The sequence below is a fragment of the Polynucleobacter sp. HIN7 genome (assembly GCF_030297595.1).
In the GTDB taxonomy this organism is placed as follows: Bacteria; Pseudomonadota; Gammaproteobacteria; order Burkholderiales; family Burkholderiaceae; genus Polynucleobacter.
The window spans coordinates 1,428,305-1,484,955 of the sequence record NZ_AP028138.1; the positions used below are offsets into that span (position 1 = coordinate 1,428,305).

Below are 56,651 nucleotides of genomic sequence, written 5' to 3' on the forward strand. Positions count from 1 at the left end.
CCGAATTAAAGTCGCAGAATTAGATCTAGCCACCATGATTTTTGAACAAACCCTCCGCCGCGAACTCAGCATGACCACAGGTGCTGTGTTTTTGGTCTTGGTCACCATCATGATTACTACCCTCGTAATCCGGATTTTGGGATTTGCGGCCAGTGGAACGGTTAATCCCGAGGATGCTTTAGTCCTAATCGCTCTCGCGACCCTCGGTTATTTTGCGGTTCTATTGACCGTCTCACTATTTATTGCGGTTTTAATTGTTTTGGTCCGTTGGTACAAAGACTCTGAAATGATTGTGTGGTTTGCAAGTGGATTGAGCATTACAAATTTAATTGGTCCAATCCTGCGATTTGCGATTCCACTCATCATCATCATTGCTCTATTGGCCGCCTTTGTTTGGCCATGGGCAAATCGTGAGTCAAGTGTTATCAGTCAGCGTTTTCAACAGCGCGATGATGTGTCCATGGTTGCAGCAGGTCAATTTAAAGAATCGGCCAAAGCTGAGCGGGTCTTTTTCATTGAAGAGATTGATGTTGATAAAGGGGAAGTCAAGAATATCTTTGTGGCCGATACGCGTAATCAAAAATTGAGTGTCGCAGTTGCTGCCACTGGCTATATCGAGAATACGCCCAACGGTGACAAAAACGTGGTTCTCTTAAAAGGCCGCCGTTATGAAGGCCAGCCGACCCAGCCAAATTTCAGAATCTTAGAGTTTGATGAGTACGAGACCAAGATCTTAAGCAAAGAGGTTAGCAAGCCCCCTCCACGGGATCGAGAAAAAAATGTGATTGAGCTGATGCAAGAAACGGATCCTAATACCCTACGCGCTAATTTTGGTGAACTACTATGGCGCATCGGTTTACCCATCATGGCTCTTGGTTTGGTCTTAATTGCTATTCCGTTAGCCTATGTCAATCCCCGCTTGGGTAACTACACGGCGATGTTTTATGCCGTCCTCATTTATCTGATTTACAGCAACCTATTAAATCTCAGTCAAAATTATGTTGCACAAGGGCGTGTCGACTTCTTCGTAGGCTTATGGCCGATTCATGTACTTGCATTCGGATTGGCCTTTGTTTTGATTCGTAATCGCATCAATCCTTCCTTAAAGTGGTGGCAACGCCAACTTCCAAGGGCCTGGCAAAGCAAATGAGTTGGCTCTTTCCCAAAATTTATGAACGCTACTTTGCTAAGCAAATTTATGCGAGCTTTGGCTTCATTCTCTTTGCCCTGCTCGCACTCTTTGTATTTTTTGACATTCTGAGTGAACTGGGATCAGTCAACTCTAAATACACCTTGCCTTTAGCGCTTCTCCATGTGCTCCTCAAGGCGCCCAGCCGCATGGTTGAAATTATTCCGATCGCTGGCTTAATCGGTAGTATTTATGTGTTTGCCATGATGGCGAGTCAATCAGAGTTCACCATCTTCCGGGTAGCCGGCTTAGATATCAAACGCAGTCTCTTTACGCTCGCCAAGATCTCACTACCCATTGTCATCCTGACCCTAGCGATCAGTGAAGGCTTGGGCCCCTACAGTGAACGGCTTTCCGAACGAATTCGGATGGACGCGTTAGGCTCAACCTTCAGCTCACAGTTTCGGTCTGGCGTTTGGCTCAAAGATCAATTGCGCGATCAGGACGGAGCGGGGCCCGTTAAAGCTGGTGTGAGATACGTCAATGTGGGTTCAATTGATCCGGATGATCAAATTCGGCAAATTCGGATGTATGAGTTTGATCCCAACTACCGTCTCCTCTCAATTCGTAGTGCCGCATCTGGTCGTTTTGATAATAAAGGTGTTTGGGAGCTCAATGATGTTTCAGAAACACGCTTTATTGAGAAGCGTGGTGGCGACCCCTTGGATGCGGTCTACACCGCTCAGACCAAAAGTATTCCAACGCTTAACTTGGAGTCACAAGTCACCCCGCAGATCCTCAATGTTCTGCTAATTAGCCCTGAAAAGATGTCGATCATGAGTTTAGGCCAATTTATATTGCACCTCCAAGAGAACAAACAAGATGCGCAGCGCCATGCGATTGCCTTTTGGAAAAAAGTGGTTTACCCCTTCATCATCTTTGTGATGCTTGCACTCGCCCTACCCTTTGCCTTCATGAAAGTACGGGCTGGGAGCGTTGGCATTAAGGTCTTTGGTGGCATCATGTTGGGCATGAGTTTTCAGCTATTTAATACCTTGTTCTCGAGCGTTGGCTTACTTGGCGCACTCCCCGCCCTATTTACAGCAATCTTCCCACCATTGCTTTATTTGATCCTAGCAATTGCAGCTCTTAAGTGGGTATCCCGTGCTTAGGGGTATGTTCGAATGAATCTTCATCAACTGCGCTTTGTTCGCGAGGTGGTTCGCCAGAACTTTAATCTGACCGCAGCTGCAAAGGCACTCTTCACCTCGCAGCCTGGAGTCTCCAAAGCAATTATTGAACTCGAAGATGAGTTAGGTGTCGAAATCTTTCGACGCCATGGCAAACGCATTCGCTCGTTAACCGAGCCCGGTAAGCGCATCTTGGTCTCGATTGAGCGCTTATTAGAGGAAGTGGAGACCTTAAAACGTGTTGGCAATGATTACGCCAATCAAGACCAAGGTAGCTTTGTGATTGCCACGACTCACACCCAAGCTCGCTATGCCTTACCCAAAGTCTTGAGTGAATTTACCAAGCGTTTTCCAAAAGTACGCGTTAGTCTATTGCAGGGCAATCCTAGTCAAATTGCCCAAATGCTACTCGAGGATCGTGCTGATCTAGCCATTGCGACCGAGGGGCTTGCCAATACACCAGGGGTCTTAGCCCTACCCAGTCATCAATGGCAGCATGCAGTAGTTGTGCCATCCGGCCATCCCCTACTCAATCATGAGTCCATCACTTTAGAGCTCTTAACTAAATATCCACTCATCACCTATGCAAAAGCATTCTCTGGGCGCAGCAAAATCGATGCAGCATTTGCGCAGCGCAACCTCACGCCCGACATCATTTTGGAGGCGATTGATGCGGATGTGATCAAAACCTATGTCGAGAATGGCATGGGGGTTGGGATTGTGGCGGGCGTTGCCTTAGATCCCGAGCGCGATCGGCAACTGAAATCCATCTCCGTGGGTCACATCTTTGGCACCAATGTCACGCACATCGGTATTAAACAAGGCGCTTATCTGCGCTCGTTTATCTTCACCTTTATTGAGCTGTTCTCACCCACGCTGACACGCAAAATCGTAGAACAGGCAATGTCGAGCGAATCAAGCGATTATCAAATTTGATGGTGCCTCGGGTCGGACTCGAACCGACACGCCTTGCGGCACCGGATTTTGAGTCCGGCACGTCTACCAATTCCATCACCGAGGCTAGTGCGTTAATGTTTTGTATTAACAGCAATAATCGAAACGATGATTTTAACCAATCTCATCGCCTCGTACCCAAAATTCCTAAATCGACTGATTAAGGGATCAAGATCGTCGTGCCAGTGGTCTTGCGTCCCTCCAGATCACGGTGCGCCTGCACAGCGTCTGCCAGAGGGTATTGTTGCTTAATCTCAATCTTAATTTGCCCCTGGGTCACGCGCTCAAATAAATCCTTGGCCATTGGCTCTAACAATGAGCGATTGTGTACATAGGTCATTAGTGTGGGTCGGGTTAACTTTAGCGATCCCTTGCTCGACAAAACGGCTAGATCGATCGGCGGAACCGATCCAGAAGCATTGCCAAAGCTGACCGCCATGCCCCGTGGGGCGATACAGTCGAGGGTCTTCATGAAGGTATCTTTACCGACTGCATCATAGGCAACTGCCACGCCTTTACCGTTCGTAATCTCTTTCACGCGTGTTACAAAATCTTCGGTACGGTATTCAATCACATGATCACAGCCATATGACTTTGCGAGCGCCGCCTTCTCAGGGCTACCTACCGTACCAATTACGGTGGCACCAATCGCCTTTAACCATTGCAGAGCAATTAAGCCAACGCCCCCAGCAATCGCATGAAATAGAACCGTATCGCCGCGCTGCACTTTATAGGTATCGTTTAGAAGGTACTGCACTGTGAGGCCTTGCAACATCATTCCCGCGCCAGTCTCAAACGAAATCGCATCAGGTAACTGCACAATCGTCTCTGCGGGCATGATACGAGCTTGCGCATAGGCCCCCGTTGGTCTACCTGCATAGGCAACGCGATCGCCCACCTTGAGGTGTGTCACGCCTGGGCCAACTTTCTCAATAACGCCCGATGCTTCCATGCCAATGCCGCCTGGTAATGGCTGGGGGTAGTAGCCTGATCGGAAATAAATATCAATGTAGTTCAGGCCACATGCTTTTTGTGCAATCAAAACCTCGCCTGGTCCTGGCTCGCCTAGTGAAACATCAACGTATTTCATGACCTCGGGTGGTCCAACTTCATCGATCCGAATTGCTTTTGTGTGCGTAACTGACATATGGTTTCTCCTGAATATTCTTGTTCCAAATTCATCGAAATCGATGCTTGGGGTGTCATTTTTTTAAGCCAAGCCCGTATTTTGCCTAAAATTACGGTTCTAAGCCGAAATTCATTTATTCATCTAAGAAGGATTGCCACCATGGCGGGTCATTCAAAATGGGCCAATATTCAACACCGTAAGGGCCGCCAGGACGAAAAGCGTGGCAAGATTTGGACCAAACTCATCAAAGAGATTACTGTTGCTGCCCGCTTAGGCGGAGGTGATCTCAGCGCAAATCCGCGTTTGCGCCTCGCAATCGACAAAGCCAAAGATGCCAATATGCCCAACGACAATGTGCAACGTGCAATTGCGCGCGGAACAGGCGCTGCGGATGGCGTTGACTATGAAGAGATTCGGTATGAGGGTTACGGTATTAATGGTGCCGCAGTGATTGTCGATGCGATGACGGACAATCGCACCCGCACTGTTGCCGAGGTTCGCCATGCCTTCTCAAAGCACGGGGGCAATATGGGCACAGAAGGCTCCGTTGCTTTTTTATTTAAACACTGCGGACAACTGCTCTTTGCTCCTGGAACCAATGAAGAGCAACTACTCGAGTTAGCGCTTGAAGCCGGTGCGGAGGATGTAATTACGCATGAGGATGGATCGCTCGAGATCATCACGGATCCCTTTGAATTCACCAATGTCCGTAACGCTTTAGAAGCGGCGGGCTTAAAACCCGAGTTAGCCGAGGTGACGATGCGCCCCTCGACCGAGGTCGATCTCAATCCAGAGCAAACTGAATCGATGCAAAAACTATTAGATGCGCTCGAAAATTTAGATGACGTCCAAGCGGTCTATACCAATGCCAATCTATGAGATGAGGAGAAAAGGTTCATTATGAAAGTTTTATTAATTGGCTCTGGCGGTCGCGAACATGCCTTGGCCTGGAAACTGGCTCGCTCACCGAAAGTACAAAAAGTATTCGTGGCACCTGGCAATGGAGGCACAGCGAATCAAAAAACCGCCGGTATTGAAAATTTACCGATCTCGGATCTCGAAGAGCTTGCCGCGTTCGCAAAACGTGAGCAAATTGGCTTAACCGTCGTGGGGCCTGAAGCGCCATTGGCCGCAGGAATTGTGGATATCTTTCGCAATCAGGGCTTGCGGATTTTTGGTCCAACCCAATTAGCAGCACAACTAGAATCCTCCAAAGACTTCTCTAAAGCATTCATGAAGCGCCATGGTATTCCTACAGCGGATTACCAAACCTTTACAAATGCCCTAGCAGCGCATGACTACATTGATCAAAAAGGTGCGCCGATTGTGATCAAAGCTGACGGTCTAGCGGCTGGTAAAGGAGTGGTGGTTGCCATGACTTTGCCAGAAGCGCATAGGGCGGTTGACATGATGCTCTCAGACAACAAGCTTGGCGATGCAGGAGCACGGGTTGTGATTGAAGAATTTATTACGGGGGAAGAAGCCAGCTTTATTGTTTTAGTCGATGGCAAGAATGTTTTACCACTTGCTAGCAGCCAAGATCACAAGCGTTTACTTGATGGCGACCAAGGTCCTAATACTGGTGGCATGGGTGCCTACTCGCCGGCCCCAGTGGTAACCCCCGAAGTGCACGCTCGCGCGATGCGTGAGGTGATCATGCCAACCGTTGAGGGGATGCGCGCTGACGGAATTCCTTACACTGGTTTTCTCTATGCAGGTCTGATGATCCAGCCTAATGGTCAAATTAAAACCCTGGAGTTCAATTGCCGCATGGGCGATCCCGAAACCCAACCGATCATGGCTCGTCTTGAGAGCGATTTGGTACCTGCTTTAGATAAAGCGATCGATGGCAAACTAAATGAGGTCGAACTAACTTGGGATCGGCGCATTGCCCTTGGAGTGGTATTGGCAGCGGCCAACTACCCCGAAAATCCTAAAACAGGCGATGCAATTACTGGAATCCCCGCAGAAACCAATGGCCAAATCATCTTTCATGCGGGCACCAAAATCCAAGATGGTGTGCTTCGTACCTCGGGTGGACGAGTATTGTGCGTTGTTGGGTTGGCAGATACTGTCAAAGGGGCACAACAAAAGGCGTATTCTGCGATTGACCAGATTCATTTTGATGGTATGCAGTACCGCAGCGATATCGGCTTTCGAGCGATTAAGTAAGAAAAGGTAAGGACATTGAATGGCAGCAACAATTGATACTCAGGCTGTTAAACATTATTTATTAGATTTACAAGACCGCATTACTAGTGCAACTAGCAAGGTGGATGGCAAACTGTTTGTGACGGATGCCTGGGAAAAACCCAAAGATAGTAAGTTACAGGGCTCAGGGCGAACCTGCATTCTAGAGAATGGCAACGTCCTTGAAAAAGGCGGGGTTGGGTTCTCGCACGTGAGCGGCCAACAATTACCACCGGCAGCCACCCAAAATCGTCCTGAGATTGCTGGACGCACTTTTGAAGCCATGGGTGTTTCCTTGGTGTTCCATCCACGTAATCCCAAGGCACCTACAACGCATATGAATGTGCGCTGTTTTATTGCTCAAGCTCCTAATCAAGATCCGGTCTGGTGGTTTGGTGGTGGCTTTGATCTAACCCCCTACTACGGAGTAGATGAAGACTGTAAGCATTTTCATCAAACCGCCAAAAATGCTCTTGATCCATTTGGTGCTGACTTGTATCCACGCTTTAAGAAATGGTGCGATGAATATTTTTATCTCAAGCATCGGGACGAGCCGCGTGGCATTGGCGGTATTTTCTTTGACGACTTCAATGAGTTGGGATTTGAGAGAAGTTTTGCCATGATGCGCTCCGTGGGAGACGCATTCATCGAAGCATATTTACCAATTCTTGAGCGCCGTTATCAAGAGCCCTATACCCAGGCAGAGCGTGATTTTCAAGAATACCGCCGGGGTCGCTATGTGGAATACAACCTCATCTTTGATCGAGGAACTATCTTTGGTCTTCAATCGGGTGGGCGCTCGGAATCCATCCTCATGTCCATGCCACCTGTTGTCACCTGGAAATACAACTGGCAGCCCCAAGCAGGGACACCGGAAGCTCGCCTCTATGAGCGCTATCTCAAGCCACGCGATTGGCTATCTGAGGTTTAAGGCGAATCATTCTTGAATAAAACCATCGGTATCCTAGGGGGCACATTTGACCCGCCGCATTGGGGCCACATTCATCTTGCCGCGCATTTTGCTAAACGTCTAAAGCTCGATGAGCTCATGTGGCTACCCAGCGGTGAGCCATGGCAAAAGGGTGCGCACATCACCCCTGCGATTGATCGCTATGCCATGACGCTTGCAGCCGCTGAAGTCCTAAAGATCAAGCTCCAACAGCTTGGACTCAGCACTCAAGTCACCGTGAATACCATGGAAATTGATCGGGCTGGGCCCAGCTATACGATTGATAGTGCCAAAGCTCTGCGACGGCTTCATGGTGAGCAAACGGCTTTAATTTGGCTCATGGGTGCCGATAGCTTTTTGCAGCTCTACACCTGGAATGATTGGCGCGACTTAATGCATTACATTCATCTGGCAGTAGCAAGTCGCCCTCCCTATCGGATTGCGATCCAACTTCAAGACCATCCACCCCTATTGGCCCATTATCAAGATCATCAAACCACAAGTACTCAGGAGCTTTGTCAACGCCCCTGCGGCCTGATTTATTTAGATGAAGAACTCTCCATTGATCTGGCATCGAGCAGTCTTCGACCTTTACTGGCACATCACCCCAGCGCTGATGCCATTCAACAATGGTTGCCAGAATCGGTCTGGAACATTATTTTAGAAAAAGGCCTTTATCAATCCAAGGTAAGATGAGCAAAAAGCCATATGGATATTAAAAAACTACAGCGCACCATCATCGACGCCCTCGAGGATGTCAAAGCACAAGACATTCGTGTCTACGATAGCAGCAAGCTTAGCGAACTGTTTGATCGCGTGATCATTGCCACCGGCAGCAGCAATCGCCAGACCCGTTCTTTGGCTCTCTCGGTCAAAGAAAAGGTTCTTGAAAAAGGGGGCGAAGTGATCTCAATCGAGGGCCTGGAGACGGGTGAATGGGTTCTAGTGGATTGCGGCGATATTGTGGTTCATATCCTGCAGCCCATGCTTAGAGCCTACTACCAACTCGAAGGAATCTGGGGTGACAAACCGGTTCGGGTCAAATTGTCCGGCACCAAGAAGCTCGTCAAAGCCAGTGAAGAAGCTGGCGACGAATAAACCATGCGTCTTTGGATTATTGCGGTTGGTCACAAAATGCCAGACTGGGTATCTAGAGCATGCCAGGAATACCAAAAACGCATGCCCAGCGACTGCGTTATTGAGCTTAAAGAACTAAAGCCGGATATTAATCCTGCTAAAGAAGCGAGCAAAATCATTGCAGCGATTCCAAAAGGTGCGGTCGTCATTGCATTAGATGAGCATGGCATCGATCTGCGAACTCAAGCGATTGCGGATCATCTCAAGAATTGGCGGGCAAATGGTCAAGATATTGCGTTCTTGATCGGCGGAGCAAATGGGCTTGACCCAAGCCTCAAAGCAAATGGCGGTCTCATCTGGAAACTATCAAGCCTCACCCTGCCACATGCGTTTGCTCGCCTAGTGCTGATCGAACAACTCTATCGTGCCTGGACCATCCTGCAAGGCCACCCCTATCATCGTGAGTAAATGGGAAATCTTTTAACATGAAGTATGACTTTATTTACCTCGCCTCGCAAAGCCCGCGTCGCCGGGAGTTACTCTCGCAGATTGGAGTACGCTTCGAGCTACTCCTGCCAGGGCCTGATGAGGATGCCGAGTCTCTAGAGCTCGCTCTTGCAAACGAAAGTGCTGCAGACTACACGCAACGCGTAACCATTGCTAAAAGTATCGCAGCTCTCAAGCGTTGGCATCAGCGCCGCCAAGTAAGTCTCGAGCTTCCCTGGGCGCCAATACTTTGCGCCGACACCACCGTGAGCCTTCCAGGCTCGCCCGATCACGAAATCCTTGGAAAGCCGCACGATCAAGAAGACGCGATGCGGATATTGCACATCTTGAGCGGTCAGACGCATTGGGTTTACACAGCCCTTGCCATCACCCCTGAGCCCACAAGCATCCCGGTCTGCGTATTACAAAAGTCAAGGATACGGTTTACGACATTAAGCCATGAGCAAATTGAACGCTATGTCAGCAGCGGTGAAGCATTTGGGAAGGCGGGTGCCTATGGCATTCAGGGGATGGCCGCTACGTTTATTGAGGAGATTTCTGGAAGCTATAGCGGTATCATGGGGCTTCCCTTATTTGAAACTGCCCAACTACTACGAGTAGCAGATGTACGTTTTGGTTTAACCCAATCATGACTCAAGAAATCCTCATCAATATCACCCCACAAGAAACACGCGTTGCTTTAATTGAGCAAAATGCCGTTCAAGAACTCCATATTGAACGTACGCGCCAGCGTGGAATTGTGGGCAATATTTATTTGGCGAAGGTGGCCCGGGTCTTACCTGGGATGCAATCAGCCTTTATTGATATTGGTTTAGAACGTGCTGCATTCATTCACTTTAATGATTTGGGCGAACAGCAAACTGGTGGTCAGATTGAAAAAGTTTTGTTCGAAGGACAGACACTCTTGGTGCAAGTACTTAAAGACCCCCTCGGAACAAAAGGAGCCAGACTCACCCGCCAAATTAGTATTGCGGGACGTAATTTGGTCTATTTGCCACAAATTCATCGGCCATTAGGTCAAGAGATTCATATTGGCATCTCACAAAAGATTGAAAATCCCGAGGAACGCGAAGCACTCAAAAACCGTCTGAAAGGTCTGATTCCTGCAGATGAATCCGGCGACATCATTGTTCGCACCAGTGCCGAACATGTGAGCGATGAAACCTTGATTTCTGACCTGAAGTACCTTCGCACCACCTGGCAACAAATTGCGCAACGCGCCAAAGAAAAAGCGGCCCCCGCGCTTCTTCATCAAGACCTCAATTTAGCCGAGCGGGTATTACGAGACATGGCTGGCCCTGAGACTAGTCAGATTCGGATTGATTCGGCTGAAAACTTTGAACGTCTGACTCAGTTTGCACAGATGTTTATGCCACAACTGAATTCCAAGCTGACTCTCTACCGTGGTGAGCGCGCCCTCTTTGATCTCTTTGATATTGATTCTGAAATCAATAAAGCCTTGGGACGGCGTGTCGATCTTAAGTCAGGCGGCTATCTGATGATCGATCAAACCGAATCGATGACCACTATTGATGTCAATACCGGGAGTTTTGTTGGGGCTCGTAATTTAGACGACACCGTGTTTAAAACCAATCTAGAGGCTGCCCAAGCGATTGCCCGTCAATTACGTTTGCGCAATCTGGGCGGCATCATCATCATTGATTTTATTGACATGACGCAGAGCGACCATCAAGAAGCAGTGCTTGGCGAGCTGAAGAAGAATTTAGCGCGTGATCATGTGCGCACCAATGTGAACGATTTTTCCTCATTGGGACTGATTGAGATGACACGCAAGCGAACGCGCGAGTCCCTATCTCATATTTTGTGTGAACCCTGCTCGTCTTGCAATGGCAAAGGGGAAACGAAAACACCGCAGACGATTTGCTATGAAATCTTGCGTGAGATTGTGCGTGAGCATCGCCAATTTAATCCCAAAGAGTTCCGCATTGTTGCCTCACCCGATGTCATTGATTTATTCCTTGAGGAAGAGAATCAATTCTTAGCCATGCTGGGCGACTTTATTCAAAAACCAATTCGGCTCCAGGCTGAGGCTGGCTTTAGGCAAGAACAATACGATATTGTCTTAAATTGATTCGATTGCTTAGCTTGCTTCGCTAAACTGCAGGCGATGCAAACCGGCATATAAACCGTTTTTGGCAATGAGCTCCCGATGGGGGCCGTATTCCACAATCTCACCATGGTCGAGTACGGCAATATTATCAGCATGCTCGATGGTTGATAAGCGATGCGCAATTACTAAAGTGGTTCTACCGGCCATCAGCCGATCGAGCGCCTCTTGCACTTGGCGCTCAGACTCTGAGTCCAGGGCAGAGGTTGCCTCATCCAGAATCAGAATAGGTGCATCTTTATAGATTGCGCGCGCAATCGCAAGGCGTTGTCGTTGACCACCCGATAAACGATTGCCGTTATCCCCAATTGGCGTATCAATTCCATCGGGTAATTCAGAGAGCAAGTTGGACAAATTAGCTGCCTCTAGCGCTTCAATCACACGACCGCGATCAATATCATCACCAGTGCTCGAGCCATACGCGACATTAGCTGCAATCGTGTCATTAAACAGAATCACATCTTGACTCACAAAAGCGATTTGTTTACGTAAATCTGTTAAAACAATCTCCTCAATTGGGATTTGATCGAGCAAAATCCGACCGGATTTGGGCTGATAAAAACGTGGTAACAAATTAACTAGCGTTGATTTACCTCCACCGGATGGCCCCACAAAAGCAATCACCTCGCCCGGCTTAACCGTGAGATTGATGTTACGTAAGGCATCTTTTCGACCCTCATCTTGGTTGTATGAGAAAGAAAGGTCTTCAAACCTAATTTCACCTTGAGCCTTCTCAAGCCGCTTGAGATTCGATGTTTGCGCCTTCTCCTCCTCAACCGGCTGATCAATTAACTGAAAGATCATCTCAGCAGCGGTGAGCCCCCGCTGCAAAGGCTGATTAATATCAGCTAAGTGCTTGAGCGGAGATACGATTAACAGCATCGCGGTAATAAAGGCTGCAAAGCTCCCAACTGTGACGCCTTGGCTAGCCGATTGCATGATGGCAATGACTAGGACGACCGATAAAGCCATCGAGGCAACTAATTGAGTGATCGGCTGATTTAATCCGCCGGCAACCGCTGCCTTCAGTGTAAACTTGCGTAATTGCTCGGCTTTTTCCATAAAACGACGCATCTCATAGTCTTCACCGCCATGCACTTTCACTATCTTATGACCGGCTGCGGCCTCCTCAACTACATAGGCTAACTCACTGGTCATGCTCTGCTGCTGGCGATTGAGGCTACGCAAGCGTTTATTGATCTTGCTCATCACATAGGCAATGATCGGGAAAATCACAAAGACCACCAAGGTTAAGCGCCAGTTCAAATACAACAAATACCCCATCAAACCAATCACGGTTAGCAGATCACGCACCAGACTGATCAACATACCGCCCATAATCGATAGGACATTATTGACCTCGAAGACCACTGCATTAATTAAGTTCGAGGCCGTGGTTTTTTGGTAATACTCGGTCTTGGCACGTAAGAGTCTGGCAAACATTTGTTCGCGCAGCTTCAACAAAATATTACTAATGACTTTGGTTAGCAAATAGTTCGAGAGAAATTGAGCTCCGCTACGCACAATAGCCAGACCGACAAGAAAGACTGGGACTAACCATAGCTGATCATTCATCTTCCCCGAAAAGCCATCATCCAAAAGGGGCTTCATGAGAGCGGGAATAGAGGTCTCCGACGCCGCCACAAAGGCCATAGCCACTAATGAGCCAACAATTAGGCGGATATGGGGGCGCAAATAGCCAATTAATCGATTTAGGGCTTGACGGTCTGAAGCATTCATATAATGAATTATGCCCACCTTATCAGTCATACTCATCACTCGGAACGAGGAAGCCAATCTTGGGGATTGTTTAACCTCCTTAGACGGGCTGGCTGACCAAATTGTAGTGGTAGACACCCAAAGCACTGACAAAACCCTTGAGATTGCCAAAGCCCATGGGGCGCTAATAAGCTCCCCCGACGATTGGCCCGGCTTTGGGCCCCAAAAGAACCGGGCTCTTGACTTAGCAAACTGCGATTGGGTCTTATCGCTTGATGCCGACGAGCGCCTGACCCCCGAACTGCGTGCAGAGATCAAAACAGTTCTTAGTCAACCGCATGCCGATTGCTATGCCATCCCACGCTTATCCTGGTACTGCGGACGTTTTATGCGTCATTCTGGCTGGACGCCTGATTATGTGGATCGCCTTTTTAAGCGGGGCACTGCACGATTTTCCTCTGATTTAGTACATGAACGTTTAATCCCACAGGGACCCGTTCTCAAACTAAAGCATCAGATGCTGCATTACAGCTTCATGAACCCAGAGCAAGTCAGGGCAAAAATGGAGCGCTACTCTACCGACTCCGCTCAACAGGCATTCGCCAAAGGTAAAACCGGCAGTCCAATCAAAGCCATCTTGCACGGAGCCTGGTCATTCATTCGAACTTATTTTTTGCGAGCTGGATTTCTAGATGGTCCTCAAGGCTTTTCCCTGGCATGCTCCAATGCACAAGGTACGTATTATCGATATATGAAGCTTTGGCGACTCCAGCAAATGGCACGCGCTCAGAATCAAAAGGGTTAGGATCGCTTATGTTCAAAATCTCGATCCTACTTGCGACCTATAACTGGCCAGAAGCCCTGCGCTTTTGCCTCGAATCACTAGAAACTCAAACTGATCGAAACTTTGAAATCATCATTGCTGATGACGGCTCTAAACCAGAAACCGCAACACTCATACGCTCCATGAAGGAGCGCTCCAAGCACTCGATCCAACACTTATGGCAAGAGGATCAAGGGTTTCGGAAAACCATTATTCTCAATCAGGCCATTTTGGCTGCCCAGGGCGAATACCTCATATTCTTAGACGGGGACTGTATTGTGCAACCTGATTTTGTGAAGCGCCACCGTCAGCTTGCTAAGCCTCAAATGATGGTGACCGGCAGTCGCGTACTTCTAAGCGAATCATTAACCCAAAAGATCCTAAGTTGGCCGCGGTGGAACTTCGCAGCTTTCAAAAGCAATTTAATTAGCTATCGCTTAAATGGTGGAATTAATAAGTTCTGGCCCATCGTACTGAAGCTGGGTCCGGGGGCGTGGCGCGTTTATCAAAAATTTGTTTGGCGCCGTATTAAAGGTTGCAATATGGCTTGCTGGAAAGAGGATGCGCTGACGATTAGTGGTTTTGATGAGTCTATGACTGGCTGGGGTCACGAAGATGCTGATTTTGTCTTTCGACTACAACACGCTGGTATTCGACGTCAATCTGGTGCATGGTCAACCGAAGTATTTCATCTATTTCATCGAATCTCCGACCAGTCCAAGGCGGCTGAGAATGCAAAGCGAGTCCGCGAAAAAATTATGGCCAAGGCTGGTATACAGATATGAACGATCCTACCCGAGTTCTCTTCATCGCCACACGACAAATTGGCGATGTGCTGGTCACCACACCTTTAATTGAAGCAGCTCGTCGCATTTGGCCCAAGGCGCAATTTGATTTCTTAGGTTACCGCGGCAAGCTCGATATGCTCAAGGGTAATCCAGAAGTTCATGAGCTGCTTGAAACCTCCGAACATCCCAATCTTTGGGAATACCTCAAACTGTTTAATCGCCTATTCCAACGTTACGATTTAGCCATCATCACCCAACCTAGCGATCGAGCCTATTTTTTTGGTTCCCTTGCTGCGCTTCGCCGTGTTGGTGTAGTGGTACAAGATACCCCAAAGAGTCGGCAGAAAAGTGCATGGAAACGCTCCATCTGTATGCATTGGGTTCCAGTCGATTATTTTGAGCAACACGTCATCGTTGAAAAACTCAAGCTTCTCGAACCTTTCTACCGCGCTAAGGGTCTCGACCTTTTTGCAAATCCAATCTCGGTGACTCCTCCAAGCGGCGAAGCCCTTACCCCGGTGTTACAAAGCCAACTTCGTCAACCGTATATTGTTTTACATCCGGGTCCGCTCAATGGCTATAAGCGCTGGCCTTTAGGGTATTGGGCTCAATTAATTAAAGATCTTGTGGCCTTAAAGTATCAAGTGGTCTTAAGTGCATCGCCTGCAGAGCAGGATCTCTCCCTTAACCGAGATATTCTGTCCTTGCTCGATCACGAGGTCACCCAATTGGTCATTGACACTAAGGGGCAGCTCAACTTACCCCAAGTCAAAACCTTGTTAGATGGTGCGGCTTTATATATTGGTGTTGATACATCAGTAACGCATCTTGCTGCCGCCTGCGAAATCCCAACCATTGCTTTGTTTGGACCTACACCACCTACCAATTTTGGGCCCTGGCCCAATGGTTTCATTGGCGAGCGCCCTTATCAACTTCGAGGTCGAACCCAAATCGTCGGTAAGGTGTGCATTTTGCAAGGCCCGGGTGATTGTGTTCCTTGCCGAAAAGCGGGCTGCTTTGATACCGCCAATAGCAAAAGTGAGTGCCTTGACCTGCTAGAGCCCAGTCAAGTATTAGAAGCTACTAAAAAAATGCTGGATCGAAGTACGAGATTATCCTAGCGGCGCTTGACGTAAAACACCATCGTATCGCCCTCGTTATCTGTAGCGATCAGTTCATTACCAGTTTGTTTGCAAAAGGCGGGGATGTCATGCGTTGCGCCTGAATCGGTTGCCTTGAGTTTTAAGACCTCACCGGTTTGCATTTCAGCGAGGGTTTTCTTGGTACGCAGAATAGGCAAAGGGCAGTTCATGCCAATGGCATCCACTTCGCGATGAACCACAATCGAGCCTGCTTCACTCATCTCATTCTCCTATTTAATGCCATTTTAGCGACGAATTGCTAAATCCGCTCGGCAACCCAAGCATCAACGGCAGCGAGCGCTTTGCTTAAACCGCTTGGATCGCTACCACCAGCCATCGCCATTTCGGGCTTGCCGCCACCTTTGCCGCCCACTTGTTGAGCCACAAAATTGACGAGCTCACCCGCTTTGATCCGATTGGTCGCATCACTGGTCACCCCAGCAATGAGACTTACCTTGCCGTCTTGAACGGATGCCAAAACAATCGCGGCTGACTTTAATTTGGCCTTCAGAGCATCCATCGTGTCTCGCAATACTTTCGTATCAGCCGAATCTAATTGAGCTGCCAACACTTTGATGCCTTGCAGATCTTTTGCTTGATTGACTAAATCATCGCCTTGGCTCGCAGCTAATTTTGCATTTACGCGCTCGAGCTCACGCTCAAGATGTCTGAGTTGATCTTGCAATTGACTAACGCGTTGCGGCAGATCATGAGGAGCCGTCTTTAACAACTGGGCCGCCTCTTGGATCTTCGACTCAAGCCCTTGAACAAAATCCATCACATTCGTGCCGGTCACCGCTTCAACCCGACGAATACCAGCAGCCACTCCACCCTCAGAGACGATCTTAAAACTACCAATATCACCCGTTCGCTTGACATGGGTTCCACCGCATAACTCTTTAGAAGATCCAATTTCAAGTACACGCACACGCTCACCATACTTCTCGCCAAATAGCATCATGGCTCCGGTCTTTTGCGCATCCTCCAAAGCCATCACATTGGCAGCAGTTGCAGTGTTGGTCAAAATCTCATGATTGACCATTTGCTCAATCCGAGTAATTTCAGCCTTCGTCAAGGGTGCAGTGTGGGTGAAATCGAATCGAGTCTTGTCGGCATCGACTAAGGAACCCTTCTGTTGCACATGATCGCCAAGGACTTCGCGCAAGGCTTTGTGTAGCAAATGCGTGGCGCTATGATTGCGCATCGTCTTAGCACGCAAGCTTGTATCCACGCGCGCCTCAACCATATCCCCAACCCTTAACTCGCCCTCTTGAAGTTCACCTTGATGTCCAAAGACATCGGCCTGAATCTTAAAAGTGTCCGCCACGATGAATTGCGATTGCTCAGTTCGTAACTCGCCACGATCGCCGACTTGACCACCAGACTCTGCATAAAACGGGGTGCGATTCAGAACCACGACTGCACTTTCACCGGGCCGAATCGAGTCGACGGGGCTGCCATCACGATACAAAGCGGTGATGCGAGCATTCTCAATCAACACTTGCTCGTAGCCTAAGAACTGGGTAGGCTCGCCCCGGTAATCCAAGCCCTGTGCCATCTTAAATTTACCGGCAGCCCGTGCTTGATCACGTTGGCGTTGCATCGCCGCCTCAAAGCCAGCTGAATCGACACTGACTCCGCGCTCACGACAGACATCGGCGGTGAGATCGAGAGGGAATCCAAACGTATCATGCAGACGAAACGCGGTTTCTCCATCTAGAACAGATTGATTATTTTGAAGCGCAGATTCTAGGATCTCCATGCCATTGGCAATGGTCTGGAAAAAACGTTCCTCTTCTTGCTTAAGCACATCCATGACCCGCGCTTGCGCTTGGCGCAGCTCAGGATATGCATCACCCATTTCAGCGACCAAGGCGGGCACTAGCTGATGAAAGAAAGCCTGCCGTGCACCCAACTTATACCCATGACGGATGGCGCGTCGCGCAATGCGCCGCAATACATAACCGCGCCCTGCATTTCCAGGAATGACTCCATCGACCACAATAAAACTACAGGCACGAATATGATCCGCTATGACTTTCAGCGATGGGCTGTTTAAATCACAACCATTAGCCCCAGCACGATCAACCGCGTCTTTTGCTGCTTGCAGAAGATGGACAAATAAATCGATTTCATAGTTGGAGTGCACGTGTTGCAAAACAGCAGCAATTCGCTCCAAGCCCATACCGGTATCGACGCTGGGCTTGGGCAAGGGATGCATCTCGCCAGCCTCATCGCGATTAAATTGCATGAAGACGTTATTCCAGATCTCAATGAAACGATCACCATCTTCATCGGGACTGCCCGGAGGGCCGCCAGCAATTTCTGGACCATGGTCATAAAAGATTTCAGTACACGGTCCACAGGGCCCGGTGTCACCCATCATCCAAAAGTTATCGGAGGCGTACCGCGCACCCTTGTTATCGCCAATGCGCACAATACGCTCTTTCGGTACACCAATTTTTTTCTCCCAAATATCGTAGGCTTCATCGTCCTCGGCATAGACGGTGACCCATAACTTATCTTTGGGTAATTTGAAAACTTGGGTTAGGAGCTCCCAAGCAAATTGAATTGCATCCTCTTTAAAGTAATCCCCAAACGAGAAATTACCAAGCATCTCAAAGAAGGTATGGTGACGAGCGGTATACCCAACGTTATCAAGGTCATTATGTTTACCGCCAGCCCGAATGCATTTCTGAGCCGTAGTTGCGCGTTGATATGGCCGCTTATCAAATCCCAAAAAGACATCTTTAAACTGATTCATCCCGGCATTCGTAAATAGCAAGGTGGGATCATCACCAGGAACCACGGGGCTTGAAGCCACGATTTGGTGACCCTTGGAGGCAAAATAATCAAGGAAGGCTTGGCGGATTTCGGAGACTTTCATCCGCAGAATTATCGCATTGGCACAGAATTAGGGCAAACCCTTAAATATGCCCATGCTCATTCCCTTACAATCACAAATCGACTAAAAATAGCCCTTTACGAAAAGGCGGCAATCGCTACAAAGGAGACAGATTTTGAACATTCGCAATAAAAAGGATTTTGGCGCTGGGATCATGTATATGGTCATCGGCCTATTCTTTACCATTATTGCCACTGGCTACAAAATGGGCACCGCTGCCAAGATGGGTCCAGGTTATTTTCCATTTTGGCTGGGTGTGTTGATGACCGCTCTCGGTTTGTTCATCACAATTCGGTCATTCTCCAAAAAGGCCGATCCTGAAGAGATGCCACCCTGGAACTGGAAGATTGTTTTATGGATTACCGGATCGGTTGTCTTATATGGTTTGTTACTGCCTATCTTGGGTTTTGTAATTACGATCATTATTTTGGTGGTTGTTTCAGCAAGCGTTAGCCATGAGTTTGGCTGGAAAGGTGCAGTTCTAAATGCTGTTGCGCTTGCAGCCTTTAGCTATCTTGCATTCATTTTCGGCCTTGGATTGCAGTTTCCCATCATGCCGGTATTTTTAGAATAATCCTCAGGAATCGATCACATGGAATTACTAAATAATCTTTCTTTAGGATTTGAGACCGCATTTACGGTCCAGAATTTGTTCTATTGTTTTCTGGGCTGTTTATTAGGAACCTTAATTGGGGTATTGCCAGGCTTGGGCCCCGTGGCAACGATTGCCATGCTCTTGCCAGCGACATACGCTCTTCCCCCCACTCCCGCACTCATTATGTTGGCCGGTATTTACTACGGTTCTCAATACGGGGGCTCGACCACGGCGATCTTACTGAATATTCCCGGGGAAACGTCCTCGGTGGTAACGGCAATTGACGGCTACCAAATGGCCAAACGCGGTCGTGGAGGCGTTGCATTATTTACTGCCGGAATGGGCTCATTCTTTGCTGGTTGTGTGGCAACTTTAATTTTGGCAGGCTTTGCCGCCCCATTGGCTGAAGTAGCCTTTAAGTTTGGTCCTGCCGAATACTTTTCTCTGATGGTCTTGGGTTTGATTGGTGCCGTGGTTTTGGCATCCGGGTCACTCATCAAAGCGGTTGGCATGATTTTGCTGGGACTACTACTCGGCCTCATCGGTACCGACGTGAACTCAGGCGTTGCCCGTTACTCTTTTGACATCCCTCAATTGACTGATGGTATCGGGTTTGTGTCAGTCGCCATGGGTGTGTTTGGCTTTGCTGAGATCATGGTGAACTTGGAGCGTAAAGGTGCCGGCGAGTCCTTCCTTAACAAGGTCACTTCGCTGATTCCAAGTTGGAATGACGTGAAGCGGATGACCCCGTCTATTTTGCGTGGAACCACGATTGGTTCGATGTTAGGAATCTTGCCAGGCGGCGGCGCTGCCCTTGCCGCTTTTGGTGCCTACTCAGTCGAGAAAAAGAGCTCCAAACATTCCGAAGAGTTTGGTAAAGGCGCCATTGAGGGTGTTGCTGGTCCAGAAGCTGCAAACAATGCGGCCTCGCAAACCTCATTTATTCCCCTGTTAACCCTTGGTATTCCGCCCAATGCAGTGATGGCATTGATGGTAGGTGCGATGACCATTCACAATATTCAGCCTGGACCCCAGGTAATGGCAAGCAATCCCACCCTATTCTGGGGCTTGATTGCCTCGATGTGGATTGGTAACGTGATGCTGATTTTGCTGAACTTACCCTTAATTAGCGTTTGGGTTAGTCTCCTCAAGATTCCATACCGCTTCCTGTATCCCGCCATTTTGGTGTTCTGCTGTATTGGTGTGTATAGCGTGAACAACTCTATTTTTGATGTGTACGTCACTGCGGCATTCGGTGTGATTGGCTATATGTTTGTGAAGTTTGGCTGCGAGCCAGCGCCATTACTGTTGGGCTTTGTATTGGGTCCAATGATGGAAGAAAACTTCCGTCGTGCACTCCTCCTCTCAAGGGGTGATTTCACAACCTTTGTCACTCGCCCACTCTCCTTGAGTCTGCTCATTGCTGCGCTCCTACTACTGATTGTGGTTACTTTGCCTGCCGTGAAGAAGAGTCGCGAAAAAGTGTTTGTGGACGAACAATAAGAAATCGACGCAATTCTCTAAGGCCCGCTGTTGCGGGCCTTATTTTTTGGCTTTCAGAACCACCCTAGCGGTCTTCTCTACAATAGTGGGATGTCCACGCCATCTGCAAACCCAGTCGAACCATCTAATTTCTTACGGCAAATCATTGATCATGATTTAGCTAAGGGTATTTATGCCAATCGCGTTGATGCAAATGGCAAGCCTTTGCCAGCTGTTGTCACTCGCTTTCCGCCCGAGCCAAATGGGTACCTGCATATTGGCCATGCCAAAAGTATTTGCCTCAACTATGGCCTAGCGAAAGACTATGATTCCCTGCCTTCAGGTGGTCGTTGCCATATGCGACTTGACGATACCAATCCAACTAAAGAGGATGTGGAATATGTCGATAGCATTTTAGATGCAGTGCGTTGGTTGGGATTTGATTGGCACCATCAGGGCCATGAGCATTTGTATTACGCCAGCGATTACTTTGAACGTCTCTATGAGTTTGCGCAAATCTTGATGCGTCATGGCAAAGCCTATGTCGATAGTCAAAGCGCGGAGGAAATTCATCGTCATCGCGGTAATTTTTCGACACCGGGTGTCAATAGTCCCTATCGAGATCGATCGGCCGATGAGAACATTGCACTTTTGGAAAAAATGCGTGCTGGCGAGTTCCCCGATGGTAGCCATGTGGTGCGTCTAAAGATTGATATGACTCACCCCAATATCGTGATGCGTGATCCGGTCATTTATCGTATTCGTCATGCTCATCATCACCGCACTGGCGATCAGTGGTGTATTTATCCTTTATATGACTTTACCCACTGTATTTCAGATGCTCTTGAAAACGTATCGCACTCGATTTGCACCCTCGAGTTTGAAAACAACCGTCCGCTGTATGACTGGATTCTCAACAGTCTGAAAGAGTGCGGGGTTTTTAAAGGCCCTTTACCCCATCAATACGAATTTGCCAGACTCAATCTCACTTACACCATTACGAGTAAACGCAAACTCCTGCAACTCGTTGAGGAGCAACGCGTCGACGGCTGGGACGATCCTCGTATGCCAACCATCGCCGGAATCCGCCGCCGTGGTTACACACCAGAGAGCATTCGTTTATTTTGTGAACGGATTGGCGTATCCAAAGCCGATAGCTGGATTGATATGAGTGTTCTTGAGCAAGCTCTACGCGATGATTTGGATGCACGCGCCCCTCGCGCCAGCGCAGTACTAGATCCGCTCAAGCTTGTGATTGAAAACTATGAAGTTGGTGCAAAAGAACCGTGTTCTGCCCCCAAGCATCCGCACCATCCGGAATGGGGCAAGCGCGAGTTTCATTTTGGACGTGAGCTTTGGATTGAGGCCGATGATTTTCAGATGAATCCTGAAAAAGGATTTTTCCGTCTGTTCCCACCCAAAGATGGAGGGGCCGGTGGGCGTGTACGCTTACGTCATGGCTTTGTCATCGAGTGCACCGGTGTCAAACTCGATGACCAGGGCAAAGTCACTGAGGTTCATGCGCGCTATTTTCCTGATAGTAAAAGTGGCACACCCGACTCTAACAATTACAAGGTAAAGGGCAACATCCACTGGATTAATGCTGCAGAAGCCTTACCTGTTGAGGTTCGTCTATATGAGCATTTATTTACCGATCCACACCCGGATAGCGGTGACAATGACTTTCTGAGCTTTATTAATCCGGATTCCAAAAAGGTGATTCAAGCCTATGTGGAACCCAGTATGCAGAGCGCCGAGCCAGAAGATCGTTTTCAATTTGAGCGCCACGGCTACTTTGTGGTTGATCGTAAAGATAGCGCCCCAGGAAAGTTAGTCTTTAATCGCAGCGTTGGTCTGAAAGACGGCTGGAAATAATTACAAAGTTTTCAAATAGTCTTTAACCCGAGGATATTTCAGGGGACGTTTTAGTTCACCTATTCGTTGATTGCGAACTCGCCTTGATTCGGCCATGAATGACCACATCATGGGACCCACCTGAGCTCGCACCTCATCCGGCGGCAATCGCAGGGGCTTCGGCAAATGCAGTGCGCAAGCGACCTCATCAAAGTAATCGCCCATTTTTTGCTCACTACCATCGCATGCATTAATCACGCGCTGTGGTTTGCCGATAAACAATGCTGCACAAATGAGCCGAGCAAGATCATCTGCATGAATATGGTTCGAATACGCATCAAACGGCTCTTGCAAAGCAGGGGTGTTGTTTTTTAAGCGCTCAATTGGTAATCGATTAGGTCCGTAAATTCCGGGCACACGCAAAATAGTTAACGCAACGCCTTGTGAGGCCGCCCAAAAGCGAAGTGTTTGTTCTGCATCCACGCGCCTCTTCGCCCGCGGACTGGTGGGTTGTAATTGACTGGTCTCATCGACAAAATCACCATCGCGATTACCGTATACCCCGGTCGTACTGATGTAAACCAGGCGTCTGACAGATCGTCCCTGCTGGGATAAAATTCGTACTAAATTGCGGGTGCGTTGATCGTACTCACCATCTTGTGCTGGTGGTGCTAGATGAATGACTGTTGTTGCTAAATGGGCAATTCGCCATAAAGTCTCAGGATGGTCAAGATTACCTTCAATGGGTGTGATGCCATGCTTTCGAAGTTCGGTAAAACGCTCAGGGCTACTGCTTAATGCGAAGAGCTTGGGTCGGCCTTGCGATTGAGCGAGTGCATTGCCTTGCAGCTGCTGCGCAACCCGAATACCGATATCACCGCATCCAATAATGAGGATACGGGGGCGACGAAATAGGCTGGTTTTGGAGATCATAGAATTAACATCGTAATGATTTATTGGGAGAAGTGGAATTGCAGTACCAGGTGGAACTTAAAAAGAGCGGCAAAACATTCACAGTGGACGAAGATGAGACCGTTCTGGAAGCTGCTATTCGCCAGGGCATTCAACTACCCTATGGCTGCAAAAATGGTGCTTGCGGATCATGCAAGGGCAAAGTGCTCGAGGGCCGAATTGAGCATGGAGACCACAGCCAAAGTGCCCTGAGCACCCTCGACGAAACCGCGGGCGCGACCCTTTTGTGCTGCGCCCACCCCAAATCCAATGTTCTAATCGACGTTCGCGAAATCCAGGGCGGTGGCGATATTCCAGTGCGCAAAGTACCCTGTCGGATTCAGACAATTGCATATCCAAGTAACGATGTTGCAATTCTTCAGCTGCAATTGCCTGCAAGTGAACGTTTTCAATTTTTAGCCGGTCAGTATCTGGAGTTTTTACTTAAAGACAATAAACGTCGTGCGTATTCGATTGCCAGCGCCCCACATCAAGAGGGCCCCATTGAGTTGCACATTCGCCATCTGCCAGGCGGTCTTTTTACTGACCCCCTCTTTGGTCAAGGAGCTGATGGTAAAGCAATCAAAGAAAAAGATATCTTGCGTTTTGAAGGCCCCCAAGGAAGTTTTTTCTTGCGTGAGGATACTCAGAAGCCCATTATTTTCTTAGCATCCGGTACAGGCTTTGCTCCGATCAAATCCATTCTGTTGCATATGCGTGAGAAGAAAATTGATCGTGAGGTCTATTTCTACTGGGGTGGCCGACGCCCCAAAGATCTCTACATGGATGCTCTTTGTCAGGAGTTTGCTAGTACCCTACCTCGCTTCCATTACATTCCGGTTATTTCTGACGCGCTACCAGAAGATCACTGGACTGGCCGGATAGGCTTTGTTCACCGTGCCGTGATGGCAGACTTTCCGGATCTCAGCGCATTCCAAGTTTATGCTTGTGGGGCCCCAATTGTGATTCAATCAGCCCAAACGGACTTTGTTAAGCAATGCGGTCTGCCCGAGGATGAGTTTTATGCCGACTCATTCACGAGCGAGGCTGATCTAGCATATGCCTAGTTTTCTGTACCTGAAGGCAAATTCCCTTTTTACAACGATCTTTTGTATGATTGTGCTATGAATCAACTTTCTGATCCTCGTCCTGTTGATGCCCATTCGGTGATGTATATCACCAAGCGGCCGGACATCATCATGATGGAGGGCAAAGGCTCGTGGTTGGTCGATCAAAATGGCAAGCGCTACTTGGACTTCCTCCAAGGATGGGCCGTGAATTGCTTGGGGCACTGTAATCCTGGCATTGTTACTGCGTTAAACGCTCAAGCCCAGAAATTGATTAACCCTAGCCCTGCTTTTTATAACGAACCGATGATTCGGTTATCCGATTTACTAACTAGCCACAGCTGCTTTAACAAAGTGTTTTTTGCTAACAGTGGGGCAGAAGCCAACGAGGGCGCGATCAAGCTTGCTCGTAAATGGGGGCAGATTCATAAAGGCGGTGCTTACGAAATTATTACCTTCGATCATAGTTTTCATGGGCGGACCTTAGCAACGATGAGTGCATCGGGCAAGCCGGGCTGGGATACTCTCTTTGCCCCCCAAGTGCCAGGCTTTCCGAAGGCTGATCTCAATGATATTGAATCGGTTAAGCGCTGCATCACCGATCAAACGGTTGCCGTCATGCTTGAGCCTGTCCAGGGTGAAGGTGGCGTCATTCCTGCTGATGATGCCTTCATGAAAGAACTGCGCCAGCTCACTAAAGAACGCAATCTATTGCTCATCGTTGATGAAGTGCAGGCTGGTTTTGGAAGAACCGGTAAATTGTTTGCCTACCAACACTTTGGGATTGAGCCCGACATCATGACCCTTGGTAAAGGAATTGGTGGAGGCGTTCCACTCGCGGCCCTTTTATGCACCGATGCAGTCGCCTGCTTTGTACCCGGGGATCAAGGGGGTACCTACAATGGCAATGCTTTGATGACTGCGGTCGGGATTAGTGTGATTGAACAACTCTTAGCTCCTGGCTTTTTGGACTCAGTGATTCAAAAAGGAGCATTCTTGCAAAGTGAATTGCTGAAACTTTGTTCTGAGTTCGGGCTAAAAGGCGAACGTGGCAAAGGACTGCTTCGGGCACTCATGTTGGGTAAGGATATTGGCCCCTCCTTGGTCGAGCTTGCTAGAGAGCATGAGCCTGAGGGCCTGCTGATTAATTCGCCTAGACCTGATCTATTGCGCTTTATGCCCGCCCTCAATGTCACGCAAGAGGAAATCCTCAAAATGTGCACTACCTTGCGGGTTCTGCTGAAGAAACTGACTTAAGTTTCTTTAGTCTCTTTGATTTTTGCATCTGCCCCCAGATACGCTTCGCGAACCCGGTCGTCATTAAATAACTGATCAGCCGATCCCGATAAGGTAATCGCCCCACTCTCCATCACATACGCACGATCTGCCATGGATAAGGCCAAACGTGCATTTTGCTCGACGAGCAAAATCGTCATACCCTGTTGATTGAGGCTTTGAATCACCTCAAAAATAGTTTCTACCATGAGCGGTGCCAGACCCATCGAGGGCTCATCGAGTAAGAGAAGCTTTGGCTTAGCCATCATCGCCCGAGCAATCGCTACCATTTGCTGCTCCCCACCAGAGAGGGTGCCGGCCAATTGGAACAAACGTTCACGCAAGCGTGGAAAGGTTGTAAGCGCCATCTCAAGGTCCTGATCAATACTCTCCGACGACTGAGAACCCTGGCGGATGTATGCGCCCATTTGCAGGTTCTCCAAAATGGTCATCCTGGCAAATACTCCCCGGCCTTCTGGTACCAATCCAATCCCAAGCTCAGCCAACTCATAGGCCGGCTTGCCCCCAATCGCATGCCCTAAGAATTGAATCGATCCAGCGCTTGGCTTTAGAAGACCGGCAATTACTTTTAGCGTCGTCGTTTTACCCGCCCCATTTGCCCCGATCAAAGTAACCAACTCTCCTGCGTTGATATAAAAATCAATCCCTTTAACGGCAGCAATTCCGCCATACGACAACTTCAGATGCTTGATCTCCAAAAGAGGTGTCGTACTCATGCCGCCGCCCCGCCTAAATAAGCCCGAATCACCTCTGGATGACTGCGTACTGCATCGGGCAATCCATCGGCAATCACCTTGCCATAATCAAGCACCGTCAAATGATCACAAAGACTCATTACGAGATGTACATCGTGCTCAATGAGCAAAATAGTTTTGCCATCAGCTCGGATCTTTAGGATTAATTCTTTTAGTTCCAGCTTCTCGCTGGCATTCATCCCAGCAGCTGGCTCATCAAGGGCCAATAGAATTGGTTCAGTAGCTAAAGCACGGGCAATTTCAAGACGTCGTTGATACCCATAGGATAAATTTTTAGCCTTATGTCGTGCATAGTCTTGCAAGCCAACATACGCGAGCAAGGCAAGTGATTTTTCACGGATGTCGCGCTCTTCACGTCGATTGGATTGTGTGCCCAAGACCGCGCCCCATATACCAATGGATGAGCGGCAATGGCATCCCACCATGACGTTCTCCAAGGCGGTCATCTCTTTAAATAAGCGAATGTTCTGAAAGGTTCTAGCAATCCCCGCTTGGGTGACCTGAGATACTGAATGAGGGGAATATAGGCGACCCTGGAGCTCAAACGAACCCTGATCGGCTGGATATAAGCCAGTAATCACATTAAAGAAGGTAGTCTTGCCGGCGCCATTAGGCCCAATAAGCCCTGCGATTGCGCCCTCCCGAACACGAATAGCAACATCATCAAGGGCCTGAATACCTCCAAAGCGCTTCGATACTCCTGAAATCCTTAAGAGATCACTCATCCGTTTGTGGCTTTCAAAGTATCGGGTTTTTGCCAAATTCCATTGGGTCGATAGAGCATGATGAGGATCAGCGCCAAGCCATACAGTAACTGACGAATAATTTCGGTATCAACAAGAACCGACCCAAAGACAAATTGCTGAATCGGGGCTGCAATGCTTCGTAACAGCTCAGGAAAAACAGCGAGCAAGATTGCCCCAAGAATCACCCCTGGAATGTGCCCCATCCCACCCATTACCACCATGGCTAAAACCACAATCGATTCCCATAAAGTAAAGGACTCGGGTGATACAAAGCCTTGAAAGGCGGCAAATAATACGCCTGCGGCACCTGCAAAACTTGCGCCAATCGCAAACGCCAATAACTTCATATTACGAGTTTCAATCCCCATCGCCTCCGCGGCGATCTCATCCTCCCGAATCGCCACCCAGGCACGACCGATTCTAGAATGCTCTAAACGCGAGCAGACAATGGCAACTAGAACGGCAAGGATTAAGAAAAAATAGAAGAGTAAATATAGTGATGGAATCTCTAGACCCCAGATATTCATTGGCTTTGAGAGATTGATGCCAAAGAGCTCGATTGGCTGAATACTGCCAATCCCTTTAGGCCCATTTGTTAGATTGAGGGGGCGATCAAGGTTATTTAAGAAGATCCGAATAATTTCCCCAAAGCCCAAGGTCACAATCGCCAAATAATCGCCGCGTAACTTTAGGGTTGGAAATCCAAGAAGCACCCCAAAGATCGCGGCCAATCCAAAAGAGAGGATGAGTGCGCCCCACAGTGGAAAATGAATTCCGGTGGGAAAAACAGCGGCAATGGCAGGAAATTGCGTGGTCAGATGGGGCGAAGCTAGTAAAGCATAACTATAGGCGCCCACTGCATAAAAAGCGATATAGCCCAAATCAAGTAAACCCGCAAAACCAATCACCACATTGAGGCCCAATGCGAGAACAACGTATAGCAAGGCAAAATCCAATACCCGAACCCAGTAGTTACCGCCAACCGAGCCCATGATCCAAGGTAGAGCTAGTAATGCGATCGTACTCGCGATCCAAAATCGTTGTTGATCACGACGAGACGTGCGATGAAAAAATGGTTTAAGCACGATCCGATACTCGCTCACCCAGCAAGCCGCGAGGCCTAAATACCAATACTAAGATCAAGACCATGAAGGCAAAGATATCTTGATAGTTGGATCCTAAGAGACCACCAGTCCAATCACTGATGTAACCAGCCCCAATCGCCTCAATCAGACCAAGCAACAGTCCACCTAACATCGCCCCCTGAATATTGCCGATACCGCCCAGTACTGCAGCAGTAAAAGCTTTTAATCCAGGAATAAATCCCATTGAGAAATGCACATTACCGTAGTTGGTGGCCATCATGATCCCGGCAAGGGCTGCCAGCGCGCCTCCCAACATAAACGTGATCGAAATGACCCGATTGGGATTAACACCCATCAACGCAGCCACGTTCGGCTGCTCAGCCGTTGCGCGCATCGCCCGTCCGAGCTTGGTCTTTTGCACAATCAGAAGCAATAAAGCCATAACTAAAAAAGACGTGACAATAATCACAATTTCTTTACCCGTAATGGTTGCTCCTGAACCCAAGATCTCGATGGGTGTCGATGGTAGTAACTGAGGATAGGTCATGGGATTACGAGACCAGATCATCATGGCCAAGGTTTGCAATAAGACCGAGACGCCAATCGCAGAAATCAATGGTGCCAAACGTGGTGCTTGACGCAAAGGCCGATAAGCAAAACGCTCAATCAAATAGCTAACCAACGCGCATACTGCCATGGTCATCAATAAAACTAAAACTAGTAATACCCATGGTGGTAAACCCAGCGGTAATTGCGTAATGAATGTGATGAGGGTGAGGGATACCAATGCGCCAATCATCAAAACCTCGCCATGAGCAAAGTTAATGATTCCTAAGATCCCATAGACCATGGTGTAGCCCAATGCAATCAAGGCATAGATACTACCCAGCACTAGGCCATTCAAAATCTGCTGTAGCAGAATATCCATCGACAATCAGTCTATAAAAAATAAGCACCGCGCTGGGTGCTTATCAAATTACTGCATCTTAATAATTTCGAGGACTGACTTCTTCTTATCCTTGTAATCGTATAAGGTGATCACGCTTTCCTTGAGATCACCCTGATCATTAAACGCAATATTGCCAATCAAACCCTTCATCTGTGTTTGAGGCATCGCGGCTAAGATCTTGGCTGGCTCAACTGAGTTAGCACGCTTCATCGCATCCACAATCACATAAACTGCATCGTATGAGAATGGAGCATAGATATCGACATCAATATTGAAGCGCTCTTTATATTTTTTCTGGAACTCGGGCCCTGCTTCCATTTTTGAGAGGGCCATCGCAGCTTCTGAACAAACCACATTATTGATTGCATCGCCAGCTAACTCAGCCAATTTATCAGTACAAATTCCATCGCCGCCCACGATCTTCGCTTTGATTCCCAATTCCTTAGCTTGCTTGGCTAAAGGGCCGCCCGTGGCATCCATTCCGCCATACATGATGACATCGGGCTTACCCCCCTTCACCTTGGTGAGAATGGCCTTAAAGTCAGTTGCCTTGTCATTGGTTGCCTCACGTGGCAATACCTTGATACCAGCAGCTTTCACTGTTTTCTCAAACTCATCTGCGAGACCCTTGCCATATTGGGTCGAGTCATCAATGATTGCCACCACTTTTGCTTTTAAATTCTTGGCCACATAATCAGCTAGAGCTGGGCCCTGTTGTGCATCGGTCGCCACTAAACGATAGGCGGTTTTAAAGCCCTGCTTGGTGTATTCAGGGTTGGTTGCCGATGGAGAAATTTGAGTGATACCAGCATCATGGTAAATCTTCGAAGCTGGGATCGTAGTCCCCGAATTTAAGTGTCCTACGACTGCGACGACTTTTGCATCAACTAATTTTTGAGCAACTTGGGTGGCTGTTTTAGGGTCTGCTGCATCATCTTCTGGCACTAACTTCAGCACCACCTTCTTACCATTGATCATCAGTCCAGCTTTATTGAGCTCCTCAACTGCCAGAACAGCACCGTTTTCATTTTGCTTACCCATATGAGCAATCGATCCAGTCAGTGGAGCCACATGACCGATCTTCACCTCACCATCATTTGCCTTACCGCCGCAGGCAACTAACAAGCCCACCGTCGTAAGCGAAAGCACGCTATATGAAAACACCTTTTGATATGGTTTCATGAGCAAATCCTCCAAGTTAAACAGTCATCAGAATTAAACGGGATGCGTCAGATTTTTTGGTAAGGAGAAAGTGACATCCTCCACAACCCCATCTAAAGATCGAATTTGACGTGGGCCAAACTCTTGAATTCGAGCCACGATTGCTTGCGCAAGACTCTCTGGCGCTGACGCACCTGCAGTTAAACCAACTCGCTTCTTGCCCTCAAACCATTCGGGGCGAAGTTGATCGGGAGCATCGACCATGTAGGCCGGTACGCCTAATTTTTCAGCCAGTTCGCGCAGACGATTAGAGTTCGAGCTCGCCTGACTTCCCACGACAATCACCAATTGAACTTGGGGCGCCATAAATTTCACTGCATCTTGTCGATTTTGAGTGGCGTAACAAATGTCCTGCTTCTTCGGTTGAATAATTTTAGGGAATTTTTTGGTGAGCGCATTCACAATTTCTTTGGTCTCATCAACCGATAGGGTCGTTTGGGTTACAAATGCCAAACGCTCGTCAGCTGAAAAATTGAGTTTCTCCACATCCTCCAAATTCTCAATCAGGAAGATGCCACTCTCGACCTGCCCCATGGTTCCCTCAACCTCTGGGTGGCCAGCATGACCGATCATGAATACCGTAAACCCATCTTTGCACAACTTCACCACTTCAACGTGCACTTTGGTCACCAAGGGACAGGTTGCGTCATAGACTTGCAAGCCGCGCTCGGCGGCGTCTTGGCGAACCTGCTGAGAAACCCCATGAGCACTGTAGATCACAATCGCTCCACGTGGAATTTCGTCAATCTCGTCCACAAAGATAGCACCTTTCGCGCGCAACTCATCAACCACGTATTTGTTGTGCACGATTTCATGACGCACATAAATCGGGGCGCCAAAGCGACTAAGCGCCTCATTCACAATATTGATCGCTCGATCAACGCCCGCACAAAATCCCCTGGGCTGCGCCAAGAGTATTTCATCACTTTCAGACGGTAATGGATTGCTTTGCATAGATCTTGATTACAAAATGGCAATAATTTCTGCTTCAAAACTTAACTGTTTACCTGCTAAGGGATGGTTGAAATCAAACCACGCACCCTCTTCATTAATGGATTGCAATACGCCTGCATATTGTGCACCGCTAGGCGCATTAAATTCAATCATATCGCCCGGGGCAAATTCCGGAACCTCATCGGTATTGGCTAACAATACATCCATACCCACCCACTGGATGAGCTCTGGCTTGTGCTCCCCAAACGCGTCCTGTGGGCTTAGAACAGCTGAGCGCTTTTCACCCACTTTTGCTCCCAACAAAACCTTTTCAAAACAGGGGGCGAATTGACCCGTACCCAATTGCATCGTCGCCGGCCGATCGTCGAAGGTGTTGATGTAATCCTCCCCGCCAGGGAGGGTCAATCGATAGTTGATGGTCAAGAAAGAATCGGGGGAAACGGTAGGCTCACTCATGCTGCCATTGTAGCCAGAGAGACACAGAATCACCCAATCTCGCAATGGCCAAAAGCACAACAGCCCCGTGAGAAATTAATCCGCCAAGGCGCCGCCTCCCTATCCGATGCTGAGCTCTTAGCCATTTTTCTGCGTTCTGGGGTTAAAGGTAAAAGCGCTGTTTCTTTGGCCCAGGATCTGCTCAGTCAATTTGGAGGGATGCAAGGCCTCGTGAATGCGCCTGTCTCTGATATTTACCGCTGCCATGGAATAGGGCCTTCAAAATGGGCTCAAATCAAAGCTGCCTATGAGCTGGTGAAACGCTGTCTTCATGAAAGCCTCTCTCAGCAAGCAATATTCTCATCCTCAACCCAAGTCAGGGAGTTTTTGCAAACCAAAATTGCCAGGCTGGAGCACGAGGTATTTCTTTGCCTGTACTTAGATAACAGTAATCGTTTGATAGAGTGCCAAGAGCTATTTCGGGGATCGATTGATCAAACGGCCATTTACCCCCGAGAAATCATTAAAGAATGCCTCAATCGCAATGCCAGCGCCTTGGTGATTGCCCACAATCACCCGGGGGGCAACCCACTTCCCAGCCCCAATGATGAGGCCATTACCCATGAACTGAGGCAAGCACTCCACTGGGTCAATATTGCACTCCTCGACCATTGCATCGTGGCAAAGCATGGTTTTTTCTCATTTTCGGATGCGGGCCTTATAGAAAAGCCCCTAAATGAGAGTGTTTACTAACTTATTAGCGTGTTCCATTTGGAATATTGACGAAACCCTAGCGTCAAATAGCAGATGCCTGCTACAATCGATGTTTTTCGTACTGAAGGAGTGTGTCATGGCAAAAGTTTGCCAAGTCACTGGGAAAAAGCCGATGGTCGGCAACAATGTTTCCCATGCAAATAACAAAACAAAGCGTCGCTTTTTGCCTAATTTGCAAAATCGTCGTTTCTGGGTTGAGTCTGAAAATCGCTGGGTTAGCCTTCGCTTAACCAATGCTGGACTTCGTTTAATCGACAAGAATGGTATTGATTCTGTTTTGGCAGATCTTCGTGCCCGTGGTCAAGTTTAAGGATTGAGTCATGGCTAAAGGCGCACGCGAGAAAATCAAGTTAGAGTCGACTGCAGGTACTGGTCACTTTTACACCACCACTAAAAACAAACGCACCAAACCCGAGAAAATGGAGATCATGAAATTTGATCCAAAAGCTCGCAAGCACGTTGCTTATAAAGAAACCAAGATTAAGTAATTTGTCTTAACGTCAAAACTAAAAACCCGTTCATATGAACGGGTTTTTTATTAGGCTGGATTAGAGTAGCGCCGCAGGCGAAGCGAAAACTCCTTGAGGGAGTGTGGCCCAGCCTCTTCGGCTCGATTGCACCATGAACGCAGCTGTCCCAGTAATTGCTCACGAGTAGCGTTGGAGCGACCCCAAATTGCATGCAACTCACGACGCATCTCAATCATCTTGCGTAACTGAGAATTCGTTTTCATGAGCTCCTCAAGCTTTTCTTTCTCAAGGGCAGTCAATTTAGCTTCATCCTTATAAAGCCAATCACGCGCATCCTTCAGGTGCGATGCAAATTCTTGCATGTGCTGGAATTCATTTGCAATGCAGCGCTTTAGGGTTTTGCTATAACGTGCCATGATCTCGTAGCGATTGGCAATAATCGCTTCTAGAGTTTGATCGTCGGCGGGACGAACTTCTGCGAGAACGGGCTTAGGCGGGACTTTCTTGACCTTTGCCAAACCGAGTGAGCGCAAAGCGCAAATGTAAACCCAGCCAATATCAAACTCATACCATTTGTTTGATAACTTGGCGCTCGTTGCATAGGTATGGTGATTGTTATGAAGCTCTTCTCCACCAATCAAAATGCCCCACGGCACAATATTGGTTGATGCATCTTCACAGTCGTAGTTCCGATATCCCCAATAGTGGCCGATTCCATTAATGACGCCTGCAGCGGTAATCGGAATCCATAGCATTTGCACAGCCCAAACGGTTGCGCCAATCGCACCAAACAAAAATAGGTCGATGATAAGCATGAGACCAACGCCTTGCCATGTAAAGCGCGAATAGAGATTGTGCTCAATCCAGTCATCGGGAGTACCGTGACCAAATTTTTCCAGTGTCTCTTTCTTTGCAGCTTCTACCTTGTAGAGTTCTGCGCCGCGCAAAAGAACTGTGTCGATTCCTAAAACTTGCGGACTATGTGGATCTTCAACGGACTCGCATTTCGCATGATGTTTACGATGAACCGAGGCCCACTCCTTAGTTACCATTCCAGTAGTGAGCCATAACCAAAACCGGAAGAAATGAGAGGGAATAGCGTGAAGGTCGAGTGCTCGATGCGCCTGACAACGATGTAAAAAAATCGTAACACTAGCAATCGTAATGTGGGTCATGACCAGGGTAAAGATCACGATCTGCCACCAAGCCCAGTCCAAGTAACCGTGGGCCAACCACTGAATTAATCCATCATGCAAACTAGAAATGGCGCTCATCTCCAAACAAATCTCCCTCATTAACTGCGATCATGCTCTTAACCCCTTATTTTAAGGCTTTCGCTGCATAATTGCCCCAAAAAATCCATCGGTTCCGTGCTGTGAGGGTAAAAGTTGCCACCAAGGCTTGTCCTTACTGGTGCCAATCGGAATTCCATCATGTAAAAAATGATGTCCTAGGGCCTCCTTAGCCGATAAAAGCTCAAAATCGGGGTGTTTTTCTAGGAAAAGGTTTACAAGCTCTTGATTTTCTTGATCTAAAAGGCTACAGGTGGCGTAAACCAGACGACCCCCTGGTTTTAGCAAACGAGCTGCCGACTCCAAAATGGCTAGTTGGGTGGGGGCCAATTTAGCGATCTCAGCTGGTGTCTGGCGCCACTTCAGGTCGGGATTGCGTCGCAAAGTCCCTAAGCCGCTGCAGGGGGCATCCACTAAGACCCGGTCAATTTTTCCTGCAAGACGCTTGATTCTAGGGTCTCTCTCACTATCAATCCACATAGGATGCACATTGGATAGGCCACTACGAGCTAGACGTGGTTTTAAGTTGGCTAAGCGTCGCTCAGAGGTATCAAATGCATATAGGCGGCCGGTATTACGCATCATTGCACCCAAGGCCAAAGTCTTGCCGCCGGCTCCAGCACAAAAATCAACCACCATTTCTCCACGCTTGGGATCGAGCAAGTGACATAGGATTTGACTACCCTCATCCTGAACCTCAAACAAGCCATCCTTCATCCAGGTCGAGCTTTGTAGGGCGGGTTTTCCAAAAATACGGATTCCGTCCTGGGAATAGGGCGTTGGGTGCGCCTCAAATCGATTCGCACTTTGATTCATTTGCATCAGTAATTGATCGCGCGAGGTCTTTAAAGTGTTCGCACGCAAATCCAATGGTGCCGGCTTCATGAGAGACTCAGCCAAACGACCAGCCTCTTCCTCACCAAAAGACTGAACCATCGTGTTCCAAAGCCATTCCGGCAAATTATGTTTTACCAATCGCCCCAGCGCATCACGATCAACTTGGCCAAAACGACTTAGCCACTCGTACTCCTCCTTTTGTATAACAAAGGCCAAATCAGCGAGTGCGCTCTCTAGTCGATTTGCGGTCCCAAGCCCCCCTTCAGATAAGGCTGAAACCAAGCCCAGCAAGGCCAAGCGGCGGGCTAGGGAGCCAGAGCCACTGGCTGCAAATTGAGAAAACTCCTGCTTGCGACGCAATACAGAAAACGCAGCCTCAGCAATTAGGGCGCGATCTCGATTGCCCAATTTGGGATGCGCACGAAAGTAACGACTAACAACCCGATCGGCTGGTTGGTCAAATTGCAATAACTCAGGAAGCAACTGCTCAAGATGCAAAACGTGCTGCGGCAACGCCTTCGCATGCGAATAATTTTTTTGCCCTTGGGGATTAATCAGTACAGGCGCTTTGGCATCCTTACTCTTTGCATACTTCTTTTCTTTGGAAATCCGCTTTGAAGCGGTAGAGGAGGATCGCGTCATGAACTCGCCGTTCTTATGGGAAAGGAATGTACTGTAACTCAGGTGGGTCAACACTCACTCGATTACCTGCAAGATGTAAACGCCCATTAATAAACCACTCAACTGCTAATGGATAGATTTGATGCTCCGTCTTTAAAACCCGAGCAGCTAAATCACTTGGGGTATCGGTGGGTAGGACAGGGACCTCACTTTGACAAATAATCGGGCCCTCATCTACGCCAGCGCTAACAAAATGCACTGTGGCGCCATGCACCCGATCTCCCGCCCCCAAGGCCCGTTCATGGGTATGCAAACCAGGAAAACGTGGCAATAAGGAGGGGTGAATATTCATCATGCGCCCCTCATAGTGCTCAATGAACCCTGGGGTTAGGATTCTCATAAAGCCAGCCAAAACCACAAGATCTGCACCAAAGGCATCAATTTGCTGCATCAATGCCTCGTCAAAGGCTTCCCGGCTTGGATAGTCCCGGTGATCAATCACCGCGATAGGAATGCCAACCGACTTCGCAAACTCGAGCCCCTTGGCCTCGGGCTGATTTGCAATTAAGCCCGTAAATCGTACATCCCATGATTTTGCTTTTGCGGCCTTGTAAATTGCCTCGAAATTAGAGCCGCGCCCTGAAATTAAAGAAACGATTGAATGCATGACCAACAATATAATTCAAGGCTAGCCTGAAAGCGAATTGTGAAGGTATTTCGAAGACTTAAGCCCGCCCTGACCCAAGCGCCATGCGCCCTAACCATTGGTAACTTTGATGGTGTGCATCGCGGTCATCAAGCATTACTTCAGCAGTTAGTGGAGGGTGCGCGCGCGCGTCATCTAAGCCCTTGTGTACTCACCTTTGAGCCCCACCCTCGAGAATTTTTTTCACCGCACGATGCGCCACCCCGGATTCAAAATCTACGCGATAAGTTAATGGCCTTAAAGCAATGCGCTGTCGATACGATTGCAATTGAAGAATTTAATCAAGCCTTCTCCCAACTCAGTCCCTCTGAGTTTGTACAAAACATCTTGATTGAGAAGCTCAATACCAAATGGATACTTATTGGTGATGACTTTTGCTATGGCGCCAAACGCGCAGGGAATTTTGACAGTTTGGTGGCCGCCGGTAAGCAGTATGGTTTTGAAGTTAGTCGCATCCCAAGCATTCTCGAGAGCGAAGAGCGAATCTCGTCTTCACTACTAAGACAAGCTCTTGATCAGGGTGATATGCAGCGTGCCACACAACTACTCGGACGCCCTTTTTCAATTTCGGGTCATGTGTTGTATGGAAAGCAACTGGGGCGCACTCTTGGATTCCCCACCATCAATTTAGCGGTTTGCGCACGTCATCCGCATGCCAAACCGGTGACAAGTGGTATTTTTGTGAGTCAAGTGCATGGCTTGGGCGAGAGACCTTTGCCTGCGGTCTCGAGCATAGGAGTACGACCTTCCGTCGAGAGCACCGGCCAGGTCCTTTTAGAAACCCACATCTTTGATTTTGACCAATCCATCTATGGAGAAGTGGTTTGCGTAGAATTACTAGCTCGATTGCATGAAGAACGAAAATACCCTGACCTAACCACCCTACAAGCTGCTATTCAAGACGATGCCCAAAAGGCTCGTCAATACTTTCTAAAGAAAAATTTGTATGTCTGATAAATCCTCAAACTACCCGGTCAATTTACTTGAGACCAGCTTTCCCATGCGCGGTGATTTACCCAAGCGGGAACCCAAATGGGTAGAAGAGTGGCAACACAATAAAGTCTATGAGGCGATTCGCAAGGCTCACACTGGGCAGCCTAGTTTTATCCTGCACGATGGTCCTCCCTATGCCAACGGTGATATTCATATTGGTCATGCGGTCAACAAGATTCTGAAAGATATGATCGTCAAGTCCCGCTGGTTAATGGGCTTTGACGCCGTCTATGTGCCAGGCTGGGATTGCCATGGCATGCCCATTGAGATTCAAATTGAAAAACAATTTGGCAAAAACCTGCCCACTGCTGAGGTACAAGCCAAAGCTCGTGAATATGCGCAGGCTCAAGTTGCAAAGCAGAAAAAAGATTTTCAACGCTTAGGGGTTCTTGGAGAGTGGGATCAGCCCTACCTCACTATGGATTTTCAAAATGAGGCCGATGAAATTCGTGCGCTTGGCGAGATCTGGAAAAAGGGTTATGTCTTTCGCGGACTAAAACCGGTGAACTGGTGCTTCGATTGCGGTTCTGCCCTAGCGGAAGCGGAAGTGGAATATCAAGATAAAACGGATCCGGCGGTTGATGTTGGTTTTGCCTTTGATACCAACCAGAATGCGCAACTTGCTAAAGCATTTGGCTTAAAAGAACTGCCCAATAAACCGGGTATGGCGGTGATTTGGACCACGACCCCATGGACCTTACCAGCGAATCAAGCCTTAAACGTTCACCCCGATCTTGAATATGCCCTAGTTGAAACCGATCAGCGCTTGCTACTGCTGGCCAAAGATCGAGTGAATGACTGTTTGGAGCAATATGGTCTTGAGGGAACGATTTTGGCAAGTTGTAAAGGTAAAGCGCTTGAAGGTATTTCCTTTTGGCATCCGTTAGCCAATTTAGACTCCGGTTACAAACGCCTAGCTCCAATTTACTGCGCTGATTACGTCACGCTCGATACTGGTACGGGCCTGGTGCATTGCGCCCCCGCCTATGGTGAGGATGACTTCAAGTCCTGCAAGGCTCATGGCTTAGCTGATCACGACATTATCAATCCGGTCATGGGTGATGGAGTGTATGCCTCCTCCCTGCCGCTCTTTGCTGGTCAACATATTTGGAAAGCCAATCCAAACATTGTGAAAGCGCTTGATGAGGCTGGCAGCCTTTTAAAGAATAAATCCTATACGCACTCCTACATGCATTGCTGGCGACATAAGACTCCGATCGTCTACCGTGCGACCTCTCAATGGTTTGCCAGCATGGATAAAAAACCTGCTGGTGAGAAGGCCTCATTGCGAGAAACCGCTTTAGCTGGCGTGGAGAGTACGAATTTCTATCCAGCTTGGGGTAAACAACGTTTACACAGCATGATCGCCAACCGTCCCGATTGGACACTTTCACGTCAACGGCAATGGGGTGTACCCATGGCCTTTTTGATCCATAAGGAAACAGGCGAGCCCCACCCACGCACACCAGAACTGCTTGAGCAAGTCGCTCAGTTGGTTGAAAAAAATGGTATTGAGGCTTGGCAGAGTCTAACGGTTGAAAGTTTGATTGGCGATGAGGCAAGCGCCTATGAGAAAAATCGTGACACGCTTGATGTGTGGTTTGACTCGGGCACCACCCATTGGCATGTGATGCGTGGTTCACATCGTAATACTCTGTATCGCCAGGAATCCGAGGGTGCAGAAGGTCGTTGGGCTGATCTTTATTTAGAGGGCTCCGATCAACATCGCGGTTGGTTTCATTCGTCACTCTTAACGGGTGCCATGCTCGATGGTAAACCCCCATATCGTGCCCTCTTAACCCATGGCTTTACGGTGGATGGTCAAGGTCGCAAAATGAGTAAGTCGGTGGGCAATGTAATTGCGCCTCAAGAAGTGGCTGACAAACTGGGTGCTGAAATTATTCGCTTGTGGGTTGCCTCGACCGACTACTCGGGAGAGATGTCAATCTCGGATGAGATTTTGAAGCGGGTCGTTGAAAGCTATCGACGCATTCGCAATACCCTACGCTTTCTCTTAGCGAATCTCGCAGATTTTGATCCACAAACAAATCATCTACCTACCTCCGATTGGCTAGAGATTGATCGCTATAGCGTTACGCTGGCAGCTGACTTACAAAACACGATTGAGGCACACTACCGTGATTATGAATTTCATCCAGCGGTCTCAAAAATATTGGCATTTTGTTCTGAAGACTTAGGTGGCTTCTATTTAGATATTCTGAAAGATCGTCTCTACACTATGCCCGCAAATTCAGTGGGTCGACGCTCCGCTCAAAACGCCTTATTTCATATTAGCCAACACTTACTCAAATGGCTATCACCCTTTCTCAGCTTCACTGCTGAAGAGGCTTGGAAATGCTACCCACACTTTGCCAAGTCAGCCGACAGCGTATCGATCTTCACCGAAGAATTTGGATCCTTTCCTGAAATCAAGGACGCCCAATCCTTGCTTGCTAAATGGCAACGCATTCGTGAGATCCGCTCTGACATTACGAAAGCTATCGAGCTTGAACGTGAAGCCGGAAAGATTGGGTCTTCCTTGCAAGCTGAGTTGCTGATCCAAGTGGGTGCAACTGATTATGAGCTACTGCAATCGATTGCTCCGGATCTACGCTTTGTAACGATTACCTCTCAATCTGAAATTGCACTATCAGCCGATGGCAATACTCAGATCACAGTGAAGCCAAGCGCCTACCAAAAATGTGCGCGTTGCTGGCATCACACAGCCGATACTGGATCCCATCCAAACCATCCCGATCTCTGTGGGCGCTGCATTAGTAATCTTGATGGCGCTGGTGAACTTCGTCAGTTCGCATAAATATGGTCAAGCCATCTTACCGAGAGAGCTCAAGCAAATGGTATTTACTGCTAGCCCTTGGAGTATTGATTGCCGATCAAGTCACCAAGTGGTGGGCTCAAATGAGTCTGCCGATGGCTCAGGCGATTAAGGTTACTGATTTTCTGAATTGGTTCTTAATTTATAACCCAGGTGCCGCCTTCTCCTTTTTGTCTCAGGCAGGTGGTTGGCAACGCTGGTTTTTTACCGTAATTGGGATTGTTGCTGCCGTTGTGATTATTTGGCTCTTACAGAAAAATACCCAAGATCGTCCGTTTTGTCTTGCCCTTTCCTTAATCCTTGGTGGGGCCATCGGGAACGTCATCGATCGCTTGCTATATGGCGCTGTAGTTGACTTTATTGACGTGCACTATGACGGTTGGCACTGGCCAGCCTTCAATATTGCCGATAGCGCCATCTCAATTGGTGCTACATTAATTGTTATCAACGAAATACGACGGGCCATTAAAGACCGCCCCTAGAGTCAAATCGATTTGGAACCCGTGCATGGCCTCACTATCAAACAAAAAAATTGTTTTAGGAATCTCCGGCGGAATTGCCGCCTATAAATCCGCTGAATTGGTCCGCGCCCTGATTCAAGAGGGAGCCGAGGTTCAAGTAGTGATGTCAGAGTCTGCCATGCAATTCATTACACCGGTCACCATGCAAGCGCTTAGCGGCAAACCAGTCTTTAGTAGTCAATGGGATCCAAGGATTAGTAATAATATGGCGCACATTGAGCTATCCCGTAACGCCGATGCGATTTTGATTGCCCCTGCAAGCGCCGATCTCATGGCAAAACTATCGCTTGGTTTGGCGGATGATTTACTAACGACGATGTGCCTAGCGCGCGACTGCCCTCTTTTGATTGCGCCCGCCATGAATCTGCAAATGTGGGCTCACCCTGCTACCCAACGTAGCCTCCAGCGACTTCAAGACGATGGTGTCGCGATCCTTGGCCCTGCTAGTGGTAACCAGGCCTGCGGTGAAGTTGGCATGGGTCGGATGCTGGAGCCCTCTGAGCTATGTGAGCAACTAGTTGCATTTTTTCAGCCGCAGGTTTTAACTGGGAAACGGGTACTCATTACAGCCGGTCCAACATTTGAGGCTATCGACCCAGTCCGTGGCATTACCAATCTGAGTTCCGGGAAAATGGGATTTGCGATTGCCCAAGCGGCTGTTGAAGCGGGTGCAGAAGTTCACCTCATCGCTGGCCCTTGTGATTTACCCACTCCTTTGCAAAGCACCGGTAGGATTAAGCGGACAAATGTGATCACCGGTGAAGAGATGCATCGGGCCACGCTCGCCTCTGCCGATTGCGATGTATTTTTTGCGGTTGCTGCCGTTGCAGACTGGACGATTGCCAATCGCGCCCCACAGAAGATTAAGCGCCAAGAGCAGTCTGGACTTCATTTAGAGTTTCGTTCGAACCCCGATATCTTGCTCGATATGGCTAAGTTGGCTAAGCGCAAATCAAAACCATACTGCGTTGGCTTTGCTGCTGAAACCGATCGTTTGGGTAAACACTCTAAAGAGAAACGGATTCGCAAGGGTATCCCAATGATTGTAGGAAATATCGGTCCCACCACCTTTGGTCTTGATACTAATGAAATTCTCGTGGTGGACGACAAAGGCAGTAAAAACCTAGGGCACGCCAGCAAGCTAGAGCTCGCCAGAAAACTCATTGAAATCGTTGGCACCCGCTTACCTTAAAGAGGACTATCAATCGTGCAAGTTCTTCAAGTCAAAATCCTCGATGAGCGGATGCGCTCGCAAATGCCTAGCTATGGTACCCCAGGAAGCGCTGGATTAGATTTACGCGCCTGCATTGACAACGCAATTGAGCTTGCCCCTGGTCAAACAGAGCTCATTCCAACAGGTCTGGCAATTTATATTGAAGATCCTCGTTACGCCGCGATGATTCTGCCGCGCTCAGGACTCGGTCATAAACACGGAATTGTGTTGGGTAACCTCGTTGGATTAATTGATTCGGATTACCAAGGTCAATTGATGGTGAGTGCTTGGAACCGAGGCTCAACTGCATTTCGGTTGGAGCCGATGGAGCGATTAGCGCAACTTGTGATTGTTCCAGTACAGCAAGTGGAACTGAAAGTAGTGACTGAATTTGAGAGTAGTACCCGGGGTACGGGTGGCTTCGGTAGTACTGGACGCGGATAGCTCCGCGCCCAGAGACTTCTTTAGATTTCTTCGACTGGCTCGATGCTTGCCTTACTTGATTTGCTCGGCGGCTGATTCGAGGATTGAATCTCAAGCTGCACCTTGCCATCCTGATCAATATCCACCACCACTGAACCACCATGGGCTAAGCGCCCAAAGAGTAATTCGTCGGCCAAGGCTTTACGCACTGTATCCTGAATAATTCGCTGCATGGGTCGCGCACCCATAAGCGGATCAAAGCCATGCTTGGCCAAATAGGAACGTAAGGCGGGGCTAAAGACCGCATCGACTTTTTTCTCATGCAATTGTTCTTCAAGCTGCATGAGGAACTTATCCACCACACGCATAATGATGGACTCATCCAAAGCCTTAAAGGACACGATCGCATCTAAGCGGTTTCTAAACTCCGGGGTGAAGAACTTCTTGATGTCTGCCATTTCATCACCCTGCTCACGCGCATTGGTAAAGCCCATAGTCGACTTTTGCATCGCTTCTGCACCCGCATTGGTGGTCATAATGATGATGACATTACGAAAATCCGTCTTCCGTCCGTTGTTATCAGTTAAGGTGCCGTGATCCATCACTTGTAAGAGGATATTGAAAATGTCTGGATGCGCCTTCTCAATTTCATCGAGCAACAAAACGCAATGCGGTTTCTTTGAGACGGCTTCGGTTAATAATCCACCTTGATCAAAACCAACATAGCCAGGAGGCGCTCCAATCAAACGGCTTACCGCATGGCGCTCCATGTATTCCGACATATCAAAACGGAGCAGCTCAATACCCATGATGAAGGCCAACTGCTTCGCAACCTCGGTCTTACCGACTCCGGTGGGACCTGAAAATAGGAAGGAGCCGATTGGCCGATCAACCTTACCCAAGCCAGCACGAGTCATCTTAATGGCGCTAGCAAGCGCCTCAATTGCTGGATCTTGACCAAAGACGACGCTCTTAATATCGCGATCCAAGGTTTGTAGCTTGCTGCGATCATCCACCGATACCGATTGCGGTGGGATGCGTGCAATCTTCGCCACAATTTCTTCAATCTCTTGGCGGTTAATGGTTTTCTTCTGCTTTGATTTGGGAAGGATGCGCTGAGCAGCGCCTGCCTCATCAATCACATCAATCGCCTTATCGGGCAAATGGCGATCATTAATATATCGCGATGACAATTCAGCAGCGGCTACAAGTGCAGCAGCTGCATACTTGACACCATGGTGCTCCTCAAAGCGTGACTTCAAGCCACGCAGAATTTGCACGGTTTGATCCACGGTCGGCTCTACCACGTCGACTTTTTGGAAGCGCCGCGATAGGGCTGCATCCTTTTCGAAGATGCCACGGTACTCAGTAAAGGTGGTTGCCCCAATACACTTAAGCGTTCCACTCGATAATGCTGGCTTTAACAGATTGCTCGCATCCAAGGTTCCGCCAGAGGCAGCACCGGCACCAATCAAGGTATGAATCTCATCAATAAAGAGGATGCCATGGGGATTATCTTTTAAGGACTTCAGGACACTTTTGAGTCGCTGCTCAAAATCACCGCGGTATTTTGTCCCCGCCAGCAATGCGCCCATATCCAAGGAGTAAACCGTCGCATTTGCCAAAATCTCTGGAACCTCACCCTTTGTGATTCTCCAGGCCAGGCCCTCCGCAATCGCGGTCTTACCAACACCAGCCTCACCCACCAAAAGAGGATTGTTTTTACGTCGCCGACATAAAACCTGAATGACTCGCTCGACCTCGCCCTCACGACCAATTAATGGATCGATCTTGCCCTGACGCGCCATCGCGTTCAGGTTTTGGGTAAATTGATCAAGCGGACTTTCTTTGCCGCTGCTTGCAGCCTCATCAGTATCAGGGCTCGCCTCAGCTGCTTTTGCGGGTTCCGTGTTGTCTTTACGAACACCGTGACTGATAAAGTTCACCACGTCCAAGCGGGTTACCCCTTGCTGTTGCAAGAAATACACTGCATGCGAATCCTTCTCACCAAAGATAGCCACTAATACATTAGCACCAGTCACCTCTTTTTTGCCATTTGAGGTCGACTGTACATGCATGATGGCACGCTGAATCACCCTCTGGAATCCAAGCGTTGGCTGAGTATCGACCTCTTCCGTTCCAGGAACCACCGGGGTGTTGTCGTTAATAAAGTTTTTCAGCTGGGAACGCAACTCTGCAATATTGACCGCACAGGCCTTCAGAACCTCGACCGAGGTGGCGTTATCCAATAATGCGGACAGCAAGTGCTCAACCGTAATGAACTCGTGGCGCGCTGCGCGAGCGTCCACAAAAGCCATATGCAAACTTACTTCCAGTTCTTGAGCAATCATGCTTCCTCCATAGTGCACTGCAATGGGTGACCCGCTTCACGGGAACGTTCTATGACTTGATGGACCTTGGTCGAGGCCACATCGCGGGTATAGATACCGCAGACGCCTTTTCCTGCCAGATGCACTTGCAACATGATGCGAGTTGCTGTCTCTTGATCTTTATTAAAGTATTCCTGAATCACCATCACCACAAATTCCATCGGTGTGTAGTCGTCGTTTAACAACATCACTTTGTACATGGCCGGCACCTTGACCTTTTCGGCCTGCCGTTCCAACAAAACCGTGTCTTCCTTAAATGGGGTGACTGGGCTTCCTCCGGGGGGTGTTTTGGAATTACGACTCATGAGAAACATTCTAACCACACCACAAAACTCTGCAATAAATCCACGCAAATCAAGTTTTCATCTGACGAAAACCATTCAAAATCAAGGCATATTTGTCATATTGGGTCGTTTTTATGAAAAAAAAGGGTTTTTCCTAGTGATATTGAGTCATATTTCCTTGACACCCCCTCAAAAAGGGCAAACAATCAATCCTGTGGTGTTTTTCTCGTTTGAGATTTACCTGCATTAGGCGTGTTGCGGAGTAAGACTGATCAAAAGGTATTTCCCCTCTTCACGGTTGTCTTTAGATTTTTGTAATGGAGTTCGCATGGCGACCGGAGTTGTTAAGTGGTTTAATGATGCAAAAGGTTTCGGTTTTATCAAACCGGATGACGGAGAAGAAGAGTTGTTTGCACACTTTAGTGCAATCACGATGAGTGGCTTTAAAACCCTCAAAGAAGGTCAAAAAGTAACGTTTGACATTACTCAAGGCCCAAAAGGTAAACAGGCAACCAATATTCAAGCTGCCTGATCACTAGCTGATCCCAAGTAAAAACCCCAGGCTTCAACCTGGGGTTTTTCTTTTGGGATTCTTACGAATCACATATTGTCAATCATCACTTGACCAAATCCCGAGCACGAAACTTGGGTCGACCCTGGTAATAAACGTGCAAAGTCATAGGTGACCTTCTTCGAAAGAATCGCTTTTTCCATCGAGGAAATGATGAGATCAGCAGCTTCGGTCCAGCCCAAATGACGCAGCATCATCTCAGCAGATAAGATCTCAGAGCCAGGATTGACGTAATCTTTGCCAGCATACTTGGGGGCGGTACCGTGAGTGGCCTCAAACATTGCAATGCTGTCAGACATATTGGCGCCTGGCGCAATACCAATTCCGCCAACTTGGGCAGCGAGGGCGTCCGAGATGTAGTCGCCATTGAGGTTCAAGGTTGCAATCACACTGTACTCATTGGGGCGCAATAAGATCTGCTGCAAGAAGGCATCGGCAATGACATCCTTAACAATGATGTCTTTACCGGTTTTGGGATTCTTAAACTTACACCATGGGCCACCATCAACCAGTTGCGCTCCAAATTCTTTCATGGCTAACTCATAGCCCCAATCACGGAAACCCCCTTCGGTAAATTTCATGATATTGCCCTTGTGAACCAAGGTGACAGAAGGCTTGTCATTATCGATTGCGTACTGGAAGGCTTTGCGCACCAAACGCTGTGTACCCTCGCGTGATACGGGCTTGATACCAATACTGGAGGACTCTGGAAAACGAATCTTTTTCACGCCCATTTCTTTAATCAAGAAATCAACCATCTTTTTGGCGCCTTCAGTACCGGCTTCCCACTCAATACCCGCATAAATATCTTCAGAGTTCTCGCGGAAGATCACCATATCGGTCTTCTCAGGCTCGCGCACTGGAGAGGGCACCCCTTTGAAATATCGCACTGGGCGCAAGCAAACATACAAATCAAGTGATTGACGTAAGGCAACATTCAAAGAACGAATACCGCCGCCAACGGGGGTGGTAAGCGGTCCCTTAATGGATACAACGTATTCTTTAACCGCGTCGAGGGTCTCATCAGGCATCCAAACATCTGGACCATAAACCTTAGTAGATTTTTCTCCAGCATAGACCTCCATCCAGGAAATCTTGCGCTTGCCGCCATAAGCCTTCTCAACTGCGGCGTCGACCACCTTAATCATCACCGGAGTGATGTCCATCCCAGTGCCATCCCCCTCGATAAACGGAATAATGGGGTTATTAGGAACATTGATTGAAAAATCTGGATTAACCGTAATTTTTTCACCAGCTGGGACTTTAATGTGCTTATACATAATGCTTTTCTCCGTTTAACGAATATGGTATTTTCGCATGAGGCAAAACTGCCTATTCCTGAAAATGCACTATTTTAATTCCCCTAGCCCTATGATCTGCAAATACTTGACCATTCTGGCGGCTTGTTTTTTCTTCATCCTCACAGAAAATTCCGTTGCCCAAGGCTCCTCCCTGCCAATCATTGAGCTCAAGGCCGGAATGCACCGAATTGAGGCCGAACTCGCTGACAACCCAGCAGCACGGCAAACTGGCTTAATGTACCGAACGTTTATGCCTACTAATGCTGGAATGCTCTTTGTTTTTCCAGAAAAGGCCATTCATTGCTTTTGGATGCGCAATACGAAGTTGCCACTAACCATCGCGTTTATTGATGATGATGGCAAGATTGTGAATCTTTCCGATATGGAGCCCGAAACCCAGAATAACCATTGCCCCCGGGCGCCGGTTCGGTTCGCTCTCGAAATGAATCAGAAATGGTTTGCGCAACGGGCTCTTGGGCCCGGCACGGTGATTACAGGCCTACCAAAACGCTAGCAACTAACCAAAGTGGCACACGTAATGCACCGGTTGCTCAGCACGAATCACAAAATATCCACCAGCCTCAACCGTCCATGATTGTCCAGCAGCAAAGGCCTGTTCGGTCTGACCATTGATGCTGACATATGCGGTGCCTTCAATGACTTCCATCACCTCTTTGGTGCTTAGGTCAAAACGTAAGGTACTGGGCAAAATCACCCCAACTGATTTGCGGACACCATTGGGTAGTGTGACTGTATGTGATACACACTTCCCATCAAAATAAACATTTGCCTTTTTGCCAACTGAAACGCCATCGAACTGCATATCAACTCTTTCCTAGTTTGGTAATTATTTTGTGCGTTTGCGTTTTGAGATTTCAGCAATTCGCATCCGCAAGGCATTGAGTTTAATAAAGCCACCGGCGTCGGCTTGGTTATATGCGCCGCCATCATCATCAAAGGTTGCAATGGTTTGATCAAATAAAGTATTGGCTGAATCACGTGCTAACACAGAGACTGAGCCTTTGTATAACTTGAGGCGCACAACCCCATTCACAGTTTTCTGAGTATGGTCAATTAAGGTCTGTAATGCCAGACGCTCGGGCGACCACCAATAGCCGTTATAGATCAAGGCTGCATAACGCGGCATTAGGTCATCCTTAAGATGAGCGACTTCACGATCTAAGGTAATACTTTCAATCGCACGATGCGCTTTGAGCAAAATAGTTCCACCAGGGGTCTCATAGCAACCCCGGCTCTTCATCCCGACGAAACGATTCTCGACCAGATCCAATCGGCCAATGCCATGCGCACCGCCCAGTCGATTTAACTCGGCGAGTAATTCATGAGGCTTTAAAGACTTACCATTGATCGCGACTGGGTCACCTTGCTTAAATTCGATTTCAATCACCTGTGCTTGATCGGGGGCCTTCTCTGGGGAAACGGTCCAGCGCCACATCGCCTCTTCTGCTTCTGCGTTTGGATCCTCGAGATGCCGCCCCTCAAAACTAATGTGTAACAAATTGGCATCCATGGAATAAGGAGCGCCCCCTTGCTTATGCTTCATTTCTACAGGAATGCCATGTTTTTCTGCATATGCCAGAAGTTTTTCCCTAGAAAGTAAATCCCACTCACGCCAGGGAGCGATCACCTTAATGCCAGGTTCAAGCGCGTAATAACCAAGCTCAAACCGTACTTGATCATTCCCTTTGCCGGTAGCGCCGTGGGATACCGCATCTGCGCCTACTTGCCGGGCGATCTCAATTTGACGTTTTGCAATTAGGGGGCGAGCGATCGACGTTCCCAGTAAATATTCGCCCTCGTAAATCGTGTTTGCCCGAAACATTGGAAACACAAAGTCACGCACAAACTCTTCACGCAGATCATCAATAAAGATGTGCTCGGGCTTAATGCCGAATTTGAGCGCCTTGGCGCGTGCAGGTTCGAGTTCCTCACCTTGGCCCAAGTCAGCGGTGAAGGTTACGATCTCGCAGCCATAGGTATCTTGAAGCCATTTCAGAATCACGCTGGTATCAAGGCCACCCGAATAGGCCAGCACGGCTTTTTTAATTTCAGACATAGTGTTTTTACGATCTCAATAAGTTAAGCAATCACTGCAGTAATGAGGTTTGATTTTATAAGCGCCCGCAGAGTAAGAATTCCATTAAAGCCTTTTGGACATGCAGCCGGTTTTCAGCCTCCTCCCAAACAACACTCTGGGGGCCATCAATCACTCCAGCACTAACCTCCTCGCCACGATGTGCAGGTAAACAATGCATAAAGAGTGCGTCGGGATGAGCCAATGCCATTAACTGCTCGGTCACCATCCAGTTCTTGAATGCCGCCATCCGCGTTGCGTTCTCAGCCTCATATCCCATGCTGGTCCATACATCAGTACTGACCAAATCAGCGCCCTTACACGCATCCTTTGGATCTGCGCAGACGACGAGATGGTTAAAGGCAGATGGTTGCAGGCGGGAGCGCTCCAACTGATATCCCTCAGGGGCAGAGAAGCGAAACTCAAAATCCAGTTTCTCAGCCGCCTGAATCCAGGTATACGCCATATTGTTTGCATCACCAACCCATGCCACCGTTTTCCCCTGAATCGGTCCGCGTGCCTCGACATAGGTAAATACATCGGCTAATACTTGGCAAGGGTGATATTGATTGGTCAAACCATTCATGACAGGAACGCGCGAGTTGGCAGCAAAGCGCTCAATCGTCTGTTGCTCAAAGGTCCGAATCATGATGATGTCAGTCATCCGCGAGATGACTTGCGCAGCATCCTCAATCGGCTCGCCCCGTCCTAATTGGGTATCGCGCGTATTCATGTAAACCGCATGCCCACCCAACTGATGAACGCCTGCCTCAAAAGAAAGGCGAGTGCGGGTCGAATGTTTTTCGAAGATCATGGCTAGCGTGCGATCGTGCAATGGATGCCAGGTCTCGTAGCGCTTAAACCGCTCCTTTAACCAAGCGGCGCGGCTAAATAAGTACTCATACTCATCACGACTAAAGTCCGAAAATTGCAGGTAATGCCTGAGTTGGCCAGGAGATTGTGGCTTCGCCAGAGATTGGCCATTACCCAACTCTGCAAACTGAGCACTTGATGATGCGATCGAAGTGTTATGCGGCTTATTGTGCAAAAGAACGCTCCACTAAACAAAAACCCGCTCAACAGGAGAGCGGGTCAGAAAATCAGTACTTCCTTAGGCCCGCAACAGGCCTAAAAATTAGGCCATTGCTTTAATCGCAGCAGATAGTCGGGACTTCTGGCGAGCAGCAGTATTTTTATGGGCAATCTTTTTATCGGTAATCTTATCGATGGTCGATTGCGCAGCGACAAATACTTTCTTTGCAGCATCTTTATCGCCAGCTTCAATTGCTTTGCGAACTGCCTTAATGGACGTGCGAAGTTTGGAACGCAAACTAGAATTGTGAGCATTGAGCTTCACGGATTGACGAGCGCGCTTGCGAGCTTGTGCGGTATTAGCCATTCAATTAACCTATCTAAACAAATAATTAGAATGAAATCAGTCCCTTAAAGAAAATGGGGCAAAATTCATCTGCGTTACATGAGATCAAATATTCAATCTCGAAAACCTGACATTCTACCTTAAAGACCCCAAAATGCCCACCCCCTCCCCCAAATCAGGGAAAATCAGGCCATGAACCTCCTCTCCGCCGCAGCGAAGGTAAGCTCCCTGACCATGGTTTCCCGCATTACGGGATTGGTTCGGGAAACCTTGATCGCTAGAAGCTTTGGCGCTTCGGAGTGGACCGATGCCTTTAATGTGGCCTTCAGACTCCCCAATCTATTGCGTCGGCTCTTCGCAGAGGGGGCTTTCTCCCAGGCTTTTGTACCAATCCTGGGTGAAATCTCCAATCGGGGAGAAAAAGATCAGACCCGAGCGCTCATCGACGCGATTGCCACTATTCTGTTTTGGGCCCTCAGTCTCACGGTCATGATTGGGGTCGTCGCGGCACCAATCCTGGTTTTTATTATTGCAGCGGGCCTCAAGGATGGGGCCGTCTTTGAGACGACCGTCTTTATGACACGGGTCATGTTTCCCTACATTGGTCTAATTTCCATGGTTTCCTTATCGGCCGGAATCCTCAATACCTTTGGTCGTTTTGCGGTGCCTGCCTTCACCCCTGTACTCCTCAATCTTTCCTTAATCGGTGGCGCCCTTAATATTGCGCCCACCTTAGAGCAACCAATTTACGCCTTAAGCATCGGGGTCATAATCGGTGGTGTCTTGCAGCTGGCGATTCAGATTCCGGCCTTAATGCGACTCGGATTATTGCCTCGCATTGGCCTGCTCCCCAGAAAAATCAAATCGGCCTGGCAAAATCCAGATGCCCGCCGTGTCCTAAAACTCATGGTACCGGCTGTATTTGCAGTCTCCGTTGCGCAAATTTCCCTCATCATCAATACCAATATTGCCTCGCATTTGCAAACCGGTAGCGTCTCTTGGCTCTCGTATGCGGATCGTCTAATGGAGTTTCCGACCGCCTTGCTGGGGGTTGCACTTGGAACTGTTTTATTACCAAGCCTTAGCAAAGCAAATGCCGCTCAAGATACTGCGCAGGCTGGAGAGTTGTTGATTTGGGGATTGCGCCTCACCTTTTTACTGGCAGCGCCCTGCGCGATCGCCTTATTTCTGTTTGGCACCCCAATCTCAGCGGTTTTGTACCACTACGGGCAATTTAATGCCATGGATGTGGAAATGACCCGGCAAGCACTGGCTGCCTATGGTGTAGGTCTGATTGGTCTCATTTTGGTCAAGATCTTAGCCCCAGGGTTTTACTCACGTCAGGATATCCGTACTCCCGTCAAAATTGCATTGGTGGTCTTAGTCTTTACACAGCTCGCCAATATCGGGCTCGTGCCACTGTTTGCCCATGCTGGCCTTGCTCTATCCGTTGGTCTTGGGGCGTGTTTAAACGCAGCCCTGTTGTGGCTAGGGCTACGTCGACGTGGGGCCCTTCCGAGCGCGGTTGGCTGGTTCAAATATTTCGGTCAACTGCTTGTTGGGCTATTGCCACTGAGCATGGTGCTTTTTTATGGTGCACAGGCACACGATTGGCTCGCTTTACAAGTCAACCCCTTGATTCGCATTGGTCTTCTTGGTCTTTGGTTGGGTGCAGCAGCAATCATTTACTTTGCCAGCCTGTGGATCGTCGGTTTACGCTGGCAAAATTTTCTGCGTCATGCAAAATAGGAAATATGCCAACTCAACAACTTGACTACTTTGCCACCTTGGTTGCTGAGGACGAGCATTTTCCCCTCACGGAGGCATGCATTGCAGTAGCCCAACATGCATTTCCTGATTTAGATGTCCAACATACCCTCGATGAGATTGATCAGCTAGGCGATCGACTCAAAAAACGAATCTCCGCCGATGCTTCTGCGGTGCAGCGACTCCAACAGCTCAAACATTTCTTTTATACCGAACTTGGATTTGGGCCCAATCCCAATGATTTTTATGCCCCCGAGAACTCTTATCTGCATCATGTTTTACAAAGTCGTCGGGGCATTCCAATTTCATTGGCGATCTTAATGATGGAGCTTGGCAATCAGATTGGATTAAAAATCCGTGGGGTGTCCTTTCCCAATCACTTTATGCTGCGCGTTTCCTTACCCCAAGGCGAGATCATTATGGATCCGCTGACTGGTGCATCCCTATCGAAGCACGAACTTCAAGAGATGCTCGATCCGTATTTGGAGGCAAAGGGTTATGTTGGCGAGTTACAACTCCCACTGAACGTATTTTTGCGAGTCTCCAGCTGCCGCGAGATCATCTCGCGCTTTTTGCGTAACCTGAAACTCATTTATACCGAACATGAGCGTTGGGAGCGCTTGTTGGGGGTTCAACAGCGACTTGTGATCCTCTTGCCTGATGCCGTGGAAGAGATTCGGGATCGCGGCCTAATCTATGCGCAATTGGAGTATTTGCGCCCCGCCATCGACGATATGCAGCAATACCTCACTGAAGTTCCTAATGCCACAGATGCCGATGAGATCCGGGAGCATATCGCCACGCTTGAGCATCAAGTGCGTCAACATTAATTTCAACAGAGCGGATGTCGGCCAAGGTTTTATCGATTGTGGGCCCTACCGGGGTCGGCAAAAGTAATTTAGCGCTTGAGTTAGCCAGGCAATGCCGCCAACAGCATCTGAATATCGAGATCATCAGCATGGACTCCGCCCTAGTTTATCGTGGGATGGATATCGGGACAGCAAAGCCCACTGCTGCTGAACAAGCTGAGGTTAGGCATCATCTGATTGATATTCGTGATCCGAGCGAGAGTTATTCAGCGGCTCATTTTGCTAGCGATGCAAAACAATTAATTGAAGAGATTCAGGCGCGGGGACATATTCCACTCATTGTGGGGGGAACCATGCTGTACTGGCGAGCCTGGGTTTATGGGTTCTCCAAATTACCCCCTGCCGATCCACAAACCCGCAAACAGCTCGATGATGAGGCTGCCTTACTGGGTTGGCCCGGCATGCATGCCAAGCTTGCTCAAATTGACCCTGTCACTGCCGGTCGACTACAGCCTAACGATAGCCAACGAATTCAGCGAGCGCTCGAGGTCTATGCATTAACGGGCCAACCCATATCTCAGTTGTTTGAAGAGTCACCAAGCGCTACTGGGCGTGATTCAGAGCTCTCCGAGCATGCCGTTGAAGTGATTTCTTTAGAACCGAGTAACCGTCAATCTCTGCATACCCGTCTTGAAGAACGTTTTGATCAAATGCTTGAAAATAATTTCATGGACGAGGTGCGCTCTTTATTTGAGCGCGGCGACTTGCATACTAATTTGCCAGCGGTTCGCTCGGTGGGCTATCGCCAGGTGTGGGAATACTTAGAGGGCAAGGTAGATTACTCGACGATGAAACAAAAAGCATACGCTGCCACACGACAGCTCAGTAAACGTCAGATGACTTGGCTAAGAGCGATGCAGCGGCATACGTTTGACCCATTGAACCCAGCAGAACTTCAAGCCGCAAAATCAATGGCGATGGTCACCCTCCAAAGATCCTTTAAATAAGAATCGTTTGTGGCGCTCCCTCTGGACGCTGAGCAATATCACCTAACAACCAAGCATTTAGGCCTTGCTGTTCAATACTAGCAATCACAGCTTTTGCTTCTTGCTGTTCAACGACAACCACCATCCCAATGCCGCAATTGAAGACACGCACCATCTCCGCATCAGCAACGCCGCCTTTCATTTGCAACCAACGAAACAGCGGTGGCAGGCTCCATGAATCACGACGCAGCACTGCTTGGGTATTCTCTGGTAACACCCGTGGGATGTTATCCACTAAACCGCCACCCGTAATATGCGCCAATCCCTTCAAAGGATGTTGCGACATCACATTTAAAAGTTGCTTAACGTAGATTTGAGTGGGTGCCATCACTAATTCTTGCAAGGTCTTACCCTCAATGGTCTCACTGGGTTTTGCGCCAGCTCGCTCAATAATCTTCCGAATTAAGGAATAGCCATTTGAATGCGCGCCACTAGATGCAATTCCAATAATTGCGTCACCCGGCCGAATAGTGGAGCCATCAATAATTTTCGATTTCTCAACCACGCCAACCGCAAAGCCTGCCAAATCGTATTCACCCGGCGGATACATGCCTGGCATCTCAGCAGTTTCACCCCCAATTAAGGCGCAGCCAGCTAACTCACACCCCTTGGCAATTCCGGCGATTACGGTGGCCGCTGTATCCACTGATAACTTACCGCATGCAAAGTAATCGAGAAAGAAAAGAGATTCGGCGCCTTGGACCAAAATGTCATTCACGCTCATCGCCACTAAATCCTGGCCAATCGTCTCATGGGCATTCCACTCAAAAGCAAGCTTTAGTTTGGTGCCAACCCCATCGGTACCGGATACCAAAATGGGTTCTTTGTAGCGTTTGGGTACCTCAAATAAAGCCCCAAATCCTCCAATTCCCGCCAAAACACCATCACGCATGGTCTTTTTTGCTAGTGGCTTAATGCGGTCAACTAGAGCGTCCCCAGCGTCAATATCGACACCCGCGTCACGGTAAGACAAGCCTGGGCTTTTTGATGGATTAGTCATAAATGGGTCTTCAAAAATGGGTAAATCCTGCAGATCAGTCATTTACATCGTTAGAATCTCTGAATTCTAGAGTATGAAGGCCCATGGCTGAAATTTTTACCCCTTTTCTATTTGCATTTATTTTGGCTTACATTCTGAGGCCCTTGGTTCTGCGTCTTCAAAATCTAGGACTTGGTAAAACCCTTGCCAGCAGCATCGGCATGCTTTTTGGGCTTGGTGTTTTTCTCATCATCCTGTTACTGCTGATTAATCTACTGCGCTATGAAATTCCTCTCATTAAGGCTCAGCTACCCATTTGGCTTCAAAGTCTGCAAACGTGGCTGGGGCCTAAATTACTCAGCCTGAATATTGAGATCGATTGGCTCGCTTTGCGAGATGCGATTATGCAAAAATTGACTGCTCATTTTTCTGCAAACGCCAACCAAATATTAAGTACGAGTTTTGAAACCATCTTAGCCTCTGGTAGCTCCGTACTTGGCGGCCTCGTCAATATTGTCTTGATTCTCTTCGTTCTTTTTTATCTGCTGATTGATTGGAAACACTTCTTTGAATTACTCAAGCAACTGCTTCCCATTCGCTATCAAGATACTGCGGTCAGGTTAGCACTAGAAACCGACTTGTTGCTATCGCAATACCTACGTGGGCAAATGCTGGTGATTTTGATCATGGCGGTTTTCTATAGCGCTGGGTTAAGTTTGACAGGTATGCATGGAGCACTCGGTCTAGGCGTATTTACCGCCTTGGTGATTGTGATTCCTTATATTGGGATTGCACTGGGTCTGATTCTGGCGATCCTATCGGTCATTTTGCAATTTGGGCTTGGACCTGAACTCGTGATTGTGCTGGTCGTATTTGGGATTGGCCAAGTGCTCGAAGGATTTTTCCTAACCCCCCGTTTAGTAGGCGAACGAATTGGGCTTCACCCAGTGGCGGTTTTATTTGCTTTACTAATCTTCGCTAAATTATTTGGATTTTTTGGAGTGTTACTTGCCCTACCAGCTAGCGCGGTTGTGTTGGTATTGATCCGCTTTGCATGGTCGCAATACGCCCAAAGTACCTGGTATCAAAAGTAATGGCCCCATCCGCACTGCCCCGTCAATTTGCGCTCGATATCAATCAAGCCCCTAAACCCTCATTGCACAATTTTTTACCGAATGGTAATGAGGCACTGATTGACGCACTCAACCAGTCCATCGCTCGTTGGAACTCTCCTGCTAAGACCGCTTCCCACTCGATTGAGGGACGCTGGTTTTATTGGTGGGGAAGCGCTGGCGCCGGATGCTCTCATCTTCTTAGCGCTATCG

At 48.4% G+C, this 56,651-nt stretch carries 57 protein-coding genes and 1 tRNA gene (1 of these 58 cut by a window edge); 34 read left to right on the forward strand and 24 right to left on the reverse strand.

Annotated features, from left to right (window positions below; all coding sequences use genetic code 11):
- The first annotated feature begins 34 nt into the window (after positions 1-34).
- The 3 genes from lptF to QUE64_RS07190 are packed head-to-tail and all read left to right on the forward strand — an operon-like array spanning position 35 to position 3,255.
- On the forward strand, positions 35-1,150 hold the full coding sequence (gene lptF, locus QUE64_RS07180) for an LPS export ABC transporter permease LptF (protein ID WP_286225126.1): 1,116 nt from the start codon (positions 35-37) through the stop codon (positions 1,148-1,150).
- Complete coding sequence (lptG, locus tag QUE64_RS07185) at positions 1,147-2,301, forward strand: LPS export ABC transporter permease LptG (RefSeq protein WP_286225127.1); 1,155 nt, start codon at positions 1,147-1,149, stop codon at positions 2,299-2,301. Before lptF ends, lptG begins: the two co-directional genes overlap by 4 nt.
- A 12-nt stretch (positions 2,302-2,313) precedes the next feature.
- Positions 2,314-3,255: a CysB family HTH-type transcriptional regulator gene (locus QUE64_RS07190; protein WP_286223393.1), complete on the forward strand. Its 942-nt coding sequence runs from the start codon at positions 2,314-2,316 to the stop codon at positions 3,253-3,255.
- Here the strand turns inward: QUE64_RS07190 and QUE64_RS07195 are convergent.
- Both QUE64_RS07195 and QUE64_RS07200 read right to left on the reverse strand, forming a co-directional pair.
- Positions 3,256-3,340, reverse strand: a tRNA-Leu gene (locus QUE64_RS07195).
- A gap of 93 nt (positions 3,341-3,433) precedes the next feature.
- On the reverse strand, positions 3,434-4,420 hold the full coding sequence (locus tag QUE64_RS07200; RefSeq protein ID WP_286225128.1) for a quinone oxidoreductase family protein: 987 nt from the start codon (positions 4,418-4,420) through the stop codon (positions 3,434-3,436).
- A gap of 141 nt (positions 4,421-4,561) precedes the next feature.
- Between QUE64_RS07200 and QUE64_RS07205 the strand changes: the two genes are divergently transcribed.
- From QUE64_RS07205 to rng, 8 genes are read left to right on the forward strand one after another with little or no spacing between them, the layout of a single operon-like run.
- The gene (locus QUE64_RS07205) at positions 4,562-5,281 is read left to right on the forward strand and encodes a YebC/PmpR family DNA-binding transcriptional regulator (RefSeq protein ID WP_286223395.1); all 720 of its coding nucleotides are present in this window, start codon (positions 4,562-4,564) and stop codon (positions 5,279-5,281) included.
- Positions 5,282-5,302: 21 nt separating this feature from the next.
- Entirely contained in the window at positions 5,303-6,574 is a 1,272-nt protein-coding gene (purD, locus tag QUE64_RS07210) for a phosphoribosylamine--glycine ligase (protein WP_286225130.1), read from the forward strand.
- Between the two features lie 19 nt (positions 6,575-6,593).
- Positions 6,594-7,523: an oxygen-dependent coproporphyrinogen oxidase gene (hemF, locus tag QUE64_RS07215; RefSeq protein ID WP_286223397.1), complete on the forward strand. Its 930-nt coding sequence runs from the start codon at positions 6,594-6,596 to the stop codon at positions 7,521-7,523.
- Positions 7,524-7,535: 12 nt separating this feature from the next.
- Entirely contained in the window at positions 7,536-8,237 is a 702-nt protein-coding gene (locus QUE64_RS07220) for a nicotinate-nucleotide adenylyltransferase (protein ID WP_286225131.1), read from the forward strand.
- Between the two features lie 12 nt (positions 8,238-8,249).
- The gene (gene rsfS / locus QUE64_RS07225) at positions 8,250-8,639 is read left to right on the forward strand and encodes a ribosome silencing factor (protein WP_286225132.1); all 390 of its coding nucleotides are present in this window, start codon (positions 8,250-8,252) and stop codon (positions 8,637-8,639) included.
- A gap of 3 nt (positions 8,640-8,642) precedes the next feature.
- Complete coding sequence (gene rlmH, locus QUE64_RS07230; RefSeq protein ID WP_286225133.1) at positions 8,643-9,086, forward strand: 23S rRNA (pseudouridine(1915)-N(3))-methyltransferase RlmH; 444 nt, start codon at positions 8,643-8,645, stop codon at positions 9,084-9,086.
- Positions 9,087-9,103: 17 nt separating this feature from the next.
- Positions 9,104-9,757: a Maf family protein gene (locus QUE64_RS07235; protein ID WP_286225134.1), complete on the forward strand. Its 654-nt coding sequence runs from the start codon at positions 9,104-9,106 to the stop codon at positions 9,755-9,757.
- Complete coding sequence (gene rng, locus QUE64_RS07240) at positions 9,754-11,217, forward strand: ribonuclease G (RefSeq protein WP_286225135.1); 1,464 nt, start codon at positions 9,754-9,756, stop codon at positions 11,215-11,217. Before QUE64_RS07235 ends, rng begins: the two co-directional genes overlap by 4 nt.
- 9 nt (positions 11,218-11,226) lie before the next feature.
- Here rng and msbA read toward each other — a convergent pair whose 3' ends face one another.
- On the reverse strand, positions 11,227-12,993 hold the full coding sequence (msbA, locus tag QUE64_RS07245) for a lipid A export permease/ATP-binding protein MsbA (protein ID WP_286225136.1): 1,767 nt from the start codon (positions 12,991-12,993) through the stop codon (positions 11,227-11,229).
- Between the two features lie 10 nt (positions 12,994-13,003).
- Between msbA and QUE64_RS07250 the strand changes: the two genes are divergently transcribed.
- The 3 genes from QUE64_RS07250 to QUE64_RS07260 are packed head-to-tail and all read left to right on the forward strand — an operon-like array spanning position 13,004 to position 15,704.
- Positions 13,004-13,777, forward strand: a complete 774-nt coding sequence (locus QUE64_RS07250) for a glycosyltransferase family 2 protein (protein WP_286225137.1) — start codon at positions 13,004-13,006, stop codon at positions 13,775-13,777.
- 8 nt (positions 13,778-13,785) lie between these two features.
- A complete protein-coding gene (locus tag QUE64_RS07255) occupies positions 13,786-14,580 on the forward strand; it encodes a glycosyltransferase family 2 protein (protein WP_286225138.1) in 795 nt (264 codons plus the stop codon).
- Positions 14,577-15,704, forward strand: a complete 1,128-nt coding sequence (locus QUE64_RS07260) for a glycosyltransferase family 9 protein (protein ID WP_286225139.1) — start codon at positions 14,577-14,579, stop codon at positions 15,702-15,704. Before QUE64_RS07255 ends, QUE64_RS07260 begins: the two co-directional genes overlap by 4 nt.
- Here QUE64_RS07260 and QUE64_RS07265 read toward each other — a convergent pair.
- Positions 15,701-15,928, reverse strand: coding sequence for a sulfurtransferase TusA family protein (locus QUE64_RS07265; RefSeq protein WP_108509395.1), 228 nt, complete (start codon positions 15,926-15,928; stop codon positions 15,701-15,703). The two genes, QUE64_RS07260 and QUE64_RS07265, sit on opposite strands and share 4 nt — an antisense overlap.
- Before the next feature lie 56 nt (positions 15,929-15,984).
- A complete protein-coding gene (alaS, locus tag QUE64_RS07270) occupies positions 15,985-18,612 on the reverse strand; it encodes an alanine--tRNA ligase (RefSeq protein WP_286225140.1) in 2,628 nt (875 codons plus the stop codon).
- Between the two features lie 133 nt (positions 18,613-18,745).
- On the opposite strand from alaS, the gene QUE64_RS07275 reads away from it, so the two are divergent.
- The 3 genes from QUE64_RS07275 (at position 18,746) to QUE64_RS07285 (ending at position 22,582) form a co-directional block, all read left to right on the forward strand.
- The gene (locus QUE64_RS07275; RefSeq protein ID WP_286225141.1) at positions 18,746-19,204 is read left to right on the forward strand and encodes a tripartite tricarboxylate transporter TctB family protein; all 459 of its coding nucleotides are present in this window, start codon (positions 18,746-18,748) and stop codon (positions 19,202-19,204) included.
- Between the two features lie 18 nt (positions 19,205-19,222).
- Complete coding sequence (locus QUE64_RS07280) at positions 19,223-20,728, forward strand: tripartite tricarboxylate transporter permease (RefSeq protein ID WP_286225142.1); 1,506 nt, start codon at positions 19,223-19,225, stop codon at positions 20,726-20,728.
- Positions 20,729-20,818: 90 nt separating this feature from the next.
- On the forward strand, positions 20,819-22,582 hold the full coding sequence (locus tag QUE64_RS07285; protein ID WP_286225143.1) for a glutamine--tRNA ligase/YqeY domain fusion protein: 1,764 nt from the start codon (positions 20,819-20,821) through the stop codon (positions 22,580-22,582).
- Here the strand turns inward: QUE64_RS07285 and QUE64_RS07290 are convergent, their stop codons facing one another.
- Positions 22,583-23,494: an SDR family oxidoreductase gene (locus QUE64_RS07290; protein ID WP_286225144.1), complete on the reverse strand. Its 912-nt coding sequence runs from the start codon at positions 23,492-23,494 to the stop codon at positions 22,583-22,585.
- Between the two features lie 38 nt (positions 23,495-23,532).
- Between QUE64_RS07290 and QUE64_RS07295 the strand changes: the two genes are divergently transcribed.
- Both QUE64_RS07295 and QUE64_RS07300 read left to right on the forward strand, forming a co-directional pair.
- Complete coding sequence (locus QUE64_RS07295; protein WP_286226196.1) at positions 23,533-24,579, forward strand: CDP-6-deoxy-delta-3,4-glucoseen reductase; 1,047 nt, start codon at positions 23,533-23,535, stop codon at positions 24,577-24,579.
- 57 nt (positions 24,580-24,636) lie between these two features.
- A complete protein-coding gene (locus tag QUE64_RS07300; protein WP_286225145.1) occupies positions 24,637-25,836 on the forward strand; it encodes an acetylornithine transaminase in 1,200 nt (399 codons plus the stop codon).
- Here QUE64_RS07300 and QUE64_RS07305 read toward each other — a convergent pair.
- The 7 genes from QUE64_RS07305 to QUE64_RS07335 are packed head-to-tail and all read right to left on the reverse strand — an operon-like array spanning position 25,833 to position 32,008.
- Entirely contained in the window at positions 25,833-26,591 is a 759-nt protein-coding gene (locus tag QUE64_RS07305; protein WP_286225146.1) for an ABC transporter ATP-binding protein, read from the reverse strand. The two genes, QUE64_RS07300 and QUE64_RS07305, sit on opposite strands and share 4 nt — an antisense overlap.
- Positions 26,588-27,355 carry an ABC transporter ATP-binding protein gene (locus QUE64_RS07310; protein ID WP_286225147.1) on the reverse strand — a complete coding sequence of 256 codons (768 nt, stop codon included), beginning with the start codon at positions 27,353-27,355 and terminating at the stop codon, positions 26,588-26,590. Before QUE64_RS07310 ends, QUE64_RS07305 begins: the two co-directional genes overlap by 4 nt.
- Entirely contained in the window at positions 27,352-28,461 is a 1,110-nt protein-coding gene (locus QUE64_RS07315) for an ABC transporter permease subunit (RefSeq protein WP_458574681.1), read from the reverse strand. The genes QUE64_RS07310 and QUE64_RS07315 overlap by 4 nt, the downstream gene beginning before the upstream one ends.
- Positions 28,454-29,389, reverse strand: coding sequence for a branched-chain amino acid ABC transporter permease (locus QUE64_RS07320; RefSeq protein WP_286225148.1), 936 nt, complete (start codon positions 29,387-29,389; stop codon positions 28,454-28,456). Before QUE64_RS07320 ends, QUE64_RS07315 begins: the two co-directional genes overlap by 8 nt.
- A gap of 48 nt (positions 29,390-29,437) precedes the next feature.
- Positions 29,438-30,592 (reverse strand): branched-chain amino acid ABC transporter substrate-binding protein, encoded by a 1,155-nt coding sequence (locus QUE64_RS07325; RefSeq protein ID WP_286225149.1) that lies wholly within the window; start codon positions 30,590-30,592, stop codon positions 29,438-29,440.
- A gap of 33 nt (positions 30,593-30,625) precedes the next feature.
- Entirely contained in the window at positions 30,626-31,585 is a 960-nt protein-coding gene (gene ispH / locus QUE64_RS07330) for a 4-hydroxy-3-methylbut-2-enyl diphosphate reductase (protein ID WP_286225150.1), read from the reverse strand.
- Positions 31,586-31,594: 9 nt separating this feature from the next.
- Positions 31,595-32,008: an FKBP-type peptidyl-prolyl cis-trans isomerase gene (locus QUE64_RS07335; protein ID WP_353506763.1), complete on the reverse strand. Its 414-nt coding sequence runs from the start codon at positions 32,006-32,008 to the stop codon at positions 31,595-31,597.
- Between QUE64_RS07335 and radC the strand changes: the two genes are divergently transcribed.
- From radC to rpmG, 3 genes are all read left to right on the forward strand, one after another.
- Positions 31,913-32,773 carry a RadC family protein gene (radC, locus tag QUE64_RS07340; protein WP_353506764.1) on the forward strand — a complete coding sequence of 287 codons (861 nt, stop codon included), beginning with the start codon at positions 31,913-31,915 and terminating at the stop codon, positions 32,771-32,773. The two genes, QUE64_RS07335 and radC, sit on opposite strands and share 96 nt — an antisense overlap.
- Before the next feature lie 97 nt (positions 32,774-32,870).
- Positions 32,871-33,104, forward strand: coding sequence for a 50S ribosomal protein L28 (gene rpmB, locus QUE64_RS07345; RefSeq protein ID WP_108508948.1), 234 nt, complete (start codon positions 32,871-32,873; stop codon positions 33,102-33,104).
- A 10-nt stretch (positions 33,105-33,114) separates the two neighbouring features.
- Positions 33,115-33,282, forward strand: coding sequence for a 50S ribosomal protein L33 (rpmG, locus tag QUE64_RS07350; protein ID WP_108508949.1), 168 nt, complete (start codon positions 33,115-33,117; stop codon positions 33,280-33,282).
- Positions 33,283-33,332: 50 nt separating this feature from the next.
- Here rpmG and QUE64_RS07355 read toward each other — a convergent pair whose 3' ends face one another.
- The 3 genes from QUE64_RS07355 to purN are packed head-to-tail and all read right to left on the reverse strand — an operon-like array spanning position 33,333 to position 36,681.
- The gene (locus QUE64_RS07355) at positions 33,333-34,538 is read right to left on the reverse strand and encodes a DesA family fatty acid desaturase (protein ID WP_286223419.1); all 1,206 of its coding nucleotides are present in this window, start codon (positions 34,536-34,538) and stop codon (positions 33,333-33,335) included.
- A gap of 51 nt (positions 34,539-34,589) precedes the next feature.
- Entirely contained in the window at positions 34,590-36,035 is a 1,446-nt protein-coding gene (locus QUE64_RS07360) for an RsmB/NOP family class I SAM-dependent RNA methyltransferase (protein ID WP_286225151.1), read from the reverse strand.
- Between the two features lie 13 nt (positions 36,036-36,048).
- The gene (gene purN, locus QUE64_RS07365) at positions 36,049-36,681 is read right to left on the reverse strand and encodes a phosphoribosylglycinamide formyltransferase (protein WP_286225152.1); all 633 of its coding nucleotides are present in this window, start codon (positions 36,679-36,681) and stop codon (positions 36,049-36,051) included.
- A 39-nt stretch (positions 36,682-36,720) separates the two neighbouring features.
- On the opposite strand from purN, the gene QUE64_RS07370 reads away from it, so the two are divergent.
- The 5 genes from QUE64_RS07370 to dut are packed head-to-tail and all read left to right on the forward strand — an operon-like array spanning position 36,721 to position 42,727.
- On the forward strand, positions 36,721-37,674 hold the full coding sequence (locus QUE64_RS07370) for a bifunctional riboflavin kinase/FAD synthetase (protein WP_286225153.1): 954 nt from the start codon (positions 36,721-36,723) through the stop codon (positions 37,672-37,674).
- Entirely contained in the window at positions 37,667-40,531 is a 2,865-nt protein-coding gene (gene ileS / locus QUE64_RS07375; RefSeq protein ID WP_286225154.1) for an isoleucine--tRNA ligase, read from the forward strand. Before QUE64_RS07370 ends, ileS begins: the two co-directional genes overlap by 8 nt.
- Positions 40,532-40,533: 2 nt before the next feature.
- A complete protein-coding gene (gene lspA / locus QUE64_RS07380; protein ID WP_286225155.1) occupies positions 40,534-41,031 on the forward strand; it encodes a signal peptidase II in 498 nt (165 codons plus the stop codon).
- A 25-nt stretch (positions 41,032-41,056) separates the two neighbouring features.
- The gene (gene coaBC, locus QUE64_RS07385; protein WP_286225156.1) at positions 41,057-42,262 is read left to right on the forward strand and encodes a bifunctional phosphopantothenoylcysteine decarboxylase/phosphopantothenate--cysteine ligase CoaBC; all 1,206 of its coding nucleotides are present in this window, start codon (positions 41,057-41,059) and stop codon (positions 42,260-42,262) included.
- A gap of 15 nt (positions 42,263-42,277) precedes the next feature.
- A complete protein-coding gene (gene dut / locus QUE64_RS07390) occupies positions 42,278-42,727 on the forward strand; it encodes a dUTP diphosphatase (protein ID WP_286225157.1) in 450 nt (149 codons plus the stop codon).
- 20 nt (positions 42,728-42,747) lie between these two features.
- Here the strand turns inward: dut and clpA are convergent, their stop codons facing one another.
- Positions 42,748-45,057, reverse strand: a complete 2,310-nt coding sequence (gene clpA, locus QUE64_RS07395; protein ID WP_286225158.1) for an ATP-dependent Clp protease ATP-binding subunit ClpA — start codon at positions 45,055-45,057, stop codon at positions 42,748-42,750.
- Positions 45,054-45,401 (reverse strand): ATP-dependent Clp protease adapter ClpS, encoded by a 348-nt coding sequence (gene clpS / locus QUE64_RS07400; RefSeq protein ID WP_458574682.1) that lies wholly within the window; start codon positions 45,399-45,401, stop codon positions 45,054-45,056. The genes clpA and clpS overlap by 4 nt, the downstream gene beginning before the upstream one ends.
- Before the next feature lie 307 nt (positions 45,402-45,708).
- Between clpS and QUE64_RS07405 the strand changes: the two genes are divergently transcribed.
- Positions 45,709-45,912: a cold-shock protein gene (locus QUE64_RS07405; RefSeq protein ID WP_108508961.1), complete on the forward strand. Its 204-nt coding sequence runs from the start codon at positions 45,709-45,711 to the stop codon at positions 45,910-45,912.
- Between the two features lie 68 nt (positions 45,913-45,980).
- Here the strand turns inward: QUE64_RS07405 and icd are convergent, their stop codons facing one another.
- Entirely contained in the window at positions 45,981-47,231 is a 1,251-nt protein-coding gene (icd, locus tag QUE64_RS07410; protein ID WP_286225159.1) for an NADP-dependent isocitrate dehydrogenase, read from the reverse strand.
- A 91-nt stretch (positions 47,232-47,322) separates the two neighbouring features.
- Between icd and QUE64_RS07415 the strand changes: the two genes are divergently transcribed.
- Positions 47,323-47,766 (forward strand): DUF192 domain-containing protein, encoded by a 444-nt coding sequence (locus QUE64_RS07415; RefSeq protein WP_286225160.1) that lies wholly within the window; start codon positions 47,323-47,325, stop codon positions 47,764-47,766.
- Positions 47,767-47,769: 3 nt separating this feature from the next.
- On the opposite strand, the gene ppnP is transcribed toward QUE64_RS07415, so the two are convergent.
- The 4 genes from ppnP to rpsT form a co-directional block, all read right to left on the reverse strand.
- Positions 47,770-48,075 (reverse strand): pyrimidine/purine nucleoside phosphorylase, encoded by a 306-nt coding sequence (gene ppnP / locus QUE64_RS07420; RefSeq protein ID WP_286223430.1) that lies wholly within the window; start codon positions 48,073-48,075, stop codon positions 47,770-47,772.
- 24 nt (positions 48,076-48,099) lie between these two features.
- Positions 48,100-49,329, reverse strand: coding sequence for an argininosuccinate synthase (locus QUE64_RS07425; RefSeq protein ID WP_286225161.1), 1,230 nt, complete (start codon positions 49,327-49,329; stop codon positions 48,100-48,102).
- Positions 49,330-49,384: 55 nt separating this feature from the next.
- Positions 49,385-50,320 carry an ornithine carbamoyltransferase gene (gene argF, locus QUE64_RS07430; RefSeq protein WP_286226198.1) on the reverse strand — a complete coding sequence of 312 codons (936 nt, stop codon included), beginning with the start codon at positions 50,318-50,320 and terminating at the stop codon, positions 49,385-49,387.
- A gap of 162 nt (positions 50,321-50,482) precedes the next feature.
- The gene (gene rpsT, locus QUE64_RS07435; protein ID WP_286223432.1) at positions 50,483-50,746 is read right to left on the reverse strand and encodes a 30S ribosomal protein S20; all 264 of its coding nucleotides are present in this window, start codon (positions 50,744-50,746) and stop codon (positions 50,483-50,485) included.
- A gap of 171 nt (positions 50,747-50,917) precedes the next feature.
- Between rpsT and murJ the strand changes: the two genes are divergently transcribed.
- Genes murJ through miaA form a run of 3 tightly spaced genes read left to right on the forward strand, consistent with a single transcriptional unit; the run spans position 50,918 to position 54,308 of the window.
- Complete coding sequence (gene murJ / locus QUE64_RS07440; RefSeq protein WP_286225162.1) at positions 50,918-52,474, forward strand: murein biosynthesis integral membrane protein MurJ; 1,557 nt, start codon at positions 50,918-50,920, stop codon at positions 52,472-52,474.
- Between the two features lie 5 nt (positions 52,475-52,479).
- Complete coding sequence (locus QUE64_RS07445; protein ID WP_286225163.1) at positions 52,480-53,322, forward strand: SirB1 family protein; 843 nt, start codon at positions 52,480-52,482, stop codon at positions 53,320-53,322.
- A gap of 14 nt (positions 53,323-53,336) precedes the next feature.
- On the forward strand, positions 53,337-54,308 hold the full coding sequence (gene miaA, locus QUE64_RS07450) for a tRNA (adenosine(37)-N6)-dimethylallyltransferase MiaA (RefSeq protein WP_286225164.1): 972 nt from the start codon (positions 53,337-53,339) through the stop codon (positions 54,306-54,308).
- Here miaA and purM read toward each other — a convergent pair.
- Positions 54,301-55,347 (reverse strand): phosphoribosylformylglycinamidine cyclo-ligase, encoded by a 1,047-nt coding sequence (gene purM / locus QUE64_RS07455; RefSeq protein WP_286226199.1) that lies wholly within the window; start codon positions 55,345-55,347, stop codon positions 54,301-54,303. The genes miaA and purM overlap by 8 nt on opposite strands.
- 83 nt (positions 55,348-55,430) lie before the next feature.
- On the opposite strand from purM, the gene QUE64_RS07460 reads away from it, so the two are divergent.
- Together QUE64_RS07460 and hda are read left to right on the forward strand one after the other, a co-directional pair.
- The gene (locus tag QUE64_RS07460; RefSeq protein ID WP_286225165.1) at positions 55,431-56,420 is read left to right on the forward strand and encodes an AI-2E family transporter; all 990 of its coding nucleotides are present in this window, start codon (positions 55,431-55,433) and stop codon (positions 56,418-56,420) included.
- Positions 56,420-56,651: the start of a DnaA regulatory inactivator Hda gene (gene hda / locus QUE64_RS07465; protein WP_286225166.1), read on the forward strand. It continues 530 nt past the right edge of the window; only the first 232 of its 762 coding nucleotides appear in the window; the start codon lies at positions 56,420-56,422; its stop codon lies off the right edge, out of view. The genes QUE64_RS07460 and hda overlap by 1 nt, the downstream gene beginning before the upstream one ends.

Excerpts from the sequence above, each read along its gene's own strand:
- murJ (WP_286225162.1), top strand. The coding sequence starts at position 50,918 with ATGAACCTCCTCTCCGCCGCAGCGAAGGTAAGCTCCCTGACCATGGTT.
- QUE64_RS07325 (WP_286225149.1), bottom strand. The coding sequence starts at position 30,592 with ATGAAACCATATCAAAAGGTGTTTTCATATAGCGTGCTTTCGCTTACG.
- QUE64_RS07285 (WP_286225143.1), top strand. The coding sequence starts at position 20,819 with ATGTCCACGCCATCTGCAAACCCAGTCGAACCATCTAATTTCTTACGG.
- rlmH (WP_286225133.1), top strand. The coding sequence starts at position 8,643 with ATGCGTCTTTGGATTATTGCGGTTGGTCACAAAATGCCAGACTGGGTA.
- QUE64_RS07305 (WP_286225146.1), bottom strand. The coding sequence starts at position 26,591 with ATGAGTACGACACCTCTTTTGGAGATCAAGCATCTGAAGTTGTCGTAT.
- clpA (WP_286225158.1), bottom strand. The coding sequence starts at position 45,057 with ATGATTGCTCAAGAACTGGAAGTAAGTTTGCATATGGCTTTTGTGGAC.
- QUE64_RS07290 (WP_286225144.1), bottom strand. The coding sequence starts at position 23,494 with ATGATCTCCAAAACCAGCCTATTTCGTCGCCCCCGTATCCTCATTATT.
- lspA (WP_286225155.1), top strand. The coding sequence starts at position 40,534 with ATGGTCAAGCCATCTTACCGAGAGAGCTCAAGCAAATGGTATTTACTG.
- QUE64_RS07415 (WP_286225160.1), top strand. The coding sequence starts at position 47,323 with ATGATCTGCAAATACTTGACCATTCTGGCGGCTTGTTTTTTCTTCATC.
- rpmG (WP_108508949.1), top strand. The coding sequence starts at position 33,115 with ATGGCTAAAGGCGCACGCGAGAAAATCAAGTTAGAGTCGACTGCAGGT.
- lptG (WP_286225127.1), top strand. The coding sequence starts at position 1,147 with ATGAGTTGGCTCTTTCCCAAAATTTATGAACGCTACTTTGCTAAGCAA.
- QUE64_RS07310 (WP_286225147.1), bottom strand. The coding sequence starts at position 27,355 with ATGAGTGATCTCTTAAGGATTTCAGGAGTATCGAAGCGCTTTGGAGGT.
- ileS (WP_286225154.1), top strand. The coding sequence starts at position 37,667 with ATGTCTGATAAATCCTCAAACTACCCGGTCAATTTACTTGAGACCAGC.
- QUE64_RS07260 (WP_286225139.1), top strand. The coding sequence starts at position 14,577 with ATGAACGATCCTACCCGAGTTCTCTTCATCGCCACACGACAAATTGGC.
- msbA (WP_286225136.1), bottom strand. The coding sequence starts at position 12,993 with ATGAATGCTTCAGACCGTCAAGCCCTAAATCGATTAATTGGCTATTTG.
- QUE64_RS07405 (WP_108508961.1), top strand. The coding sequence starts at position 45,709 with ATGGCGACCGGAGTTGTTAAGTGGTTTAATGATGCAAAAGGTTTCGGT.
- QUE64_RS07255 (WP_286225138.1), top strand. The coding sequence starts at position 13,786 with ATGTTCAAAATCTCGATCCTACTTGCGACCTATAACTGGCCAGAAGCC.
- QUE64_RS07200 (WP_286225128.1), bottom strand. The coding sequence starts at position 4,420 with ATGTCAGTTACGCACACAAAAGCAATTCGGATCGATGAAGTTGGACCA.
- QUE64_RS07280 (WP_286225142.1), top strand. The coding sequence starts at position 19,223 with ATGGAATTACTAAATAATCTTTCTTTAGGATTTGAGACCGCATTTACG.
- QUE64_RS07460 (WP_286225165.1), top strand. The coding sequence starts at position 55,431 with ATGGCTGAAATTTTTACCCCTTTTCTATTTGCATTTATTTTGGCTTAC.
- rpmB (WP_108508948.1), top strand. The coding sequence starts at position 32,871 with ATGGCAAAAGTTTGCCAAGTCACTGGGAAAAAGCCGATGGTCGGCAAC.
- QUE64_RS07425 (WP_286225161.1), bottom strand. The coding sequence starts at position 49,329 with ATGTCTGAAATTAAAAAAGCCGTGCTGGCCTATTCGGGTGGCCTTGAT.
- hemF (WP_286223397.1), top strand. The coding sequence starts at position 6,594 with ATGGCAGCAACAATTGATACTCAGGCTGTTAAACATTATTTATTAGAT.
- clpS (WP_458574682.1), bottom strand. The coding sequence starts at position 45,401 with ATGAGTCGTAATTCCAAAACACCCCCCGGAGGAAGCCCAGTCACCCCA.
- QUE64_RS07300 (WP_286225145.1), top strand. The coding sequence starts at position 24,637 with ATGAATCAACTTTCTGATCCTCGTCCTGTTGATGCCCATTCGGTGATG.
- rpsT (WP_286223432.1), bottom strand. The coding sequence starts at position 50,746 with ATGGCTAATACCGCACAAGCTCGCAAGCGCGCTCGTCAATCCGTGAAG.
- rsfS (WP_286225132.1), top strand. The coding sequence starts at position 8,250 with ATGGATATTAAAAAACTACAGCGCACCATCATCGACGCCCTCGAGGAT.
- QUE64_RS07320 (WP_286225148.1), bottom strand. The coding sequence starts at position 29,389 with ATGGATATTCTGCTACAGCAGATTTTGAATGGCCTAGTGCTGGGTAGT.
- purN (WP_286225152.1), bottom strand. The coding sequence starts at position 36,681 with ATGCATTCAATCGTTTCTTTAATTTCAGGGCGCGGCTCTAATTTCGAG.
- lptF (WP_286225126.1), top strand. The coding sequence starts at position 35 with ATGATTTTTGAACAAACCCTCCGCCGCGAACTCAGCATGACCACAGGT.
- QUE64_RS07355 (WP_286223419.1), bottom strand. The coding sequence starts at position 34,538 with ATGAGCGCCATTTCTAGTTTGCATGATGGATTAATTCAGTGGTTGGCC.
- coaBC (WP_286225156.1), top strand. The coding sequence starts at position 41,057 with ATGGCCTCACTATCAAACAAAAAAATTGTTTTAGGAATCTCCGGCGGA.
- QUE64_RS07360 (WP_286225151.1), bottom strand. The coding sequence starts at position 36,035 with ATGACGCGATCCTCCTCTACCGCTTCAAAGCGGATTTCCAAAGAAAAG.
- QUE64_RS07250 (WP_286225137.1), top strand. The coding sequence starts at position 13,004 with ATGCCCACCTTATCAGTCATACTCATCACTCGGAACGAGGAAGCCAAT.
- purM (WP_286226199.1), bottom strand. The coding sequence starts at position 55,347 with ATGACTAATCCATCAAAAAGCCCAGGCTTGTCTTACCGTGACGCGGGT.
- alaS (WP_286225140.1), bottom strand. The coding sequence starts at position 18,612 with ATGAAAGTCTCCGAAATCCGCCAAGCCTTCCTTGATTATTTTGCCTCC.
- miaA (WP_286225164.1), top strand. The coding sequence starts at position 53,337 with ATGTCGGCCAAGGTTTTATCGATTGTGGGCCCTACCGGGGTCGGCAAA.
- QUE64_RS07445 (WP_286225163.1), top strand. The coding sequence starts at position 52,480 with ATGCCAACTCAACAACTTGACTACTTTGCCACCTTGGTTGCTGAGGAC.
- icd (WP_286225159.1), bottom strand. The coding sequence starts at position 47,231 with ATGTATAAGCACATTAAAGTCCCAGCTGGTGAAAAAATTACGGTTAAT.
- QUE64_RS07190 (WP_286223393.1), top strand. The coding sequence starts at position 2,314 with ATGAATCTTCATCAACTGCGCTTTGTTCGCGAGGTGGTTCGCCAGAAC.
- rng (WP_286225135.1), top strand. The coding sequence starts at position 9,754 with ATGACTCAAGAAATCCTCATCAATATCACCCCACAAGAAACACGCGTT.
- purD (WP_286225130.1), top strand. The coding sequence starts at position 5,303 with ATGAAAGTTTTATTAATTGGCTCTGGCGGTCGCGAACATGCCTTGGCC.
- QUE64_RS07205 (WP_286223395.1), top strand. The coding sequence starts at position 4,562 with ATGGCGGGTCATTCAAAATGGGCCAATATTCAACACCGTAAGGGCCGC.
- ppnP (WP_286223430.1), bottom strand. The coding sequence starts at position 48,075 with ATGCAGTTCGATGGCGTTTCAGTTGGCAAAAAGGCAAATGTTTATTTT.
- QUE64_RS07235 (WP_286225134.1), top strand. The coding sequence starts at position 9,104 with ATGAAGTATGACTTTATTTACCTCGCCTCGCAAAGCCCGCGTCGCCGG.
- ispH (WP_286225150.1), bottom strand. The coding sequence starts at position 31,585 with ATGCAAAGCAATCCATTACCGTCTGAAAGTGATGAAATACTCTTGGCG.